The organism is Mesorhizobium sp. GW821-FHT07A06, assembly GCF_059419085.1.
The window spans coordinates 1-54,344 of the sequence record NZ_JBWKRC010000005.1; the positions used below are offsets into that span (position 1 = coordinate 1).

A 54,344-nucleotide genomic window follows, 5' to 3' on the forward strand; every position below is an offset into this window, starting at 1 on the left:
GCCCAGCCAGCATCTTGAATCACAAAATCACCTCGGCGTGAATCCCAACCGATTCAAATCAACAGCAACACGCTCTAGCCTTCCAAGGAGCGTTCTGATCTCGACCATCGCGGGCGGCATGGTGCTGGCCGCGGCCAACGCGCATGCCGCCTGCCCGATCGAACTCGCGGTCTATGGCGACGCGCAAAGCGGCAGCGAGATCGATTTTACCCCGACCGGCACCTCGGCCACCGTCACCAATACATTCCGCATGATCCTCGACAACAATGTGGTGCTGAACGGCATCGTCATGTGGAACGAAGGTGTTTCCAGGCCGAACGGCGCGCTGTTGTACAAATGCCCGGAAGGCGACACCACCGGCGATGAACTCGCCGCCTGTACCGCCTGGCATGGTGTCATCTATACATCTGACGACAAGGGCAGCATCGGGCTGTTGCCGGCGGAAGGCGTCGAGGCGCCGAAGACGCTGATCCTGCCGGACCTCGGTCCGATGCTGCATCAGTCAACTGCCTATGGCGGCAGCGGGTTTTCGAAAGTGCCGTCGGATGTTTTCACGCTGAAAGGATGCCAGGAATGAACGAGGCGCAAAAAGTGCTGCTGGTCACCGGCGGCAGCCGCGGCATCGGCGCCGCCGTCTGCCGGCTCGGGGCCAAGGCCGGCTATCGCGTGGCAGTCAACTATGCCTCGAACAAGGCTGCCGCCGATGCGCTGGTCGGCGACATCAAGGCCGCCGGCGGCGACGCTTTTTCGGTCAAGGGCGATGTTGGCAGCGAGGCCGATATCCTGGCCATCTTCGACGCGGTGGACCGCAGCTGGGGCAGGCTCGACGCCTTCGTCAACAATGCCGGCATCGTCGACGCCAAGGCGCGCGTCGACGAGATGAGCGTGGCACGGCTCGAACGCATGATGCGCATCAATGTCGTCGGTTCCATCCTCTGCGCCCGCGAGGCGGTCAAACGCATGTCGACCCGCCATGGCGGCAAGGGCGGAGCGATCGTCAATATCTCGTCGGCCGCGGCGGTGCTGGGCGCGCCGGACAATTACGTCGACTATGCCGCCTCCAAGGGCGCCATCGACACGTTCACCGTCGGGCTCGCCCGCGAGGTGGCGCTGGAAGGCATCCGCGTCAACGCGGTGCGGCCGGGCATCATCGACACCGACATCCACGCCTCCGGCGGACAGCCGGACCGGGTGGCGCTGATCCAGGACACGCTGCCGATGAAAAGAGCCGGCACCGCCGATGAAGTCGCCGCCGCTGTTCTCTATCTTCTATCCGATGCCGCGTCCTATACGACAGGCGCGATCCTGAATGTCAGCGGCGGCCGCTGAGCGCTCTCAAGCAGTTCGAGCATGATGTCATCCGAAAACCGCGTCACACTTTTCGGCATCATGCTCAAAACAGAAGGACAGTATCATGGCTTATGACGTCGTTATCATCGGATCGGGACCCGGCGGCTATGTCTGCGCCATCAAGGCGGCGCAGCTCGGGCTGAAGGTCGCGGTGGTCGAGAAGAACGCAACCTTCGGCGGCACCTGCCTCAATATCGGCTGCATCCCGTCCAAGGCGCTGCTTTACGCCTCCGAGATGTTCGCCGAGGCCGGACATTCCTTCGATACGCTCGGTGTGGAGATCGCCGCACCGAAGCTGAACCTGACGAAGATGATGGCGCACAAGGATGCGACGGTGTCGTCCAACGTCAACGGCGTCGCCTTCCTGTTCAAGAAGAACAAGATCGACTCGTTTCGCGGCACCGGCAAGGTGCTTTCCGCCGGCAAGGTGTCGGTGACCGGCGAGGACGGCAAGGTCGAGGAGATCGAGACCAAGAACATCGTCATCGCCACCGGCTCCGACGTCGCCGGCATACCCGGCGTCAAGGTCGATTTCGACGAGAAGGTGATCGTGTCGTCGACCGGCGCGCTGTCGCTGGACAAGGTTCCCGGCCATCTGGTGGTGGTCGGCGGCGGCGTCATCGGGCTCGAGCTCGGTTCGGTGTGGGCGCGGCTTGGCGCCAAGGTCACCGTGGTCGAGTTCCTCGACACCATCCTCGGCGGCATGGACGGCGAGGTCTCCAAGCAGTTCCAGCGGCTGCTCTCCAAGCAAGGCTTCGAGTTCAAGCTCGGCGCCAAGGTCACCGGCGTCGCCAAGGCAAAGAAGGGTGCGACCGTCACCTTCGAGCCGGTGAAGGGCGGCGCCGCCGAGACCATCGCTGCCGACGTCGTGCTGATCGCCACCGGCCGCCGCGCCTTTTCGGACAGTCTCGGCCTGAAGGAAGCGGGCGTCGAGGTCGACGAGCGTGGCCGGGTCAAGACCGACGGGCATCTCAAGACCAACGTGCCCGGCATCTATGCCATCGGCGATGTCATCGCCGGGCCGATGCTGGCGCACAAGGCCGAGGACGAGGGCGTGGCGGTGGCCGAAACCATCGCCGGCCAGGCCGGCCATGTGAACTACGAGGTCATTCCGAGCGTCGTCTACACCAGCCCTGAAATCGCCTCGGTCGGCAAGACCGAGGAAGAACTGAAGAAGGCCGGCATCGACTACAAGGTCGGCAAATTCCCGTTCAGCGCCAATGGCCGGGCACGCGCCATGCTGCATACCGATGGTTTCGTGAAGATCCTCGCCGACAAGGTCAGCGACCGCGTGCTGGGCGTGCATATCGTCGGCTTCGGTGCCGGCGAAATGATCCACGAGGCGGCGGTGCTGATGGAGTTCGGCGGCTCGTCGGAGGATCTCGCCCGCACCTGCCATGCGCATCCGACGATGTCGGAAGCGGTGAAGGAAGCGGCGTTGGCCACCTTCTTCAAGCCGATCCATATCTAGGGGGCACCCAACGCTTCGTCATCCTGTGGCGGAGCAAGGAGCGGAGCGACGCGGCGTAGACCATAGGATCCATGCCGTGACTTCAGAGCCCCCAGCGGCCATGAATTCTGCTCCGCGGCGACTTGGTCGAGGCCGCGGCATGGATCCTCGGGTCAAGCCCGAGGATGACGACCGTGCGAAACGACGGTCATCGCTCAAAACAAAACGGCCCGCTTTTCAGCGGGCCGTTTGTATCTGGTATCGAGCCGATCAGTTGGCCGGTGCAGGCGCCGGAGCGGGAGCGGGCGCTGGAGCCGGAGCAGGCGCTGGTGCTGGTGCTGGTGCTGGTGCTGGTGCCGGAGCTGGCGCGGGCGCCGGTGCTGGCTCTGGTGCCGGAGCGGGCGCTGGGGCCGGTGTGCTGGCGGCCGGCGCTTCGGCGGGTGCCGGATGCTCGCCGCTTCTGCCGAAAACGTAATACGCGACAATCGCCAGGATAACGACGACCAGAGCAATCAGCCAGGGGCTGCCGCCGCTGCCGCTTGGCCTGGGAGTGTCGTTCGATGGATTCGCCATAAAAGTGTCCTCCGTGGATGAAAATAATCAATCAACAGCCATCAACGCGCAACCGTTGAATGGGTTTCACGCTAGGGAAGGAAAGCGCCGAAAACGCGGCGTTTGGGACCCTCCGCTGCCATCCGACTCAATTGACGGCGGTGACAGTATAGCCGGCTTTGCGAAAATCCTCGACCAGTCCCTCGGGACCGGGAAGGTGCAGCGCGCCGACCGCCATGAAGGCGTTGCCCCTGGCCAGGATCGGCTCGGCGTGATCGATCATCACCTTGTTGCGGCTGGTGATCATGGTTTCCTCGAAGGCCGCATAGCCGGCCGCGTCGTTCTGCTCTTCGGGCATGGCGGCGCGGAACAGTGGCCAGAACATGCCGGTTTCGCCGCGCTGGTAGAGCAGGATCATGGTCTCGTTGATGTCGTTGACCTTGTCGCCGAGTTTCAGCGTGTCGACGAGGCCCTTCATGTGAAAGGCGAGCGGCAGCGAGGCCATGGCGCGCAGCTGGCTCTCGGCCGTTTCCAACCCCTCCACCGGCTTGCCGGCGGCCTTGGCGCCCTCGGCCAGCTTGACGTCGAGCACAGGAGCCCCGCCGGACTGGCGGGCGAGTTCGCAGGCCGGAAGCGCCATCATGGCCGAAAGCATCCAAGGCTTCATCTTGGCGACCGTTGCCGGCGGAATGCCGCGCGCATCGAGCGCGGCATTCATGGCCGCTGCTTCGTCCGGCGTCAGCAAGGACGACAGCGTCGTGGAGTCGGTGAACATCATCAGGTCCGGCTCCTTGAGCATCGCCGTCATCATCTTCTGCTTGTCGAGCACGTCGGTGGTTTCGATGATGAGGGTGCCGGCGGCGTCAAAGGCTTTCTGCGCGTCCGGCGGCAGCGTGGTGACGCGCGGGTCCGTCATGTGCATGGTGCCGAAAAGGTAGGATGGCTGTTCGCCTGGTTTTTCCAGCTTCCACAACAGGCCTTTGCCGTTGAGTGTCGCGGCGGCCTCCGCCTCGATCTTGCTGTAGGTTGCAGGGCTGCTCTTCTGCAGGGCCGTCACCATGTCGGCGCCGGTGCAGGTCGGGATTTCCGCATGCGCCCTGCCCGCCGCGAACAACAGCATGGCAAGGAAGGACAGGAAAAACAGCACGTTGAGCGTGACAAGCAGCCTCAGCGAGATGGAGGCCGCACGGTCGGCGATGGCAATGACGCGTTTCATGGCACCTTTCTAAGGATGAAAAGCGGCAAAACGGTTAATTGGCGCTATGAAATTGTCCTCAGTGCGATGAGCTGTCGGATGAAGTGCCCTTTGTAGTTTGCGGAAACGCTCATCGCGTCGTCATCCACGGGCGGAGCAAGGAGCGCAGCGACGCAGCGCAGACCCGAGGATCCATGCCGTGACGTTAATGCGTTGCAACGGTGCAGAATTCTGCTCCGCTAGTATTCCACGCCCGAGGGTCACGGCATGGATACCAGGGTGTCCGCGACGGAGCTTCGCTCCTGCTTCGCCCTAGTATGACGAAGCCAGTTTCACGCCCTCGGATGCGCCGATTCGTAGATTTCGAGCAGCCTCGCCGTGTCGACGCCGGTGTATATCTGCGTCGTCGACAGGCTGGCGTGGCCCAAGAGTTCCTGGATGGTGCGCAGATCGCCGCCCCTGCCGAGCAGATGCGTGGCGAAGGAGTGGCGCAGCGCGTGCGGCGTCGCCGTGTCGGGCAGGTTGAGCGCCGAGCGCAGTTTCGCCATGTCGCGCTGGATGATGGCCGGATTGAGCGGGCCGCCGCGCGCGCCACGAAACAACAGGCCTTTCGGGTCGAGATGATAGGGGCAGAGCCTGCGGTATTCGGCGATTGCCCGAAGCGCCACCGGCAGCACCGGCACCAGCCGCGTCTTGCCGCCCTTGCCGGTGACGCGCAGCACGGTATCGGCCTCCGAGGCCAGGTCGGCGCCGGCGAGGCCGAGCGCTTCCGAGATGCGCAAGCCCGAGCCGTAGAGCAGCGTCAGCACGGCTGCATTGCGGGCGGCGATCCAGGGCTCTTCCGCCAGTTGACCTTCCATGGACACAACCTGTTTGGCATCGCTTGCAGTCAGCGGTTTGGGCAGCGACTTGGGCTGGCGCGGCGCGCGCAGGGCTGTGGCACCCGCGGCGTTGGCGAGGCCATGGCGTTCCAGGAACCGCAGCAGCGAGCGGATGCCGGCGAGACCCCGGCCGAGCGTACGGGCGCCGACGCCTTCGTTGCGGCGGGCGGCGAGGAAGCCGCGCAGATCCGCCGGGCGCAGATTGGCGATATCGGAAATGCCCGGCGAGCCGCCGCAATGGCCGGTAAGGAAATGCAGGAACTGGCGCGTGTCGCGCTCATAGGCTTCCACTGTCTCGGATGACAGGCGACGTTCACGCGCGAGCATCTTCAGCCAGCTTTCGCGTGCCGCCTGGAGATCGGGTTTGGCCGGGATGAGAAATTCCTGCATGGCGGCATTTTGGTGTATCCGGGTTAGGAAGCGGTGAAGAGCCCGTCAATGAAATGGCAGCGGGGAAATGACAGTGGGGAAATGACAGCGGGCGATCATTGAAATGACGCCGGGCTGGGGCTAGAGCAGGCCAAAGGATATTTCGCGATGAGCAAGCCGCAAAACCCCGTCCAGATGGCCGTTATCGGCGCCGCCCACGGCATCAAGGGCGAGCTCAGGGTGAAAACCTTCACCGGCGAGCCGATGGCGCTGGCCGATTATGGCCCGCTCTATGCCAGGGATGGCCGTGCCTTCCAGATAACCGACATAAGGCCGGCCAACACCGTCGTCGTGGTGCGCTTCAAGGGCATCAGCGACCGCAACGCCGCCGAGGCGCTCGCCGGCACGGAGCTGTTCGTCGACCGCTCGATGCTGCCCGACGATGGCGAGGAGGACGAGTTCTATCATGCCGACCTGATCGGGCTGAAGGTCCGGGACGATACGGGTGCCGCGCTCGGCAAGGTGGTCGCGGTGCACAATTTCGGTGGCGGGGACATCCTCGACGTGACGCTTTCCGGCCGCAAGGGCGTGCTGATCCCGTTCACGCAGGCCGCCGTGCCGCAGGTGTCGATCGCCGAGGGTTTTGTCCGCATCGATCCGGCGGCTGCCGGCCTGGTCGAGGACGAGGATGGCGAAGCGCCGCGCGAGGAAGACTTCGACCCCAAGGGCAGGCCGCGCGGACCGCGCGACGCCGGGGGCAACCGGTGACGTTCAAGGCTTCGGTGCTGACGCTCTATCCCGAGATGTTTCCCGGCGCCCTCGGCCTGTCGCTGGCGGGCCGCGCGCTCGAGGCGGGCACATGGTCGCTGGAAGCGATCCAGATCCGCGACTTCGCCACCGACAGGCACCGCACCGTCGACGACACGCCGGCCGGCGGCGGCGCCGGTATGGTGATGCGCGCCGATGTGCTGGCCAGGGCGATCGACCATGCCTCGCCGGGAGGCGATCCACGCCCGCGCCTGCTGATGAGCCCGCGCGGCGGACCGCTTACGCAGGCGAGGGTGCGTGAGCTTGCCGCCGGGCCGGGCGCCGTCATCCTGTGCGGCCGCTTCGAGGGCGTCGACCAGCGGCTGATCGAGGCCCGCGGCCTGGAAGAGGTGTCTATCGGCGATTTCATCCTCTCCGGTGGCGAGCCGGCGGCGCTCGTTCTGCTCGACGCTGTGGTGCGGCTGTTGCCCGGCGTGATGGGCAATGCGGTGTCGGGCGAGGAAGAAAGTTTCGAGAACGGCCTGCTCGAACATCCGCACTACACAAGGCCGCAGGAATTCGAGGGACGCGAGATTCCCGAAGTGCTGATCTCCGGCAATCACAAGAAGATCGCGGCATGGCGGCGTGAGCAGTCGGAAGCGCTGACGAAAGAACGGCGGCCGGATCTGCTTGGCGGTCAGCCCTTGCCGAAATAATAAAAAGCCAGAAACAGGCCGACGGCGATGACGAAGCCGCGCACCACGTTCTGCGGCACTCGCTTGGCGATCCAGACGCCGGCATAGCCGCCCAGCGCACCGCCCGGGATCATGACGATTGCCTGCGGCCAGGCGACGACGCCACCCGAGACGAAGACGACGATGGCGACAGCCGCGATGACCACGGCCAGCATGTTCTTCAGCGCATTCAGCCGGTGGTAGTCGCCGGACTGCGTCAGGCCGAGCGTTGCCAGCATCATCACGCCCATGCCGGCGCCGAAGAAGCCGCCATAGATGGCGGTGGTGAATTGCGCCAGCGAGCCGGCGAGCGAGCCAACCGATGCCTCATGGCCTGGTTTTGGCGCCGGCTTCAGCCATGGTCCGGCGGCAAACAGCGCCGTTGCGCCCAGCAGCAGCCACGGCACCAGGGCGCGGAACGAGGGATTGTCGAGCGCCAGCAGGATCAGCGCGCCGGCCAGCGCACCGATCGCCGAGATGAGACAGAGCAGCAGGGCGCCGCGCCAGAAGTGGCGGATGTCGGTCCAATAGGCGAGCGTCGAGGTGATGTAGCCTGGAAATTGCGTGACCGAGGAGGTTGCGTTGGCGACGATCGGCGGCAAGCCGACCAATGTCATGGCGCCGAAGGTGATGAAGGTGCCGCCGCCGGCGACCGCGTTGGCAGCGCCGGACAGGAAGCCCGCCAGGAAAAGCAGGATGGCGTCGAAGACAGACATGGAATGCCGCCGCGGAAACTGTGGTATTCCAGGCTTAGGAAGCTTGGCAGGCGGGCGCAACCCGGCACGGGCGGTATTACAATGGTGCCATGCAGGCAAAAAAGAGTCGTGCTCGGGCGTGACAAAGCGCCGAAATAGCTGTATGTGCGCGCCGAACCGGAAGAAAAATCTGCCGGGCCCGTCAACAATGACGGTGTAGTCGCCCCTGTCCGATGTCTTGGAGACAAAAATGTCTCAGGGACAAAGGACATAGCCGAGCGGTCAATGGAACTGCAAGGCGAGCGCAGGGCGCTCTGACTGTCGGAAGAACAAGAAGTGGACTATTGAGATGGATATTCTCCGTCAGCTCGAGGCCGAGCAGGCCGCCAAGATCGAAGCCAAGCGCAAACTTCCCGAATTCCAGCCCGGCGACACCGTGCGCGTCCAGGTCCGCGTGACCGAAGGCACCCGCACCCGCGTCCAGGCCTATGAGGGCGTCGTCATCGCCCGCGCCGGTTCCGGCTTCCAGGAAAATTTCACCGTCCGCAAGATCTCCTACGGCGAAGGCGTCGAGCGCGTGTTCCCGGTCTACTCGCCGATGGTCGAGGGTGTCGAGATCGTGCGTCGCGGCAAGGTGCGTCGCGCCAAGCTCTATTACCTGCGCGACCGTCGCGGCAAGTCGGCCCGTATTTCGGAAAACACCGGCGTGCGCGCCCGCAAGCTCAACGACGAGGAGCGCGACGCGCTGAACGCCGAGAAGGCCCGCATCGAGGCCGAGAAGGTCGCCGCAGCCCAGGCGCTGGCCGCCGAGACCGCCGCCAAGGAAGCCGCCGAGAAGAAGGCCGCCGCCGAGGCTGAGGCCGCCAAGGCCGCTGAAGCGACCCCGGCCGAATAAGATTTTCGGCAATCCTATTCAAAGGCGGCTTCGGCCGCCTTTTTTCGTTTCACCGGACTGTGAGCGCCTCGGGCCTGGGAAATTGGATCCGGGTATTGACGGCATATTATCTTGTACACTAACTAATCGTGCACAAGATAATTGGAGGCATGATATGGCACTTTATACCGCACAGGCTCACGTCACCGGTGGCCGCGCCGGCCATGGCGAGACCAGCGATGGCCTGCTCAAGGTCGATCTGGCGATGCCCAAGGAGCTTGGTGGGCCGGGCGGCGCCACCAATCCCGAGCAGCTTTTCGCCATCGGCTACGCTGCCTGCTTCGAGAGCGCCATCCGCTTCGCCGCGCGCAAACAGAAGCTGCCGCTCGAGGATGCCGCGATAACCGCCACCGTCAACCTGCTTCCCAATGGCGAGGGCTTCAAGCTCGGCGTCGCGCTCGCGGCGGAGACGAAAGGTCTTGATCAGGCGGCCGCTGAGGCGCTTGTATCGGAGGCACACAAGATTTGCCCCTATTCGAATGCCATCAGGGGCAATGTCGACGTAGCGCTTTCGGTAAAGGCGGCATGACGACAAAAGTCGAAACGAGAGCCAAGGATGTCCCGGCGGAGGCGGCCGGGACATTTCACGTGCCGCGGCTCGATCAGCAGCTGTGTTTCGCGCTCTATTCGGCGAGCGGGCTGATGACCAAGGTTTATCGCCCGCTGCTCGAGCCGCTTGGTCTCACTTATCCGCAATATCTGGTGATGCTGGCGCTGTGGGAGCACGCACCGAGCACCATTGGCGCGCTTGGCGAGGCGCTGGGCCTGGATTCCGCGACGCTGACGCCGCTGCTCAAGCGGATGGAGGCAAGTGGTCTCGTCACGCGCCGGCGCGATGCCGCCGACGAGCGCCGGGTGCTTGTCGAGCCGACGGCCAAGGGCCAGACGCTGCGTGCTCACATGAAGGATGTGTCCGCCGCACTCGCATGCAGCGTGCCGCTGGGGGCTGGCGAAGCGAAAGCCCTGCACGCAACACTCACCCATCTTGTCGCCGGTCTGCGCAAAGCCGCGACCGATGATCGATCAGCGGATGCGCAAGCGCCGGTCCCTGGCTCGAGATAAGCCGATCATCCCGAAATCCCTGAATTGAGGGCATCGGAATCCCCTTTCACGCACGCTGACGCAGCGGACCGTCTTGCATGGCGTTTGCGGAAAGCTAAAGTCGGCGCCGGATTTCCTGTAAGCCCATCCGGGCGCCTTCAATTTTCGGGAGTGTTTCATGACCAAGTCGAAACTGCTGCTGGCCGTCCTGCTTGCCCTCGTCCTGGCGCCTATTGCCGCTTTCGCCCAGGCGCTGCCCGATCTCGGCGGCAAAAAGGTGGTGGTGGTGACCGAAAACGCCTATCCGCCGCTGCAGTTCATCGACGCCAAGACCGGCAAGCAGATCGGCTGGGAGTATGACGCGATGAACGAGATCGCCAAGCGGCTCAACTTCAAGGTCGAGTACCAGAACACCTCCTGGGACGCGATGATCCAGGCCGTTTCCGACAACCAGTACAACATCGGCATGACCGGCATCACCATCAAGGACGACCGCAAGGCGAAGGTCGATTTCTCCGATCCCTATATGCGCTCGGAGCAGTTCATGCTGGTGCGCGGCGACGAAAGCCGCTTCACCGACGCCAAGACCTTCGGGGCCTTCAAGGACGGGCTGATCGGCGCGCAGGCCGGCACCACACCCTTCTACACCGCCGTCTACAGCGTGCTCGACGGCAATGAGCAGAACCCGCGCATCAAACTGTTCGAGACGTTCGGCGCCACGGTGCAGGCACTGAAGTCGGGCGACGTCGATGTCGTGCTGACCGACGGCACCGCCGGCAAGGGCTATGTCGATGCGTCGGGCGGCAAGCTGAAGCTGATCGGCGGACCGCTCGGCACCGAGGATTTCGGCTTCATCTTCCCGAAGGGATCCGATCTGGCGAAACCGGTCAACGCCGCGATCGCCGCGCTCAAGGCGGACGGGACGTTCGACGCACTGAACAAGAAGTGGTTTCTCGACTACAAGATGGGGCAGTGAACTCGTCTTGGCGCGTTCGTGGGGTGACGTAGAACTCGCGCCAGGTCCGGCCGGCTTGGCACGCTGCCTTGGCGGCCGCGCCTGATGGCGCCTTCGTCCTCGTCCACCAAAGCCGAATTCCCCTGGTGGCTTGCCGTTGCCGCCGCCCTTGCCCTGGCGGCGGCTTTGTTCATCGCGGCCAGCGATCTCTATGCCCAGGTCTTTGCCACCGTCGCCAAGGGCATCGGCGTCACGGTCTTCGTCACTGTGGTCGCTTTCGCCCTGGCGTCGATCATCGGCCTCGGCATCGCCTTGATGGGCCTGTCCGCGTCGCCCTGGCTGCGCCAGATCGCCCGCTTCTATGTCGAGATCATCCGTGGCGTGCCGATCCTGGTGCTGCTGTTCTGGATCGCGTTTGCCGGCGCGCCGGGCTTCGTCGCGGCCTGGAACGCGCTGACCGCGCCGCTGCAGAGCGCCGGCTATCTCGGCGAACTTCTTGTGCGCGACGTGTCGCTGCTGTGGCGCGCCATCATGGCGTTGACCATCGGCTACTCGGCCTTCATCTCTGAGGTTTTCCGGGCCGGCATCCAGTCGGTCGAGAAAGGCCAGATCGAGGCGGCCAAGGCGCTCGGCTTGAGCCGCGCGCAACGCTTCCGGCTGATCGTGTTTCCGCAGGCGATCCGCACCATATTGCCGCCGCTCGGCAATGATTTCGTCGCCCTGGTCAAGGATTCCTCGCTGGTCTCGGTGCTCGGCGTCGCCGATATCACCCAGATGGGCAAGGTCTATGCCGCCGGCTCGTTCCGCTTCTTCGAGACCTATTCGATAACAGCCTATATCTATCTCATCCTGACCGTCGGCCTGTCGCTGGCGCTGAGGGCGCTGGAGCGGCGCTTGCGCCGCCAGCACCAGGAATAGCCTTTCGACGCGGACAGGGTTACGATCCTGTCGGCATACAGGTGTGGGGAGGTCTCATGATCGTCGACAAAGCCAATGCGGCGCTGGATTCCGTCTATGGCGCCGACACGCCGGAATCGCTGGCGCAAGCCTACGCCGCATGGGCCGCGACCTATGACAGCGAGACCGCCTCGCTCGGTTATCTGCTTCCCTTCCTCATCACCGCCTGGGTGGCGCGCTATGTTCCGGCCGGTGAAGGGCCGCTGCTAGACGCCGGCTGCGGCACCGGCCTGTCCGGGCCGTCGCTGAAGGCGCTTGGCTATCGTGACATTGCCGGGCTCGACCTGTCGGATGACATGCTCAAGATCGCCGGCAGCCGCAACGCCTATGGCGAGCTGAAACAGGCGATGCTGGGTGGGCCGCTGCCATGGCCGGACGGTTATTTCCGGGCCTTCTTCTCGACGGGTGTGTTCACCATCAGCCACGCTCCGGCATCCGGCCTGCACGATCTGGTGCGCATCACCAAAAAGGGTGGCCACGCCATCTTCACCGTACGCGACCAGGTCTTTGAAAGCGGCGGCTTCCAGGCAGTCTTCGACGAACTCACGACAGCGAACAAATGGCAGCTCGTCGAACAGAGCCCGTGGTTCCGCTGCTACGCGATCGCCGAGCCCGATGCATTGGTGAAGACGTTCGTGTTCGAGGTTTTGTGAGCGGTGCGTTCCCCAACCTTGGCTCCTTCCTCTCCCTCCGGAGGGGGGAGAGGTGGCGCTGCGGAGCAGCGACGGAGTGGGGGAAGGCGGTCCTCAAATGCGCCGCGCAGACAACCACCACCACCACAGGACCTGATCAAGCCGAGGCATTGCCCGACTTTGAAATAGCAACGCCCGAGCCAGGTCGCCCCCCACTCCGTCGAGCTTCGCCCGACACCTCTCCCCCGATCGACGGGGGAGAGGAAGGGCGCGCGTTCGCCGCGCTTGGTGCCCTTGCTCTCCCCTGAAGGTGTGGAAGCGTGGGCGACGGACCCAAGTCGCGCCGCCACGCCGCAATTGCCGAAAAGCCAAAACATTGGTATGAGCCACGCCATGGAAGAGCTTTTTGGCGATCCGGCCTACAAGGGGTTCGTGCTGCAGGACAGAAAACGCCTGCCGTCGCGCTTCTCCGCGCGCGTGTCCGGCGCGCTGACCAGCCGACTTACCTAGGCCGACCCGTTCAGGTCGTCACGCCGGGAACCGCCCGGCGTCTGCTCTTTCCCATTCTCATATCGACGGATTTACGCACATGAGCGCACCGCGCACCCTCTACGACAAGATTTTCGACGACCACGTCGTCGACCGCCAGGACGACGGCACCTGCCTGCTCTACATCGACCGCCACCTCGTCCATGAAGTGACCAGCCCGCAGGCCTTCGAAGGCCTGCGCCTGAGCGGCCGCAAGGTCCGGCATCCGGAAAAGACGCTGGCCGTGGTCGATCACAATGTCTCGACCTCGCCCGAACGCAAGTTCGGCATCAAGAATGAGGAAAGCCGCATCCAGGTCGAGGCACTGGCCAAGAACGCCAAGGATTTCGGCGTCGAATATTATTCCGAGAACGACATCCGCCAGGGCATCGTCCACATCATCGGCCCGGAGCAGGGCTTTACCTTGCCCGGCATGACCATCGTCTGCGGCGACAGCCACACCTCGACGCATGGCGCGTTCGGCGCGCTGGCGCACGGCATCGGCACGTCGGAAGTCGAGCATGTGCTGGCGACGCAGACGCTGATCCAGCGCAAGGCCAAGAACATGCTGGTGCGCGTCGACGGCCAACTGCCGGAAGGCGTCACCGCCAAGGACATCATCCTGGCCATCATCGGCGAGATCGGCACCGCCGGCGGCACCGGCTATGTCATCGAGTATGCCGGCGAGGCGATCCGCTCGCTGTCGATGGAAGGCCGCATGACGATCTGCAACATGTCGATCGAGGGCGGCGCGCGCGCCGGCTTGATCGCGGCCGACGAGACCACCTTCGCCTATGTCAAGGACAAGCCACGTGCGCCGAAGGGCGCCGCCTGGGATGCCGCGCTCGCCTATTGGAAGACGCTGCAGTCCGACGAGGGCGCGCATTTCGACAAGGTGATCGTGCTCGACGCGGCCAAGCTGCCGCCGATCGTCTCCTGGGGCTCGTCGCCCGAGGATGTCGTCTCCGTGCAAGGCATCGTGCCGAACCCGGACGATATCACCGACGAAAACAAGCGCACCTCCAAGCAGCGCGCGCTCGACTATATGGGCCTGACGCCGGGGACAAAGATCACGGACATCGCGCTCGACCGCGTCTTTATCGGCTCCTGCACCAATGGCCGCATCGAGGATCTGCGCGCCGCCGCCAAGGTGATCGAGGGCAAGACCGTCAATCCGCGCGTCAACGCCATGATCGTGCCGGGGTCGGGCCTGGTCAAGGAACAGGCGGAAGCCGAGGGCCTCGACAAGATCTTCCTGGCCGCCGGTTTCGACTGGCGCGAGCCGGGCTGCTCGATGTGTCTCGCCATGAATGACGACCGGCTGAAGCCGCATGAACGCTGCGCCTCGACCTCGAACCGCAATTTCGAGGGCCGGCAAGGCTTCAAGGGCCGCACCCATCTGGTCTCGCCGGCAATGGCGGCGGCGGCGGCGATCGCCGGCCACTTCGTCGACATCCGCGACTGGAAATAACAGCCGGTCCACACGTTTCCACGTATGAAAGACCCCGGGCCGCATCGCGGCTCCGGGGTCTTTTTCATTCGAGCGGCCCGCATATTCGCCTAGAGCCGGATGATTTCAGGTCGAATCGACCTGAAATCTGAATCCGCCTCTAAATCAAAGAGATAGAGCATGATGTCGTCCGAAAACCGCTTCACACTCTTCGGCATCATGCTCTGGGCTTAACCGCTTGTTTGGGCTTGCCCTCTACACTCTTACGCGACGTCAAACGAGGGGAAGTCACGGTCCTTTGGACACCGGCCTGTTCATAGCGCTGCTCAATCCAACGATCGCGCTGGCCCTCGGCGCGGCCTTCCTCGTGCTATGGACCTATCAGCGCCACCGCCCCTATCTGGCCGTGCTGGCGTTCAGCTACTGTGTTTCGGCACCCGGCTTCCTGTTCCAGTATTTCACCTTGCCCATCGGCATGGCGCTGACCAAGCTGGTGTCCAACATCTGCTTCACCATCGCCGGCTGCTGCCTGTCGGGGGCCATCGTCGCCCGCTACGGCCGCAAGGTACCCCATGTGGGCATCGGCGTGCTGGCAGGCGGCGGCCTGGCGTCATTTTGCTGGTTCCTGTTCGTCGAGCCGGATCTCACCTGGCGCATCCTGGCGATGAATTTCGCCTTCGGTGGCATCAGCCTGCTGGTCGCCGCCGAATTGCGGCCGGTGCGCAACAATGGCCCAACCGAGAAGATCCTGTTCCTACTGTCCCTGCTGTCGGGCCTGAATTTCTTCGTGCGCACCCTTGTCGTCGTCATCGCGCATGGGCCGTTCACCAGCTATGACGGTTTCTACGGTTCGTCCTACTGGACGACGGCGTTGCTGTCGCACGCGCTCTTGTCGCTGCTGATCGCGCTTTGTCTGTTCACCGCCGCCGCACTCGACGTGATGAAGGCGCTCAAGGCCGAGACGCATACCGACCCGCTGTCGGGCCTGCTCAATCGGCGCGGCTTCGAGGAGCGCGCCGAGTTCCTGTTGCAGCGTTGCGCGGCGGCGAAGTTTCCGGTCGCGCTGGTGCTGGCCGACCTCGACCATTTCAAGGCGCTCAACGATGTGCACGGTCATGCCGCCGGCGATCGGGTGATCGCCGATTTCGCCGCCAAGCTCCGGTCCGCCACCGGCGCGCGGGGTGCCGCCGGGCGCATCGGCGGCGAGGAATTCGCCGTGCTCTTGCCGTTGAGCGATCTCGCCGCCGCGCGGCTGTTCGCCGAAGCCGTGCGCACGCTCTATTCGGCAGGCGGCATCGACGGGCTCCCCGCCGGCACCAAGGTCACCGCCAGCTTCGGCGTGGCGGCCCGCAGCGGCGAGGAAGCGCTGGAACCCTTGATGCGACGTGCCGACGAAGCGCTCTACAAGGCCAAGAAGAACGGCCGCGACAGTGTGCGCCTTTCCTTTGAACGGCCGGAGGCGGTGTTCGTGCCGGAGCCGTCCAGAGCCGGATGATTTCAGGGCGAATCGACCTGAAATCTGAATCCGTCCCAATCAAAAGAGATAGAGCATGATGTCGTCCGAGAACCGCTTCACACTTTTCGGGGAATGCGAAAAAAGATGAGCGGCGCCAACTTCATCCTGCTGATCAATCTGTCGGTTGCCGGCCTGCTGGCGGCATCCTTCATGGCGGTCGCGTTCCATGATGCCGGCCGCGTCCCGGCACGATGGTTTGCATCGGGCTATGTCCTGGGCATGGCCTACTCGGCCATCGAATTCAGCATTCCCGCCTTCACCGATGCCCGGCTGCCGGTGGTGACCGCCTTCGCGGTTTTCCTAGGCGCCACAATTGCCTTCAATGCCGGACTGGCCCGCAAATACGGCGTCGCGCCGCCGTGGCCGGCGATGCTGTTCTTCCTGCTTGCCGCCACCATCGCGGTCTATCTCGTCCAGGACCTGCCGCGCCAGTCGCTGGCGCGCATGATGGCCTACCAGCTTCCCTATGCCGTGATGCAATTCGTCGGGCTGGCCATCGTCTGGTCGTCGAGGCAAAGGCATGGCCGACTCGATCGCATCCTGATGGCCGTGCTGGCCGCCAGCGGGCTCCAATTCGCCTCAAAGCCGTTCATCGCGCATGCGCTTGGCGGCTGGGGGGCCAATCCGCAGGCCTATCTGCAAAGCAACTACGCGCTGGTTTCACAATCGCTCGGCACTGTCTTTGCCCTGGCACTGGCGCTGCTGATGTTGGCCATCCTGGTTCGTGACGTGCTTGCCGAAGTGACGTCCAAGTCGGAGACGGACACGCTCTCGGGATTGCTCAATCGTGGTGCCTTCACGCGACAGGCCGAGCTCGCGGTGCTTGGCGCCTTGCGGCAAGGCGTGCCGGTCGCCCTGGTCATCGCCGATCTCGATCATTTCAAGGGCATCAACGACAGTTTCGGCCATGCCTCCGGCGACCGCGTGATCGAGACCTTTGCCGGTTTCCTGCGCGAAGCCGCCGCCGGCCACCATGTCGCGGGCCGCCTCGGCGGCGAGGAATTCGCAATCATCCTGCCCGGGACCAACCTCGCCGCCGGCCGGTTGTTCGCCGAAGGCACGCGCAGCGCTTTCGGCGCGCTGCCCATCGACGGGCTGCCCGTGGACAATCGCTGCACGGCGAGTTTCGGGGTCGCCGAACTTCATCCGGGCGAGGAGATTGCCGATCTCATGCGGCGCGCCGATGAGGCGCTCTATCAGGCGAAGAATGCCGGGCGCGACTGCGTACGCATCTCCGCCGGGCCGGCGGATGTCCAGGTGTCGGCCGGGTCGGAAGCCAGCGCTAGCGGCAGGGGCTGAGTTCGGGCATTTCGCCGTCGGACAGTCCGTACATGTAGCTGCGGCCTTTGATGAAGACCGGCGGCCGGTAGCAATCGCTGTAGCCCGATATCTCGTCGGATTCGTTCTGGTAGATCACCTTGGGCTGGCCGGCACTGGTGTAGTCGGACAGTTGCTTGGCCAGTCTGCCCTCACCGACGAGGATGCGCTTGTAGCCGGCGGCGCTGTCGATGACGAGATTGCCGAAGGAATCGGCGTAGACGCGGTCCTGATGACGGGTCCCGGCGAGCGCCGGCACAGCCAGGCCGGCAACCGAAGCCGCCATGATGATCGCCGCAAGGCGCGATCTGCCAGAGTTCGAACGCATGGCGTCCTCCGTGTTCGAGGTTTGATGGGATGGATGTCGTTGCCCAAACCGCCGACGCACTTTGGAGCGACATGCACAGCCTCCTCGAATCAGAAATTAACCTTTTCTTAACCTTTGTTAAGAGGCTAGCGCGTTTGTCGGCGATGTCTCGACAAACATGGTTAATATCCGTCTGGACAAAAACCGGGCGGCCATCATTCGGCCATGCTTGGCCGCACCATCGCGGCCGGCATCGAAGCGATCCGAGGGTAACGCTGGGGCAACCTTGATCTTGGCGCGGCATCGTGGCTAGTCTGCCGCGCGGGAGGACAGCATATGGCGTTTCGCGGGACGGTTTGGGTGTCCGTTTTCCCGTTGCTCGCCATCGTTGCCGCGTGCGTGCCTCAGGATGGCGTGCCGAAGGCGGCCAACACCGTCCCGCCCCCGCCGGCTCTGCAGTCCGTCGCGGCCCCGCCGCCCTCGGCACCGGCGACCAAGATCACCACCGACCTGACCGCGCCGCGATCCGGCATCGGCACGGCCACCTACAGATGCGGCAACAACGGCATGATCACCATCCAGAATCTCGGCTCGTCATTGCATGTGGTCGGACCCGATGGCGCGACCGAGGAGTTCGCGGCGTCGCCCGCCAATCAGTCCAGCCGCTACCAGGAGGCAGCGACGCATGACGCAATCGTGATCGACGGGCGCGAGGCGCTGGTGATGAAGAGGGGCTCGACGCCACAGACCTGCAGGCGATAAGGCCTGCGTAAACCGCGGCAGCCTATCGCACTGCAGCGAACGCTGTGCCGGCTTCTAATCGATTGAGGCGAAAGGCCGCCGGTTTGTCAGACTAAATGACGTTTCCAAAACGATTTTCTGGCTTTGACGCGGTGCAAAAAGAGCATTAGAAACCGGCTGTCCGAAGTCGCAACCGAAAGCGGCAATGCCGCATTTCCACCTGGGGCTCCAGAGACGCCGAACTGGGGGAGCCATGAGCAAATCACCAGCCACCCGCGAATTCGCCCGGCGTGAACGGCCGCTTTCGCCGCACCTGAGCGTGTACCGGCCGCCGATCACCATGACGATGTCGATCATCCATCGCATCACCGGCGGCGCGCTTTACTTCGGCACGCTGCTGGTCGCGGCCTGGCTGATGGCGGCGGCAAGCTCGCAGCCGGTTTTCGACTGGGTCAACTGGGCCTTCGGCACCTGGCTCGGCCGGCTCATCCTGTTCGGCTACACCTGGGCGCTGATGCATCACATGCTGGGCGGCGTGCGCCACCTGGTCTGGGACACCGGCGCCGGCCTCGAAAAGCACACGGCCTCCAGGATCGCCTGGGCAACGCTCGCGGGCTCGATCCTGCTCACATTGCTGATCTGGGTCGCCGGCTATATGGCGCGAGGAGCCTGACCATGAGTACTGGCAAGACCGACATGCGCACGCCGCTGGCGAAAGTCCGCGGCCTCGGCTCCGCCCGTGAGGGCACCGGCCACTTCTGGCGCCAGCGTCTCACGGCCATCGCCAACATCCCGCTGACACTGTTCTTCGTCGGGTTCCTCATCGCGCTCAACGGCGCCGGCTATGCGGAGGTGCGCGCGGCACTTGCCAATCCGTTCGTCGCCCTTGTGCTGGCCCTGGTGCTGGTCTCCGGCCTTATCCATATGCGGCTCGGCATGCAGGTGATCATCGAGGACTACGTGCATGGCGAAGGCATGAAGCTGGCGCTCATCGCGCTCAATACATTTTTCACTGTAGCGGTTGGCGTCGCCTCGATCTTCGCCCTGCTCAAACTGGCATTCGGAGGCTGAGTTGGCCAAGGACGCGAAATCAGCCAACACGGCAGGCTACACCTTTGTCGATCACAAGTTCGACGTGGTGGTGGTCGGGGCCGGCGGTGCCGGCCTGCGCGCCACGCTCGGCATGGCCGAGCAGGGCCTGCGCACCGCCTGCATAACCAAGGTGTTCCCAACCCGCTCGCACACGGTGGCGGCGCAAGGCGGCATTGCCGCCTCGCTGTCCAATATGGGCCCGGATTCCTGGCAATGGCACATGTACGACACCGTCAAGGGGTCGGACTGGCTCGGCGATGTCGACGCCATGGAATATCTGGTGCGCGAGGCACCGGCGGCGGTCTACGAACTCGAGCACTATGGCGTGCCGTTCTCGCGCACCGAAGAGGGCAAGATCTACCAGCGGCCGTTCGGTGGCCACATGATGAACTACGGTGAAGGCCCGCCGGTGCAGCGCACCTGCGCCGCCGCCGACCGCACCGGCCACGCCATCCTGCACACGCTTTACGGCCAGTCGCTGAAGAACAACGCGCAGTTCTTCATCGAGTATTTCGCGCTCGACCTGATCATGGAGCCGGACGGCACCTGCACCGGCGTCGTCGCCTGGAATCTCGATGACGGCACCATCCACCGCTTCTCGGCCAAGATGGTGGTGCTGGCGACCGGCGGCTACGGCCGCGCCTATTTCTCGGCCACCTCGGCCCACACCTGCACCGGCGACGGCGGCGGCATGGCATCGCGGGCCGGCTTCCCGCTGCAGGACATGGAGTTCGTGCAGTTCCATCCGACCGGCATCTATGGCGCCGGCTGCCTGATCACCGAAGGCGCGCGAGGCGAAGGCGGCTATCTCGTCAATTCCGAAGGCGAGCGTTTCATGGAGCGCTACGCGCCGTCGGCCAAGGACCTTGCCTCGCGCGACGTCGTCTCGCGCTGCATGACGCTGGAGATCCGCGAGGGCCGTGGCGTCGGCAAGAAGAAGGATCACATCTTCCTGCATCTCGACCATCTCGATCCGGCCGTGCTGCATGAGCGGCTGCCCGGCATCTCGGAATCGGCAAAGATCTTCGCCGGCGTCGACCTGACCAAGGAGCCGATCCCGGTTCTGCCGACGGTGCACTACAATATGGGCGGCGTGCCAACCAATTACTGGGGCGAGGTGCTGAACCCAACCGCGGAGAACCCGGACCGGGTGTCGCCCGGGCTGATGGCGGTCGGCGAGGCCGGCTGTGCCTCGGTGCACGGCGCCAACCGGCTGGGCTCGAACTCGCTGATCGATCTGGTGGTGTTCGGCCGCGCCGCGGCGATCCGCGCCGGCCAGGTCATCGACCGCAAGGCGGCGATCCCTTCGCCCAACGAAGCCTCGGTCGAGAAGATCATGGATCGCTTCGACGGGCTGCGCCACGCCAATGGCTCGACGCCGACGGCGGTGCTGCGCGAGAAGATGCAGAAGGCGATGCAGGAAGACGCCGCCGTGTTCCGCACGCAGGACTCGCTGGAGAACGGCTGCAAGCGCATTTCGGAAATCTGGGGCGAGCTCAAGGACATCAAGGTCTTCGACCGCTCGATGATCTGGAATTCCGACCTGGTCGAGACACTGGAACTGGAGAACCTGATGGCCAATGCCATCACCACGGTCTACAGCGCCGAGGCGCGCAAGGAGAGCCGCGGCGCGCATGCGCGGGAAGACTTTTCCGCGCGCGACGATGCCGCCTGGCGCAAGCACACGCTGGCGAGGGTGAGTGAGGACGGCAAGGTGACGCTCAGCTACCGGCCGGTGCACACCGAGCCGCTGCTGGCCGAAAAGGACGGCGGCATCAGCCTCGCCAAGATCGCGCCCAAGGCCAGGGTATACTGACGATGGCGCTGGCGGCGACGGGATATTCCGGCACGCCTCTTCCGGCCAAGCTCGGCCTGAAGGACGGCATGACCGCGGCCTTTATCGCGCTGCCGCCGGAACTCGACGGCCTGACGGACGCCGTCGCCTTTGCCGAAGTCGACCGGCTGGCCGATTGGTCCGGCATTTCCGGTGTTGCTCTCAAATACGACGCTGTCCACGCCTTCACCAGGCAGCGCGCCGAGATCGAGAACCGCTTGGGCGATGTCGAGGCGGCGATCAAGCGCGATGGCATGGTCTGGGTGTCCTGGCCGAAAAAGGCATCGAAAGTGCCGACCGATGTCACCGAAGGGGTCGTGCGCACTGAAGCGCTGAAGCGCGACCTTGTCGACGTCAAGGTCGCCGCAGTGAATGAAATCTGGTCCGGGCTGAAGCTCGTCATCCGAAAGGACCTGAGGTAATGGTCGAACTCACGCTTCCCAAGAACTCGAAGATCCAGCAGGGCAAGGCCTGGCCGAAGCCGGAGGGCGCCACCAATCTGCGGGAATACCGCATCTACCGCTGGTCGCCGGACGATGACGAGAATCCGCGCATCGACACCTATTTCGTCGACATGGACGATTGCGGGCCGATGGTGCTCGACGCGCTGCTCTGGATCAAGAACAAGATCGACCCGACGCTGACCTTGCGCCGCTCCTGCCGCGAAGGCATTTGCGGCTCCTGCGCCATGAACATCGACGGCTCCAACACGCTGGCCTGCACCAAGGGCTGCGACGACATTTCCGGCGCCGTGAAAGTCTATCCGCTGCCGCATATGCAGGTGGTCAAGGACCTGGTGCCCGACCTCACCAATTTCTACGCCCAGCACGCCTCGATCGAGCCGTGGCTGAAGACGGTGTCGCCGCAGCCGGCCAAGGAATGGCTGCAGAGCCATGAGGACCGCGAGAAGCTCGACGGGCTCTACGAATGCATCCTGTGCGCCTGCTGCTCGACCTCGTGCCCGAGCTACTGGTGGAACGGCGATCGCTATCTCGGCCCGGCGACGTTGCTGCAGGCCTATCGCTGGCTGATCGACAGCCGCGACGAGGCCAAGGGCGAGCGGCTCGACAATCTCGAAGACCCGTTCCGGCTCTACCGCTGCCACACCATCATGAACTGCGCGCAAACCTGCCCCAAGGGCCTCAACCCGGCCAAGGCGATCGCCGAGATCAAGAAGATGATGGTCGAACGGCGCGTCTGACGCCGACTATCTTGCCCCCCCTTGGGGCGGGCTGTCGTGTCGGCAAGGTCGGATCGTCCGGTCGCCGACAGTGCTCCCATCGCCAGCCAATTGTCGGGGCCTTGCATTCGCCTGCCGTGACATACAATATCCATACATCTGGATCGCGAGGCGAAGGCAATGGACGACAATCAGGCTTCATGGACGCCGGTCATCCGCAAGGGCGACGGGCCGGTCTACCTCGCCATTGCCGATGCCCTGTCGGCTGATATCGTCTCGGGCCGGCTGGCCGGCGGTTTCAGGCTGCCGCCGCAGCGCGCGCTGGCGGATGCGCTCGGCATCGATTTCACCACGGTCAGCCGCGCCTATGCCGAGGCGCGCAAGCGGGGCCTGATCGACGGGCGGGTCGGGCAGGGCACCTATGTCCGGGCTCGGCGACCGAGCGAGGGACGAGGTGTCTCGACCGGCCTTGTCGACATGAGCATGAACCTGCCACCCCGGTTCGAGGATGCCGGGCTGGTCGCGCGAATGTGGGATCGAATTGCCGATCTGCGGGCGGATGACGGGCTGGGCCTGCTTCTGCGCTACCAGGAGGCCGGGGGAACCGCGCGCGACCGCGCCGCGGGCGCGCGCTGGCTTTCACCGAGGCTCGGCGCCATTCCCGCGGAGCGGCTTCTGGTCTGCCCCGGAGCACAGGGCGCGCTGCTGGCGCTGGCCGGCGTGCTCGCCGGACCCGGGGAGACGATCTGCGTCGAGGCCCTGACCTATCCCGGCTTCCGGTCGCTTGCCGCGCATCTCAGGATCAATCTCGTCGGCGTGCCGATCGACGAGCATGGACTAATTCCCGAAGCATTCGAGGCCGTGTGCGCGGAACATCGGCCAAAAGCACTCTACTGCACGCCGACCCTGCACAATCCGACGACCGCGACCCTGCCTCTCGGCCGTCGCGAGGCCCTGATCGAGATTGCCCGCCGCCATCAGGTGCCCATCATCGAGGACGATGCCTACGGTGCCTTGCCGGCCGACGCCGTGCCGCCGCTGGCCGCGCTCGCGCCGGATCTCGTCTATCATGTCGCGGGCCTGGCGAAATGCCTGTCCCCAGCCTTGCGGATCGCCTATCTCGTGCCGCCGGATGGCCGCTCCGCCGCCAGGGTGGCGAGCGCCATAAGGGCGACCGCCTCCATGGCCTCTCCCCTGACGGCCGCGATCGCGACCCGCTGGATCGAGGAGGGCACCGCCGACGCGGTCCTTGCCGCGATCCGCGAGGAGTCGCGTCGCCGGCAGGCGATCGCCGCCGCCATCCTGCCGCCCGGCTTCGGACAGGCCGACCCGCAGGGTTTCCACGCATGGCTGCGGCTGGCCGGTCCCTGGACGCGGGGCGAGTTCACCGCGCGCCTGCGCTCGGCCGGCATCGGCGTGGTGGCGAGCGACGCCTTCGCCATCGCCTCGCCGCCCGAGGCTGTCCGCCTTGGGCTTGGCGCGGCCGCCAATGAAGACGATCTGCGTGACAGCCTGCGGATCGTTGCGGACCTTCTGTCGCAGTCGCCGGCCATGTCGTCGATGGTGGTTTGATCTTGTAGGGATTGCTCTTGACAATGTATGCATACATACCACATACATTGTGCAATCAATGACGCCATGGGGACCAGCAAGTTCTGCCGCCGCACGCGGGCGAGTGACCGCGAAAGGGCAGGGTTTCCACGCGCCGCAGACAAGGGCAAAACAAATGGTTCAGGATCGCGAATGGCCTCCCCTCTCACCGATTGAGACGGGCATAAGGGGGCGGTGTCCGCGCTGTGGCGAGGGACATCTGTTCGAGGGCTTCCTGAAGCTGCGCAAAGGCTGCGAGGTCTGCGGGCTCGACTATTCGTTCGCCGACCCCGCCGATGGCCCGGCTTTCTTCGTGATCTGCTTCGCATGCGTGCCGAGCGTAGTGCTGGCGCTCTGGATCGAGGTGCGCTTCGAAGCGCCCTACTGGGTGCATCTCTTCACCACCTTGCCGTTCATGCTCCTGACCTGCATCCCGCCGCTGCGGCCGCTGAAGGGATGGCTGGTGGCCAGCCAGTATTTCTACAAGGCGGAGGAGGGCCGGATGGTAACGCCGCTGATCCCGCCGGCATCCGTCGTGGGGGCTGGTTCGACCGCGACCTTGCCTGGCGACGACAGGCGGTGACGACAGCAACCGCGGTCCGCCTTGTCTGGCCTGCTCCTGCTTGATGAGTGGCCGACCGTGCCTGATCGTTGTTTCCAGACACGCTGCCCGCCAGGGCAAGGCTTTTTGGCGACTTATATTAGAAACTACGCAAGTAATTGGCCGCCTGATACGCGAGGCCTAGCAGCATCGACTTAGTATAGTTTTAAGTGGTTCGCGATATCCATTTTTGGCATTGTCGATCGAGAGCAAAGTTATGCGCGGCTTCATCTTGAATCGGTACTCAGTATCCGGGCCGTTGATCAGCGTGGCAACAGTGGGATCGCTCACTTGGCTTGTCTCGCTGATCTATTTTCAGGAGAAGGGGCTGCTTGCGGCTGTCGGCCTAGGGATCTTAATCGCGCTTGTTTCGATGGAGAGATTCCGGGACAAAAAGGCAGGCCAGAAGAAAACCGGGTGGTTCAGGCTCTATTTCGCGCTTTTCCCCGGCTTTCTATTCCTTGTCTATATCTATCTCGAAAGCGCCTTCGGTTATTTTGATTGGGGTGCGATGTTGATGCATGTCGATGCGGGTATCCTCACGCCCGGTGTCGTTTTTGAATATCTGATGCATACCGGCAGTACCATACTGGTCATTGCAGTCGTTCTTGTCGGCCTTGGCGCAATGAAGGCGCGTGGCACGCTGACAAGAGGATTGGACGTCGCCCTGATGGCGTTCTTCCTGGCGGCGAACCCGATGCTGATGCGTCCGATCTCGGCGGCGATCCATCCCAATCCGTTGCATGATTTTCTGATCACGCGGTTCGTCGATATCACTCCGTTGACAGAACCAGAATCAGGCATGGCGTCCGTGGCGGCCGCGCCAAGGAACCTGGTCCACATCTTCATCGAGAGCGCCGAGCGCACTTACGTGAACAAGGCGGAGTTCGGAGACGTCATGGATCCGTTGCTCGAATTCGACAAGCGCGGTCTTTCGGCGACGAACATGGTGCAACTCGCCTACACCAACAACTCCATGGCCGGAATGGTGGCAGCGAACTGCGGAACGCCGTTACTGATGACCTATTTCACAACGCGCCAATATCTGGAGGAGAATTCGCAATTCCTGCCGGGCCTGACATGCCTGGGCGATGTTCTAAGGGCACGAGGCTATCGGCAGAACTTCATTTCCGGTTGGCCGCTCGGCTTTACCGGTCAGGGGGCATTCTACGCTTCCCATGGCTACTCTTCGCTTCTCGGGGGAGCCGATGTGGTGGCCGCCGTCGGCGGGCCTGGCAGCTCATTCGGCGCCGACGACGCCCAGGTTCTGGATATGAGCCTCGACGTCTTGCGGCGCGCGCAGCAAGGCGGCAAACCGTTCTCGCTGACGATCGCCGTCAGCGGCGGCCATGCGATGGATGGCTACCTGACCAACAAATGTATCGGCAACACGGGACTTTCCTCGCAGGCCCCCAACATTCTCCATGCCGTGAAATGCACGAACATGCTTATCGCGGACTTCATCCATAAAGCCGAGGCCGAAGGCCTGATGGCAAACACCGTTCTGGTGCTGCAAAGCGACCATCTTAGTGCTCCAAGCACCGTGACGGATCGTTTGAACAAATATGAACGGCGCAACTTTTTCTCTCTCTCGGGCACAGGCATTCCTGCCAAAGTGTATGCTGGGCTTTCGGGCACGATCGACATATTTCCGACCATTCTGGATGCACTGGAGGTGCCGCTGACGAATGACCAGGCTGGCTTTGGCGTTTCGCTGCTCGGGGACCGACCGACGCTGACCCAGGTGTTTGGACAAGCCCAGTTCGACGATGCGATCTATGCCGAGGATGTGCTCGTCAGATCGTTCTGGCAGTTGAAACCGTCACGGGCTGACGTGGCGCCCGAAGTCGAGTTGGACTAGATGCCAAGGCGCGCTACGTGCATATGTGTTGGACGCCAAATCGCGCCTTGAAGTCCGCCGCCTGGTCGAGCGGAAAGCCGGGCGCGGGAGATGGGGTCCGGTCTCATCGCCCGCAATCGCGCACTATTTCGAAGCACGCTATGGTCACCACGAAATGAACCTTGCCGCCACGGTCAGGGATGAGGCCCGCCAAGCGCGCAAATATGCCGTTGCAACCGAATTTTACCGCCGGGAGGCTGAACAACTTTCATGAGCGAAGACCTTCCCATCCTCAATCCCGTCGAAGCGCGCGTGCTCGGTTGCCTGATCGAGAAGAAGGAACTCACGCCTGATGTCTACCCGCTGACGCTCAACAGTGCACTTGCCGCCGCCAACCAGAAGACGGCGCGCGAGCCGGTGATGGCGCTGGAGCAGACAGAGGTGCACCGGGCACTGAAGCTGCTCGAGCAGAAGGGGCTGGTGCGGCAGATGTTCGGCTCGCGCGTCGAGCGCTACGAACATCAGATGGCGCAACGCTTCTCGCTGACCACGCCGCAGAGCGCGTTGCTTGGCCTGCTCTTGCTGCGCGGACCGCAGACGGCGCATGAGCTCCTGACGCGAGCCGAGCGCATGGCGCGGTTTGCGTCGATCGAAGACCTGCGCGGCGAACTCGACATGCTAATCGGCCGCCGGCCGCCGCTGGTCCAGGAAATACCGCGGGGGCCGGGACAGCGCGAGGACCGTTACGTGCATCTTCTCGCCGGCCCGGTGGACGTCGCGGTGCTATCGGCGCAGCGCGGTGTGCCGGCCCTGCCTCACTCCGACCTGGAAGCGAGGCTGGAGGCTCTGGAGCAGGAAGTCGCCGCACTTCGCGCCCGGCTTGACGCGCTGGGCGGTTGAAGCCGCGAGGCTGCGTGCCGGCATCGAGCCGCTGACCGGCGGAGCCGGCCAGGCGCCTCACTTCCTGCCATAAACGCCGCTCATTTCCCCGTCAGGGGCGATCAGCCGCAGCTGCCCGCCCTCCAGTCGCCAGCGCAGCGAAACCGGCTTCAAATCGCCCGGCTTGAATTTCCACAGGCCTGTCAAATCGGGCAGGCAGCCATTGACGGATTTGTAGCTTCCAGCCGTTGGCGTGAAGACCAGGGTCGAACCCCGTACCACGGTCTTGCCGGTCTTCAGGGTAAGCCTCATGGCTGACGCTCCCCAGGGCGCGGCGGCCGCTTCAGGTCGCGGTGGTCGGCAACGGTTCCACCGAGAGCGATGGACAGCAGATAGACGCGTGGATTGAAGCCCGCCGACGCGAGACCCGACAGGGTCTTGAACAGTTGCAAATGATACATCGAACCCCCTTATGGTTGTTTCGGCTTGCGGCTCCGGGTCGGAAGCGCGCCGCAAACTAGGTCCGGGGAATGAGGCCAGCTTGGACGCAGCGGCCCTAAAAACGGCCCAAACGGCCCTGTATTGACGTTTTCGGGGTCACAGCGCATATGCGCGCTCTGGCATGGGGGGGCCGATGACGGCGACGATGGGGCCAACCGCCTCGTTTCGACTGATTACCGACATGGTTCCCGAGCGGGACCGTATCGAGGTCATGCGCGAGGTCTATGGCCGCACGGTGCTCAAGGTCGACCTCGATCCGCTCGGTCCCACCCAGGTCGACATGAAGGTGCGCGCGCTGCCGGGTCTTGGCATCGCCACCGGCACCTCCTCGGAATTCCGCGTCCATCACTCGACATCGCTGATCGAAAGCGACGATCTCATCCTACTGGCGGCTCTCGACGGCGCGAGCGTCATGAAGCATCGCGGTCGCGAAGAGGCGGTCGGCAACGGCCAAGCGCTGATGATGAGCGGAGAAGAGGTCGGCCTCAACGTCATCCAGCCCGGCGGCTTTCGCTTCGTCAATATGAGCTTTTCGCTTAGAGAGCTTTCACCGCTGATCGGCGATCCGGCCCGGGCCCTGATGCAGCCCCTGGCGACCGGCAGCGGGCCGATGCGGTTGCTGCTCGACTATGTCCAGTCGCTCCAGGATTCCGGCGACGCGCTGACGCCGGAGACCTGGCGTCTGGCGACGGCGCATATGTTCGATCTCGTGGCGCTGGCCATGGGGGCGACCCGGGAGGCGGCCGAAATCGCGCGCGGGCGCGGCGTGCGCGTGGCGCGGCTGCGTGCCATCAAGGCCGATATTGCGGCCCATGGCGGGCACGGCGGCCTGTCGGCCGAGGACATCGCCCGTCGTCACCGCCTTTCGGCCCGTTATATCCGGAAGCTGTTCGAGGGTGAGGGGACGTCGCTATCGGACTTCATGCTCGGCCAGCGCCTGCTGCGTGCGCATCGCATGCTTTCAGATCCGCGCCACTCAGGCCGCAGCATCACCGCGATCGCCTTCGAGGCCGGCTTCAACGACCTGTCCTATTTCAACCGGGCGTTCCGGCGCCGCTACGATGCAACGCCGTCCGATGTGCGGGCGGGGGCGTCGAAGAGTTGATTCTCAACCGCGAACGCCAGCCGGGAAGCTGGCGCCCGCAATCAAGGTCGTGTTGCTCCGACTCTTGTCCTGACGCATCCCCGAGGGAAAGCGCTACGCGCTTTCCCGGGAAAACCGTTTCATATTTGTCCAGGAATTGGTCTAGCCAAGCCTGGCGTCGAGCGACACTTTTATGGCGCCAAGAGCCTTGGAGACCGGGCATTCGGCCTTGGCCTTCTCGGCCAATTCCTTGAATTTCGCCGCATCGATGCCGGGCACCTTGCCGACCAGCGTGATCGCGCTGCCGGTGATGCCGGTGCCCGGGACCAGCGTCACCACGGCCTTGGCGTCGAGTTCGGCGGCGGGCGTGCCGTTCTCGGCCAGGAAATGCGAAAGCTGCATGGCGTAGCAACCGGCATGGGCGGCCGCGATCAGCTCTTCCGGATTGGTGCCGGATTTGCCGCTTTCATCCTCGAAGCGCGCCTTGAACGAATAGGGCGTGCCCTTCAAGGTTCCGCTCTGGCTGTCGAGCGTGCCCTTGCCTTCTTTCAGATTGCCTTTCCAGACGGCGGTGGCGGTGCGGTCCATGAAGTCCTCCTTGGCCTCGATTGCGCCGGCCCGGCGCCAGCGTTCCTGCCAACTATAGCGCGGGCGCCGGCGAAGGCCACCGCGCGATGGCCGCGGAAACCGCGACATTGGTGTCGCGCCGAAATTTTTCCTGAAAAAAGCGCGTGCGAAAATGTCGACTTCCATCCGGCCCGGCCGTCCTGGGGGCGGCCATGGGATTTGTGGCCGGATGGAGGTTCACATGGACAATCTGTTTTTCGCGCTATGGGCGCGGCCAGGCCAAAAGGCCGTGCGACAGGAAGACTTCTGGCGCGATCCGCCCGCGCCCGGCCTCGGCAGGCTGCTGGCGGCTGTTGCCATCATCGGCGCCGCGGCATGCCTTCTCGACCGCACGGCCGCGGTCGACGGCAAGGCTGACACGCCCATCGCCGCATCCTATGGTTCATCGCGGCACGGGAGCGCGCAATGAAATATGTCTGCCTGGTCTATGGTGAGGAAAAAGACCTCCATGCATTGACCGTGGAGCGTGGGGCCAAGCTCGACGCCGATTCGCTGGCCTATGACAGGTCCTTGGACCAACAGGGCAAGCTGATCATCGCGCAGGCGCTGCAGTCGGTGAAGACCTCGAAGTCGGTGCGACGGCGCAGGGGCAAGCGCCTTGTCACCGACGGCCCTTTCGCCGAAACCAAGGAGCAGTTGCTTGGCTTCGTCATGGTCGAGGCGGACACTCTCGAGGAAGCGCTGGACATCGCCGCCGACATTCCGCTGGCCGAACTCGGTACGATCGAGGTCAGGGCGATCTATGACATACCCGGGTCATAGGCGGCGCCTGGCTTTGGCGGTTGGGCCTGCAAATCGGCTTATCCAGTCGCCCAGGCTATACCAGCCGCAAATTGCTTTTTCTTCGCCGGCGGCAATTCTTGCGTGTTGAAGCAACGCGGCAGTTCTCCTATCGTCCCTCGGCTCCTGGGGATTTCGACATGCCTTTCCTGATTGCTGTCCTTGGCGTGCTCGGGGCGGCGGCGCTCTGGTGGTACCGGATGAAGGCCATGAACGACGCCGCGCGCGAGGTCGCCGATGTCGTCGGGCGCGTGCAAGGCAACATCAGGCGCAAGAAGCTGCGCAACCAGGCGGCCCTGTCGCCCCTGACGGCGATCGACGATCCGGTGGTGGCCGCCGCGACGCTGATTACATCGATCGTCTCCGAGAACGGGCCTGTCCTGCCGCGGCGAGAAGCCGTCATCCGCGCGGTGATCTCCGAGATCGCCGACAAGAAGAAGACCGACGAGGCGATCATCTACGCCAAGTGGGCGGCCTCACAGATCGACGACACCACTGTCGTCATCGACAAGCTGGCGCCGTTCCTGCGCGAGCGCCTCGACGTATCGGAACGAAACGATCTGCTGCAGATGGTGAACCGTGCGGCCCAAGGCGGCGAGAAGCGGCTCGAAATCGCCGACCAGCGCATGCTGAGGCTGCGGCAGAGGCTGGGTTTCGAGGTGAACTAGGGTGTGCTGATATTCAGGTGAGGCCGGTCTGCGAACGGCAGCTTTCTGCGCTTCCGGTGCTCACGTACTTAAGTACGCTCCGCTCCGGTTCTCGAAAGCTACCGTTCTCGACTCGGCCTGACCTGAATCTCAACACACCCCGGCGCCACCAAGACGACTAGATCGCCTCGCCCTTCAAAAGCCTCGGCGTACCGGCGGACAGCCCTGACGCCTGCCGGATAAAGAATTCCTTCAGGCGCGGCATGCGCTCGACGAGGCCGAGGCCGATGTCGCGAACGGTGCGCAGTGGGGTGATGTCGTTTGAAAACAGCCGGTTCAGCACATCCGTGGTGACGCCCATCTGCACCGTGTCGAAACGGCGCCATTGCTGGTAGCGCTCGAGCACGTCGAGCGCGCCGATGTCCTGGCCGAGCCGGTCCGCCTCGACGATCACCTCGGCAAGTGCCGCCACATCCTTGAAGCCGAGGTTGAGGCCCTGTCCGGCGATCGGATGGATGCCGTGGGCGGCGTCGCCGGCAAGGGCCACACGCGGCGCGACGAAGGCGCGTGCAATGGTGAGGCCGAGCGGCCAGGCGCGCGGCTTGTCGGCGACACGGATCTCGCCGAGCTTCAGGCCAAAGCGCTGTTCGAGCTCATGTTCGAAGACGAGATCGTCGCCTTCCACGAGCGCCTTGGCATCCTCCGTGCGTTCGACCCAGACGATCGACGAACGGTTGGTGCCGTCCTCGTCGGGTTTCAGCGGCAGCGTGGCAAAGGGTCCGGCGGGCAGGAAATGCTCTTCGGCGCGGCCATTGTGAGGCCGCTCATGCGCCACCGTGCAGACGATGCCGGACTGGCCGTATTCCCATTTCACCGTCTTGATGCCGGCCATGTCGCGCAGCTTCGAATTGACGCCGTCCGCGGCGACCAGCAGCCGCGCCGTCAGCGCGGCTCCGTCGGCCAGGTGCACCGATATGCCGGCACCGCCGGTCTCAAAACCCTGCACCGCGACGCCTTCGATGATGTCGATGCCGAGCTTCTCGGCCCTGCCGCGCAAGGCGCCGTTCAACGCCTTGTTGGCGACCATGTGCGCGAAGGGCTCGCCCGGCGCCACTTCCCCGCCGAAGGTCAGGAAGACGGGGCGCACCGGATCGGAGCTGCGCGAATCGGTGATGATCATTTCGGTGATGGCCTGCGCCTGCGGCGCGATCTCGGCCCAGACGCCGAGCTGGTCGAGCATGCGGCAGGCGGCGGCGGCAATGGCCGAGGCGCGGCCATCGCGTTGCCAGACGCCGGCCGGCGCGGCATCGACCAACGCCACGGCAAGACCCGGCCGCGCCTGCTTCAGCGAGACGGCGGCGGCCAGCCCGACATAGCCGGCGCCGGCAACGAGGACATCGAGCCCGGGTCTGGTCTTGGCGTCCGCCTTGCGTTCCATTGTCCTGGCTCCTTGCGCACCGACCGGGCTTGCGCCCTTGACGGCTCGTCCTTCCTGTCGGAAACCGCCATAGCAATTTTGCGGTAAGGTCACAAAACATGACGGCGGCCATGGACGAGCTTCTGCGCATTCTCGACCTCGAGAGGCTCGAACACAATCTGTATCGTGGTCGCAGCCCCCAGGTGGAGTGGCAGCGCGTGTTCGGCGGCCAGACCATCGCCCAGGCGCTGGTGGCGGCGCAGCGCACGGTCGAGCCGGACCGCTTCGTGCATTCGCTGCACGGCTATTTCATGCGGCCGGGCGATATCAAGGTGCCGATCGTCTACGAGGTCGACCGCATCCGCGACGGCGGCTCCTTCACCACCCGACGCGTGCTGGCAATTCAGCACGGACAGGCGATCTTTTCGCTGGAAGCCTCGTTCCAGGTCGATGAAAAGGGGCTCGAGCATCAATTCGCGCTGCCCGACGACGTGCCGCCTCCGGAGGGCCTGCAGACCCAGCGGCAGCTGCTCGAGAAGGCCGAACGTGTACCTGAAGCGGTGCGCCGTTTCTGGGCGCGTGAGCGGCCGCTGGAGCTCAGGCCGGTCAATCTCCAGCACTATGAGAGCCGCGACAAGCTGCCGCCCCGGCAGAATGTCTGGATCCGTCTTGCCGGGCCGGTTCCCGACGACCGCGCGCTGCAATCGGTGCTGCTCGCCTATCTCTCGGACATGACACTGCTCGACACCTCGACCTTCGCGCATGGGCGCGGCCTGTTCGATCCCGATATCCAGGCGGCGAGTCTCGACCATTCCATGTGGTTCCACCGGCCGCATTCGCTTGACGGCTGGCTGCTCTATGCGCAGGACAGCCCTTCGAGTTCGGGATCGCGCGGCTTCAGCCGTGGCACCCTCTATGCCCGTGACGGCACGCTGATCGCCTCGATGGCCCAGGAAGGCCTGATCCGGCTCAAGCGTTGAGCATTGCGAGTCTTGTTTGAGCAGGATGACCGGACAAACGAAAACCGTTTGTCCGAGAAAACCGGCTCCTCCTTTTCGGCGCCATGCCCAAAGCCGGCAAAATAGGCAAAATGGAAAAATTGCACAAATTTTGAGCATGCAGCACGCCGCAGGGATCTGCGCCTGCTGACTTCGGTCACTCCATTCCCTTTGTTTACAACAGGTTAACACGCTGCTTCGGCACTTGGCACGGAGCTTGAATCCTTGAGGGCACTCTCCGGCTCCTTGGGATCGGTGAAGTCGTGCAAACGCGGGGGACCGCAACAGCAAAGGGTGAAACCTTATGAAAATCGTGATGGCAATCATCAAGCCGTTCAAGCTGGACGAGGTGCGCGAAGCGCTTACCGCCGTCGGCATCCAGGGCCTGACCGTCACCGAAGTCAAAGGCTACGGGCGTCAGAAGGGGCATACGGAAATCTATCGCGGGGCGGAATACGCGGTCAGTTTCCTGCCGAAGATCAAGATCGAGGTCGCGGTCAGTGGCGACACGGTCGACAAGGCCGTCGAAGCCATCACCGCCGCGGCCAAGACCGGCCAGATCGGCGACGGCAAGATCTTCGTTTTCGGCATCGACCAGGCGGTGCGTATCCGCACCGGCGAAACAGACACCGACGCGCTCTAAGCGGCGAACACGTATTCCAATGGAGAGTTCAATGAATATTTCTTCCACCTTGAAGACGACGGGACGGGCGGCCCTTCTGGGCTCGCTTGCTCTCGCAGCATTGGGCAGCGTCGCCGCCTTCGCGCAGGAAGCAGCTCCGGCCGCTGCCGCCGCCGCACCGGCCGCCGCCCCGACACCGGTGCTCGATACCGGCAATACCGCCTGGATGCTGACCTCGACGGCGTTGGTGCTGATGATGACCATCCCCGGCCTGGCGCTGTTCTACGGCGGCATGGTGCGCAAGAAGAACGTGCTCGCCACCATCATGCAGAGCTTCGCCATCACCTGCCTGGTGACGATCCTGTGGTTCATGTTCGGCTATTCGCTGGCCTTCTCCGACGGCGGCGGCATGAATGCCTATCTCGGCGGCTTCTCGAAATTCTTCCATCACGGCATCACCACCTCGACGCTGTGGGCGCCCGGGGTCGCGAACATTCCTGAATTCGTCTTCTCGATGTTCCAGATGACCTTCGCCATCATCACGCCTGCCCTCATCGCCGGTGCCTTCGCCGAGCGCATGAAATTCTCGGCGCTGCTGATCTTCATGGCGCTGTGGCTGCTGGTCGTCTATGCGCCGATCGCGCATTGGGTCTGGGGCGGCGGCTTCCTTGGCGCGGCCGGCGTGCTCGACTTCGCCGGCGGCACGGTCGTCCACATCAATGCCGGTGTCGCCGGTCTCGTCTGCGCCCTGGTTCTGGGCAAGCGCGAAGGCTATGGCACCACCAACATGGCGCCGCATAACCTGGTCTATTCGGTGATCGGCGCTTCGCTGCTGTGGGTCGGCTGGTTCGGCTTCAACGCCGGTTCGGAACTGGCGGCCGACGGCCTTGCCGGTGCCGCCATGCTCAACACCCAGGTCGCCACCGCCGCGGCGGCCCTTGCCTGGATGTTCGCCGAATGGATCGTCGCCAAGAAGCCTTCGGTGCTCGGCATCATCTCGGGTGCCGTCGCCGGCCTGGTCGCGGTGACGCCGGCTTCCGGCTTCGTCAACCCGACCGGCGCCTTCATCGTCGGCATCGTCGCTGGCGTGGTCTGCTACATCTCGGCGGTCAAGGTGAAGCACATGTTCGGCTATGACGACTCGCTCGATGCCTTCGGCGTCCATGGCGTCGGCGGCGTGGTTGGTGCGTTGCTGACCGGCCTGCTCGCCGACCCGGCGATCAACAGCCTGTCGTCGGGCGCCTCCGTCGGCAAGCAGCTCTACGGCATCGTCTTCACCATCCTGTGGACGGCGATCGCCACCTTCGTGATCCTCTACATCGTCAAGGCGCTGGTCGGCCTGCGTCCGACGACCCAGGAAGAGGTCGAAGGCCTCGACATCTCCCAGCATGGCGAAGTGGTGCCGTAAGGCCAGCCTCGCCAAGGGGCCGGCGGATCCTCCTCCCGCCGGCCCCATATTTTCACGCAACTTTCCAACTGAAGACCGCGGTTCGGTTTTCACCGGAGTTGCTCCAGAGATCCCGTCGTGACGTTCTCGAAAGAGGCTCACGCATTGAGGCCCGAAGCAATTCGGGCCTCTTTTTTTGGAAAATCGTACGCTTCGAAAAGATGAATGAGGAATCGTTTTTCGGAAGGATCACGTTCGCGTGATCGGCCAAAGGGAAGAAACATAGGGCCTTCCGGCTCCGTACTGGGGTAGCGAGCGCCGTTCCGACGCTCGCTACCAACAGGGAAGGAACCAACTGATGAACATTAAGAACATGTTCCTGGGAGCGCTGGCTCTGTCGATGCTCAGCGGTGTTGCACTTGCTGGCGCGCTCGACGAGCCCGACAACATGGCGCCGTTCTTCACCGATTCCGGCATGAAGACGATGAAGTCGGAAGCGGACTTCAAGGCGGCCTGGGCCGCGACGGCCAAGGACAAGCAGGATGCGATGATGAAGGAGTGCCAGGACGCGGCGATGAGCAAGCCTCATGCCGAATTCTGCGCCAACCTGATGATGTACGCCGGTCACAAATGATCGCGCGGGATCGGGTCCGGAGGGCCCTGATCGCATCGGCGTTTGAAGACAAGAATGGCGGGCTTCGCGGCCCGCCACTCTCGTCCGCGGGACGGCATCGGTAAAAAGCCATGGTTAATGCGGCCTTAACCTTCCCACAGCTAGTCTGACTTCCGAATCTGCCGGAGTGCGTCATGCGCTCTGGCCAGGCAATCTGACGGGGAAGAGCATGCGTTCAGGGGCTTCAGCACCGCTCGCGCTGGCCGATACGGGGCACGGCATCCAGGCTTTCGCGCGGCGCCAGGTCGGCCGTCTGGTCGGTGCCGGCATGTTCCTGGCTGTGGCCTTCGGGGTTGCCAGCCTCGCCACCTGGAACGTTGCCGATCCAAGCTTCTCGCACGCCACCAACAACACCGTCACCAACGCCATGGGCTATGCCGGCGCTGTGTTCTCCGATCTTGCCATGCAGTTCTTCGGCCTTGCCGCGGTTGCCGCGCTGGTTCCGGCCGTGATCTGGGGTTACCTCCTGTTTTCGGCGCGTGGTGTCGACAGGCTGCCCAAGCGCGGGCTGTTCTGGTTCGGCTTCGCGCTGCTCGCCGCCGCCATCGCCGGTTGCATCGTTCCGCCCAAGACCTGGCCGCTGCCCACCGGCCTCGGCGGCGTGTTCGGCGACATGGTGCTCAAGATTCCCGGCGTCCTCATCGGCGGCTATCCGACCGGACTGATCGCCAGCGTGCTCGCCGTTCTGCTGGCGGCACCCGCGCTCTGGCTGTTCGCCTATGGCTCGGCGCTGATCGGGCGCAAGAACGGCTTCGCCGTGATGGAGGAACCGGCCGCGGACCCGCGCGAGGACGATCTTCTGTTCGACAATGACGAGGATGAGGGCGACGAGGGCATATTGGCGCTCGGTGCCATTACCCATTGGTGGCTGTCGTTGCGCGCGTGGATGCATCGGCGCGCGGTGCGCCGCAGGCAGGAGCGGGACGAATACGAGCCGGAGCTGGAGCCGCGCGCCAGCGCCTGGCGCCGCGCCGCCGAACGGGTCGAGTCGGCCGAGTTCGCCGAGCAGCGCATGAGCCAGGATGGGCGCGCCCGCGTCGAGCCGGAATTCTTCGCCGCCATGGTCAATGACCGCAGCGTTTCCGTCGATCCGGATGATGACGATATCTTCGACCGCGACGACGACATGGACGACGAGGGGCCTATCGTCCAGCGTCGCGCTGGCTCCACCGCCAAGGTGCAGCAGTTCCGCTCCGACGCCGCCACCCGCGTCGAGGCGCCGGCACCACGCCCGGCTCCCGGCGCGCGCGTCCAGCGTGAGGCGCAGACCTCGCTGATCGGCTCGGACAAGTTCGAGATGCCGTCGCTGCATTTCCTGTCCGAACCGAAGAACGTGGCGAAGGACCCGAGCCTGTCGAAGGACGCGCTGGAGCAGAACGCGCGCCTGCTCGAAGGCGTGCTGGAAGATTTCGGAGTCAAGGGCGAGATTATCGCCGTACGCCCCGGTCCCGTGGTCACCCTCTATGAGCTGGAACCGGCGCCCGGCATCAAATCGTCTCGCGTCATCGGCCTTTCCGACGACATTGCCCGCTCGATGAGCGCGATCGCCTGCCGCGTCGCCGTGGTGCCCGGCCGCAACGCAATCGGCATCGAACTGCCGAATGCCAAACGCGAGACCGTGTACCTGCGCGAGATCATGGCCAGCCGCGACTTCGAGACAACCAAGGCCAAGCTGGCGCTGGCGCTGGGCAAGACCATCAATGGCGAGGCCGTCATCGTCGACATCGCCAAGATGCCGCACGTGCTGGTCGCCGGCACCACCGGCTCGGGCAAGTCGGTCGCCATCAACACCATGATCCTGTCGCTGCTCTACCGGCTCACGCCGCAGGAATGCCGGCTGATCATGATCGACCCGAAGATGCTCGAACTCTCCGTCTATGACGGCATCCCGCATCTTTTGACGCCCGTCGTCACCGATCCGAAAAAGGCCGTGGTGGCGCTGAAATGGACCGTGCGGGAGATGGAGGACCGTTACCGCAAGATGTCCAAGGTCGGCGTGCGCAACATCGACGGTTTCAACGCCCGCGTTCAGCAGGCCGAGAAAAAAGGCGAGAAGATATCGCGCACGGTGCAGACCGGCTTCGACCGCCAGACCGGCGAGGCGATCTACGAGACCGAGAATCTCGACCTCGAGCCGATGCCCTACATCGTCGTCATCATCGACGAGATGGCCGACCTGATGATGGTCGCCGGCAAGGACATCGAAGGTGCCGTGCAGCGCCTGGCGCAGATGGCGCGTGCCGCCGGCATCCATGTCATCATGGCGACGCAACGTCCCTCGGTCGACGTCATCACCGGCACGATCAAGGCCAACTTCCCGACCCGCATCTCCTTCCAGGTCACGTCGAAGATCGACAGCCGCACCATCCTGGGCGAGCAGGGCGCCGAGCAGCTGCTCGGCATGGGAGACATGCTCTACATGGCCGGCGGCGGCCGCATCCAGCGCGTGCACGGTCCTTTCGTCTCCGACGACGAGGTGGAGAAGATCGTCGGGCACCTGAAGCTGCAGGGCGTGCCCGAATATCTCGACGCCATCACCGAGGATGACGACGAGGACGACGACGAGCCATCCGGCAAGGGCGGTTCCGGCGGCGGCAGCGGCAATTTCGAGGATTCCGACGACCCTTACGACCAGGCGGTCGCCGTGGTGCTGCGCGACGGCAAGGCATCGACCAGCTACATCCAGCGCCGTCTCGGCATCGGCTACAACCGCGCCGCCTCGATTATCGAGAAGATGGAAAAGGAAGGCATTGTCGGCCCGGCCAACCATGCGGGAAAACGCGAAATCCTGGTGCCAACCGAAGACGACAAGTTCTGATGAGAAGCCGGCCGCAACCTTGAACCTTGCGGCGCGTTGAAACGAGCAGCACCGTCCGTCCGCCAAACTTCAGCCCAACTGGGGGCTCAGGACAACGACAGATACAGGAATCACCACGAGAGTGACCGCCATGAAAAACGATCTTTCAGCACTCGGAAATTTCGCCCCGACCCGCCGCCAGCTGCTTGGCCTCGGCCTTGTCGCTGCGGGTGCAGCCGCCCTCAATGTGATACCTGGCTTCGAATTGCTGGCCTCGGCGCAGGCCGCCGTGCCCGCAGCCGCGCAGAAGATCGCCGACCATTTTTCCTCGGTCAAATCGATGAGCGGCGAATTCGTCCAGTTCGGCCCCAAGGGCGAGCAGACCGGCGGCAAGTTCTTCCTGGAACGGCCGGGCAAGATCCGCTTCAACTATGACGGAGCGTCGAATTTCCGGGTGATTTCCGACGGCAAGTCGGTGGTCATCCTCAACAAGAAGCTGAACACGTCGGATCTCTATCCGCTATCCAAGACGCCGCTGAAGCTGCTGCTCGACGACCGCATCGACCTCTCCGGCGATCGCGTCAAGAGCGTCAAGGAAGAGGACGACCTCACCACCATCAAGCTCGCCGACAAGTCGGTATTCGGCAATGCGATGATCACCATGATGTTCGATCCGAAAACCTATGATCTGCGCCAGTGGACCATCACCGACGCGCAAGGCAAGGACACCACGGTGATGATCTTCAACACCAAGGAAGGCGTCAGCTTCGCCGCCGACACCTTTGCCATCGACTATACGGCCAACCGCGAGCTGAACACCAAGACGCGCTGATCGCCAACTCTATTCTGCGCCGTTGCGTTTTTGGGCGGACGTTACGGAATGGATCCCAGGGTCTCCGCGACGGCGCTGCGCGCCTGCTTCGCCCCAAGATGACGAAGTTGGGAAGGCTTTGGCCGATCTCGAAGGGTATGCAACATGGCCCGGCTTGTCTTTGTGGCGCCCGGCTGGCAGTTTCGGGGCTGACTCCCTCAAAAGGCGTCTTCTCCGTCAGGATTCATCGGTCCTGGCTGGAAGTACGCTGTCCCGGATTGCCAAATGCCCTTTTCCATCGCCACCTGGAACATCAACTCCGTGCGCCTGCGCATGCCGATCGTCGAACGCCTGCTCGATGAGTACGCCCCCGATGTGCTGTGCCTGCAAGAGACCAAGGTTCCGGACGAACTGTTCCCGGAAAAGGCATTCCGCAAGCTCGGCTACGGGCACATCGCCTTCCATGGACAGAAGGGCTATCACGGCGTCGCCACCGTGGCGCGGCGGCCGATCGAGGTGGTCGAAAAGCGCCGTTTCTGCGAGATCGAGGATAGCCGGCATTTGTCGGTGACTGTGCGCGCCGGCGGCAAGACGATCCTGCTGCACAATTTCTACGTCCCGGCGGGCGGCGACGAACCGGATCCCGAAATCAACAAGAAATTCAAGCACAAGCTCGATTTCGTCGCGGAGATGAACGCCATCCGCGCCGAGCACAACGAGGTGTCCGCTTCGGTGCTGGTCGGCGACCTCAACATCGCGCCGCTCGAGCACGACGTCTGGTCGCACAAGCAATTGCTCAATGTGGTCAGCCATACGCCGGTCGAGACCGAAAACTTCGAGGCGATGCGGCTGGCCGGCAACTGGGTCGACCTGATGCGGCTCAACGTGCCATCGGACCAGAAGCTCTACACCTGGTGGAGTTATCGCGCTCAGGACTGGGAAGCGTCGAACCGGGGCCGGCGGCTCGACCATGTCTGGTCGTCGCCCAACCTGGTGCCGGATTTCGCCGGTTACGAAATCCTGAGGGCGGCACGCGGCTGGGACCGCCCCTCGGACCATGTGCCTGTCATTGCACGGTTCGACCTGGATTAGACCGGAGGCCAAAGGGGTCGTTGAATGGAGATAGTGGCAGCACGAGAGCCGGATGTGACATCGGCGGCCGACTGCCTGGCGGCTGCCTTTGCCGATGATCCGCAGATGGCTTTTTTCTTCTTGGGCGATCCTGCGCAGCGTCAGGCGCTGGTGACGGAGTTCTTCTCGATCCTGATGGCGGCGCGCCTGGCGCTTGGAATGCCTGTGCTGCTGTTAAAGAGCGAGGGTCGCATCCTTGGTGCGGTGATGGGCTATGATACGCGGCGGCCTGAATGGCTTCCAGCTCACCAACAGAGATGGGCTCTGCTTCAGCAAAGGCAGGAATCGATGGCTTCGCGCTTCGAGAGGGCTGACGCCATCAGTGAAGAATACAAGCCGCGGAAACCGCATTTCTACCTTGGCGTCCTTGGCGTTCACCCCTCAATGCAGGGAAAGGGGGCTGGCGGCGCGCTCATCAAGGCTTATTGCAATCTTGCCGAAAGAGATCCTGTCTCGGCAGGGACGTTTCTCGAAACCGCACGACGCAGGAATTTGGCTTTCTATGAACGTTGCGGGTTTCAACTCCTCGGCCAAGGTGAACTTGGGCCCGGGAAGCCATTCTGGTGCCTGTTCCGGCCAAAAGCCGTTCGAGACGGCAATTAGACCTACCCGTCAAACCGCGGCCCCAGCTCCTCGATGCGGGCGATCAAGGCTTGGAAATCGTCGAGGATGCGCTGGTGCAGTTTCACCGCCACCTCGGGATACTCCTCCAGGATGCGGCGGAACATCTTGCGGCTGAGGCGGATCACTTCCGAGTCGATTTCGGCCGACGCGCTGGTCAGCCGGTTGGTGTCGGCGATCAATGCCAGTTCGCTGAGCATCGTGCCGGGGCCGGCCTCGCCGATCGGGATGCGTTGGCCATTCTGCTCGCGATAGAGCACGATGCGCCCGCTGACCACGATATAGGCCGAATCGGCCTCGTCATCCTCGCGGTAGAGCTTGTGGTCGGCCCGCACCACGGTGGTCTCGGCGCCGAAGGCGAGCAGGCGCAGTTGTTCCTGCGTGAAACCCTCGAAGAGCCTCACGGCGGACAGGATGCGGATGTCGTCATCCAACGCCATCTCTAGCTGCGTCCCCGAACGGTCAGTCCAATCCCTCCTTCAGAGCGCCGCGCATCTCCTTGGACGCGCAAAGGACGCTCTGCCATTTTCAATTTTGCGCATCGTGCTTTCCAAAAATCGAAGCGATTTTTGGGCCGATGCGCGGTCGATCCCGAATACCCTCCAACAGGATCGTACCCGACAGCGGTCCCGCCCAGACCGCGCATTGGATAATGAAATGTTTAAGGAACCAGCTTGTAGCCGCCGCTTTCTGTCACAAGAATTTCCGCATTGGAAGGATCGCGCTCGATCTTCTGGCGCAGACGATAGACATGGGTTTCCAGCGTGTGCGTGGTGACACCGGAATTGTAGCCCCAGACCTCCTCGAGCAGCACGTCGCGCGTCACCACTTTCTGGTCGGCGCGATAGAGATATTTGATGATCGAGGCTTCCTTCTCCGTCAGCCGCACCTTGCCGCCGCGCGGGTCGATGAGCAGCTTCTGGCTGGGTTTGAAGGTGTAGGGGCCGACCGAGAACGTGGCGTCCTCGCTCTGCTCATGCTGGCGCAACTGGGCGCGGATGCGCGCAAGCAGCACCGCGAAGCGGAAAGGCTTCGTCACATAGTCGTTGGCGCCGGCCTCGAGACCCAGAATCGTGTCCGAATCGGTGTCGTGGCCGGTCAGCATGATGATGGGCGCCTTGTAGCCGCCCTTGCGCAGGATCTTGACGGCCTCGCGGCCATCCATGTCGGGCAGGCCGACATCCATGATAAGCAGGTCGATGAGGCCGCCGCGTGCCGCCGTGACGCCTTTTGCCGCAGTCGCTTCCTGCTGCACGTCGAATTCCTCGTAGAGGGCGAGTTGCTCGACCAACGTGCCGCGCAGGTCGTCATCGTCGTCGACGATCAGGATGGTGCGTGAAGTCATGGATCAATCCGTTGTTTTGAAAATGAAATTCAGTTGACCGCTGCGTATTTATGCGGAAGCTGGCCGACACAATAGCCGATCACAGTGATTTGTTCAGTGGCACGATCATACAAGAAAAAACACGATCGCAATGCAGCCGGCGCAATTTTGGTAAAACGGCTGCGCGTGCTGACCGTGCGGGCGAGGCCCGGCCACCCCAGCCAGGGCCTTTTGCAGGCCGGCAATGCGGTGTTTGCCTGCGCGTTGGGGCATGGCGGCATCTCGGCCGACAAGCGCGAGGGCGACGGCGCCACGCCGCTGGGCTCGATGCGGATCCTGTCGGGTTATTTTCGGGGAGATCAGTTCGCCGGCGGTCGCCGGACGCGTCTGGCGATGACGCCGATCGGGCCCGATCTCGGCTGGTGCGAGGTTCCTGACGACCGCAACTACAACCGTCCGGTCAAGATTCCCTACCGCGCCAGCCACGAACGCATGCGGCGCGACGACGATCTCTATGATGCCTGCCTGGTGCTCGACTGGAACATCGCGCCACGCCGCAGGGGGCGCGGCAGCGCCATCTTCTTCCACCTGGCGCGTCCCGGTTTCACACCGACGCAAGGCTGCGTCGCGGTGAGCGCACGCACGATGGCGCGGTTGCTGCCGCTGCTGTCGGCCCGGACGGTGGTCAGGGTGGTGAGGTAGGAAAGGGCAGTAGGGCAGTAGGGCAGTAGGGCAGTAGGGCGTGTCTTCCGGTGCCGCCTTGCATTTCCCCTGCTGCCGTACTGCCTTACTCCCCTATCGCCTCCTCCGGGGCTGCTGCCAGCCGATGTCGAGCAGACCCAGCCGGCCGATCTCGCGGTCCATGGCGCGGGCGATGTCCTTGCGCCCGGCGCCGATGTCGCGCAGCTGGTGATCGGACAGGTCCTCGACGTTCTGGTGAGGAAGGTTGATCGCGACCCTGGCCTGACGCAGCCAGTCGCGGATCGCCGACAGCCGTGCCGGCCGGGCGGTACAGGCGGGGTGAAGAGCGATGTGAGACATGGTGTGATCCGTTCTTCCTGACTTCAAATCCGGTTTGATGGTGTTTCAGTGCGTGCATCATGCCGGATTGAAATCTTGGAAGGAAACGAGTAGTTTTTTCTCAATCATCAAGTTTTATTTGAGGATTGAGGTGCCATGGAACACTTTTCCCGGGTTACGCGCTGATGGCAACCCTGCTGCCGGGAACGCGGGCGTTGAGGACGCTGGAGGCGGCGGCGCGTCACCTCAATTTCACTCGCGCCGCCGACGAACTTGGGCTGACGCCGGCGGCGGTCAGCCACCAGATCAAGGAAATCGAGGATCAGCTCGGCATCGTGCTTTTCACGCGCACCAGCCGCACCATCCGTCTGACGGAGGCGGGCACGGTGCTGTTCGAGGCCGCGACCGACACGCTCGACCTGCTTGGGCGGGCCGTCATGCGGGCGCGCAAGATGGCACGCGGGACGGAGTTTCTGAAGGTAACGCTGGATGCCCAGTTCGCGGCGAAATGGCTGATGCGGCGCGTCGAGGATTTCCGCAAGCAAAGGCCGGGGATCGAGCTCAGGTTCGACATCGCCTACGGGCTGCGTGATTTCGACCTGGATGATGTCGATGTCGGCATCCGCTTCGGCGCCGGGAAATATCCGGGGCTTTGCGCGCACCGCCTGTTCGACAACATCATCATCCCGGTGTGCAGCCCAGGCCTGCTGGCGTCCGGGCCACCGTTGCGCGAACCGCGCGACCTCTTCCTCCACACGCTCGCCCATATCGAATGGGCGCGGCAGGGGGTGACATGGCCGAACTGGCGCATGTGGATGGCGGCGGCCGGTGTCGACGATTTCGACGACAGCCGCACCGTTGTCTTCGGCACCTCCACGGATGCGGTCCAGGCGGCGCTCGACGGCAACGCCGTCGCACTCGCCGATTTCGCCATGGTGGCGAACGACCTTTCCGAAGGCCGGCTGGTGCAGCCCTTCGCGCTCAGCATCAAGGTCGCGCCCGAATACGCCTATTTCCTGGTCTATCCCCAGGGGATGGTTGACGACCCCCGCATCGTCGCTTTCCGTGAATGGATACTGGAGGAAGTGGCCAGGACGCGAACGACGGACAAGGCATAGATCATCACGGCCAGATTGAGCTCACGACCTGGCGTTGTGGCCGAAGATCATGCGGGTGTATTTCTTCCACTTCCATTTCAGGCTTTTGTACAGAAGCGAATGCGGCTTGCCGGAAACGGACGTGTGGAATGCGCCATTTTCGCTTCCCTGTTCAGCGATCGGCCGTTCGAACCACAACATTTCGACCCCCAGCTCTTCGTCCATCTGTTCGATCTGGTGGTCGATCGCCGTGAAGATCTTGTTGCGGTCGACCCAGGCGCAGCGCGCTTCCGCCACAGGCCGGGTGATGAGATAGGAATCGGCACAGCGCGCATGCAGTGCCGGGTAGAGCCTTTGACCCTTCCGCAGTTTCCAGCTCGGTGTGTAGTAGTTGCTGCCATTGCCGAGATAGATGACGGCCTTGCGCTTGGGGCTGCCGAGCTCGGCCAGTCCCTGCCGGAACTTGGCGACGAAGTCGCGGGCGAGGAACACGTCGTCCTCGAACACCAGGCAATAAGGCTGGTCGGTCTCGAGGAAATCGCGCCAGATGCCGACATGCTTCAGCGCCAGCGAGACGGCCGGAGGGTGGGTAAAGGCCGGCGCGATCAACTCGTCGCGGATCTCCGGCGTGATGTCGGCCTGATCCCAGTCGGTATAGAAATAGACCGGCACGCCGCGCCGCTCGAATTCGCGGACAATGTGGCGGCGCCGGTCGTCATAGCCCTGTTTGACGTGGCAGACCCGGGTGAACACCAGGTCGCGCGGGAAACCGGACTCATCTGCCATCGTCAACCCACTCTCAGCTTGCCGCGGCACCGAACCAGCCGATCACCGCACCGATGATCAACAGCACACCCAGCCAGTGACCGCCATCGATGAGGGTCAGGTCCCAGCCGAAATTCTCGTAGCGATGATTTACCGACAGCGTTGTCGCGATGAAACCCAGCCACAGCACGAAGCCGAAGACAAGCCCGGCAAGCAGTGTCGGCTCGCCGCCGGTCATCGCGCCGACGACCAGGGCCATGATATAGGCCATGACCAGTTCGGCGATGAAGCTGATGACGAAAGGCAACGGCGATTTCTTCATCGTCGCCGGATCGAGCCTGGCCGCCTTCAGCCACGCTTTGCTCAGGGCCATGTACCAGGCGGCTCCGAACAGCCAGGCCAAGACGGCGGCGGCGATCACCGCCAGCCAGTTCACTGCCGAAAAATCCATGAGCTTGCCCCTCCGATGCGGATTTTATGGAAACGCCTGTTCGGCGGTGGCGTCAAGCAAAGCGCCAGACGGTGGTGCGCTTGACCAGCGAATCCTCCAGTGCCCGCGTGACGGCGACCTCATAGACCGCAAGCGGTTCCAGCCCTGATCCTGGCAGATACGACCGGCCGGGATCTCCCACGAGGATCTCGGCGCCACGCGCCTTGAGCGTTGCGAACCACGGCATCAGGCGGTCGGCGAAGGATCTGTCGTAGAAAACGTCACCGGCGAGGATCACATCCCAGCCCGCATCGGTGCCGATGCAGTCCATGCCTAGGAAATCGACGCCGACGCCATTGGCCTCACCATTGAGACGTATGGCGGTGGCGCAGAACGGATCGATGTCGGCGGCGGTCACTTGGGCAGCACCCGCCCTGGCGGCGGCGATCCCGACAAGGCCGGAACCCGAGGCGAAGTCGAGCACGCGCTTGGCCCGCACCGTCTCGGGATTGTCCAGGATATAGCGGGCGAGGCCCTGGCCGCCGGCCCAGGCGAAGGCCCAGAAGGGTGGCGGCAGGCCGATCTCGACCAGTTCGTCCTCGGTGCGCTGCCAAAGATCGTGCGCTTCATCGGCAAGATGAAGCAGAATCTCAGGTACATGCGGCGGCGCCATCAGCGCGGTGTTGTCGAGGATGAACTGCCTGGCGCTGTGCGGGGTGAGGGCGGTCACGGAGCCGGCGTCAAGCCGCCCATGCGGCAGACTTCCTTCCATTCGGCCGGGGTGACCGGCTGCACGGAAAGCCGTCCAAGCCGCACCAGCGCCATCTCGGCAAGCTTCGGGTTGGCCTTGATCTCCGCCAGCGTCGGCGGGTTGGGGACATCCTTGAAAGCGCGGACATCGACGCACTCCCAACGCGGATCGTCCGACGTGGTGTCGGGATGGGCGAGCGCGCAGACCTCGGCGATGCCGACCACGTTCAGCCCCTCGTTGGAATGGTAGAAGAAGCCGAGATCGCCGATCTGCATGGCCTTCATGTTGTTGCGGGCGGCGTAATTGCGTACGCCATCCCACTGCGTGCCGGCTTTGCCCTTGGCCTTCAGCATCTCGAAGGAGAACTTGAACGGCTCCGATTTGAACAGCCAGTAGTTCATTTCTTCTCTCCTTGCGGCCCTGCTGCGAGCGACCGAGATTAACTAGCCGCCGGCTTGTTGAACGTCCAGTTCCACGGGCGGATTTCGACGTTTTCGAACAGTCCGGCCTTGGCATAGGGGTCGGCGGCCGACAGGGCCTGCGCTCCCGCCAGATCCGGCGCCTCGACGACCACGAGGCTGCCATTGGGCTTGCCGTCGGCATCGAGGAACGGACCGGCAAACGCCAGTTTCTTGTCGCCATTCAGCCCCTCGAGAAAGGCGACATGCTCGGGCCGCGTGTCGAGGCGCACCTGCAGGCTTCCCGGCTTGTCCTTGCAAATCAAAGCAAACAGCATGGTTTTTCTCCTGGTCTTGGGGTCGAGATTTGGCGGATTGGGATTTGGGGGATCAAAGTCGTGGGGATCAATCGTTGGTTTCGGTCTTCAGCGGCCGGGTCATCAAGGCCGTCACAGCCTGGCGGATGGTGATGGTGCCGTCCAGTATGGCAGCGACTGCGGTGATGATCGGGGCGTCGATGCCGCGTTCGGCGGCGATGCGAGCGGCGATCGCCGCGGTCGGCACGCCTTCCGCCAGCGGCAGTCCGGAAAGCGACTTGCCCTGCCCGAGCGCCAGCCCGTAGGCGAAATTGCGCGATTGCGCCGACGAGCAGGTCAGCAGCAGGTCGCCAAGGCCGGAAAGCCCCATCAGCGTCTCTGGCCGGGCGCCGAAGGCCGCGCCGATGCGGCGCAGTTCGACGAAGCCACGCGTCACCATCGCGGCCTGGGCGCTGGCGCCGAGCCCGGCGCCGGTGACGGCACCCGCGGCAATCGCAAAGACATTCTTCAGGGCGCCGCCGATCTCGACGCCGATCAGGTCGTCGCTCGAATAGCAACGCAGATTCTCCGCGGAAAAGCGGGCAGCGAGGTCGGCCGCCAGGGCCTCGTCGCCGGCGGCCACCACTACCGCTGTCGGCAGGCCTCGGGCGACATCGGTGGCGAAGCTCGGGCCAGACAAGGCGGCGACAGGGTTTCGCGGCAGGATCTCGGTGACAATCGCCGACAGCAAGGAGCCGGTGTCGCGCTCGATGCCCTTGGCGCAGAGAACGAGCGGGATGCCGTCCGGAATATGGTCCTTCGCGGCCGCCAGCGTCGCCCGCAAGGACTGCGCCGGTGTCACCGCCAACACGCAATCGGCACCGGCGAGCGCCGCCCTGATGTCCGATGTCGCTTCGATGCCGGGCGCAATCGCGATGCCGGGCAGGTAGCGCGGGTTCTGGCCCCGGCCGATCGCGGCCACGGTTTCCGGATCGCGCGCGAAGAGCCGCACCGCATGTCCGGCGCGCAGCATGGCCAGCGCCAGCGCCGTGCCCCAGGCGCCGCCGCCGAGCACGGCGACACGCCAGCCGCTTTTGCCTGGATTGTTCCTGGCTTCACCCGTCATGCCTTGGCTCCGCGCCGGCCGGAGCCGACCATCGGCGCCGAGATGCTGTCCAGCGGCCAGCGCGAACGCGGCACGAAATCGAAGCCGTTCTCCTGCGCCATGCCTTCGCGCAGGCGCTCGATGCCGGCCCAGGCGATCATCGCCGCATTGTCGGTGCAAAGTTTCAGCGGCGGCGCGACAAAGGTGAAACCGGCCTGGGCGCAAAGCCGCTCCAGCGTCGCCTTGATCGTGCGGTTGGCGGCGACGCCGCCGGCGACGACCAGCGCCGGGTTCCTGGTGCCGGGAAATGTTTCGCTGAACCGTGCCAACGCGCGCGATACACGGTCGGCAAGCGCATCGGCGACCGCCGCCTGGAATGAGGCGCAGATGTCGGCGACGTCCTGGTCGCTCAGCGGCTCGATCGCCGTGGCGGCCTGGCGCACGGCGGTCTTCAGGCCGGAGAAGGAGAAATCGGGCTGCGCCGATCCCTTCATCGGCCTGGGAAAGGCAAAGCGCATGGGGTCGCCGCTCCGTGCCGCCTTCTCGACATTCGGGCCGCCGGGATAGGGCAGGCCGAGCATCTTGGCGGTCTTGTCGAAGGCTTCGCCGAGCGCGTCATCAATGGTGGTGGCCCAGCGCTGATAGTCGCCGACACCGCGCACGGCCAGGATCTGCGTGTGACCGCCGGAGACGAGCAGCAGCAAATAGGGAAACTCGAGCCCGTCGGTCAGCCGTGCCGTCAAGGCGTGGCCTTCCAGGTGGTTGATGGCGATCAGCGGCTTGCCCGCCGCCGCGGCGATCGCCTTGGCCGTCATCAGCCCGACGATCAGGCCGCCGACCAGGCCGGGGCCGGCGGTGGCGGCGATGGCATCGATATCGGCAAGGGCCGTGCCCGAATCGGCTAGGGCCGCCTCGACGATGCCGTCCAGCGCCTCGACATGGGCGCGCGCGGCAATCTCGGGCACGACGCCGCCGAAGGCGGCATGCTCCTCGATCTGGGAAAGCACGACGTTGGACAGGATTTTCGGCGCGGCGTCGCCTTCGAGCGCCACGACACTGGCGGCTGTCTCGTCGCAACTCGTCTCAATGCCCAGAACACGGATCAATTCGTCGCTATCCCAAGAGATTGTTTATCGGGCCTTTCCCCGTTAGGAGAAAGCCCGAAAAGGCCTCGGTTATTCCAGCCGCGTTTCCGCGACGCCAGGTGGCTCCACTTGGCTGCAAAATGCTCTGGCCGGGGGTTATCACGGACCGCGCGCCATGCAAACAACCTTGAAAATCGGAACACGCGGCAGCCCGCTGGCGCTCGCCCAGGCGCATGAAACGCAGGCGCGTCTGATGGCGGCGCATAAAATGCCGGCGGATGCCTTCGAGGTTGTCGTCATTTCGACGAGCGGCGACCGCATCCAGGACCGTCCGCTGTCGGAGGCCGGCGGCAAGGGCCTGTTCACCAAGGAGATCGAGGAAGCCCTGCTCGCCGGCGCGATCGACATCGCCGTCCATTCGTCCAAGGACATGCCGACGCAATTGCCTGGCGGCCTCGAGCTCTCCGCCTTCCTGCCGCGCGAGGATGCGCGCGACGCCTTTGTCGGCAAGGCGGTGAAGACGATCGCCGAACTGCCGCGCGGCGCCAAAGTGGGCTCTTCATCGCTCAGGCGGCAGGCGCTGATCCGCCGCATGCGGCCGGATCTCGACGTGGTGATGTTCCGCGGCAATGTGCAGACGCGGCTGCGCAAGCTCGACGAAGGCGTCGCGGCTGGAACCATCCTCGCTTATGCCGGGCTGAAGCGGCTGGGGCTCGAACATGTCGCCACCGATTTGATGCCGCTCGAGATATTCCCGCCGGCGCCCGGCCAAGGCGCGATCGGCATCGAGACGCGCATCGGCGATCGCGCTGTCGAGAGGATGCTGGTGGCGATCCACGATGTGCCGACCGGACAGGCACTCGCCTGCGAGCGCGCCTTCCTGGCGGCGCTCGACGGTTCCTGCCGCACGCCGATCGCCGGCTATGCGGTGATCGATGCCGGAAAACTCACCTTCGCCGGCCTGATCATCTCGCCCGACGGCACGCAGTCGCACACGGTCGAACTGCAAGGAGCAGCTCAGGATGCCGCCCGCATCGGCGATGAGGCCGCGCGGACGGTGCGGGCCAAGGCCGGCGAAAAGTTCTTCGACGGCTGGGTCTGAACATGCTTCGCGTCCTGGTGACCAGACCGGAACCGGGCGCCTCGCGCACGGCCCGGCGGCTTCAGGACACAGGCTTTCAGCCGGTTCTCCTGCCTCTGACTGAAACGGCGACTTTGCCCGTCGATGCCGGGCTGATTCCAGATGACGCTGTCGCCGTTGCCGTCACCAGCGCCAATGCCTTGCGTCATGCCCCCAGGGAAGTGATCGCGGCGCTCGCCGCCCTGCCTTGCCACGCCGTGGGCGCCAGGACCGGCGAAGCGGCTCGCAAGATGGGGTTCTCGTCGGTCGTTGAAGGCGCCGGCGATGCCGAGGCGTTGGCCGATAGCCTTGCGACCGCGTTTCCCGGCAAGGCAATCGTCTATCCCTGCGGCCGTGTGCGGTTTCCGCTGTTCGAGCAGAGGCTGGAAGCGGCTGGGGTCCTGGTCCATGCCATCGAGACGTATGACACGCTTCCGGCGCGGCATTCGGATGACACCATCCTTGCGCTGCTGTCCGGCCGGCCGGTCGATGCGGTGCTGCTCTATTCGGCCAAGGCGGCCGCCGCGATGCGGGTTCTGGCCACAAGGCCTGACTTGCAAGGGGCCTTTGAAAAGACACGTTTTTTCGCTCTTTCCGCGCGCATCGCCGCTGCCTTCGGCGACAGTGGCGGCAAGGCAATCCGCGTCGCCGAGGAGCCCGATGAGGAAGCCCTGCTGGCGCTTTTGCCGCCGCCCCGCTGACCCGCGTCATCACACCGCCCCTTTTCACCGCTTGGTGATGTGCTAGACCCTTTGTGAACCATCACGCGCCGCCAGGCGTTGAGACGAAGCGAATTTTGCGGAGCCAGGCATGGTCAAGACGCCGAAGATGCGACACTCGAAAAGCCGCCGCGAGCCGGTGACCATCGATCTCGAGCCCGGCGCCGTCTCCCGTATCGTCGACGAGGATGCCGCGAAGTCGCCAGCGACAAGCGAAGAGGCCCAGGCCGCGGAAGGGTCTCAAGCGGAGATTCCCGAAGAGCCGGTGCATGCCGACCAGACCGACCTTGAACCCTGGGAACACGCCGATGCCGCCGGGCAGGCCGGGACAGAGCCGCCCGTGGAGGCCAAAGCCGCTGGGCCAGAGCTGCCCTATCCCGGTTCGGATGCACCGTCCGACGCCGCCAGGGCCTCGGACTACAATTTCGAGGACGCGTCGGCGAAGCGCGCCGACGACAGCAAGGCAAAAACCGACACACGGGGCGAGAAAATGGCGCCAACTCCTCCTCCGGCGAAGCGTGGCGGCGTCAACGGTATTGCCGCCGGCCTTATCGGCGGCGTCATCGCGCTGGTCGGCGCCGGCGGCCTGCAGTTTGCGGGCCTGCTTGGCGCGCCCGGTTCCGGCGCCGGCGTCTCACTGGACGGCGTCAATGGCGAGATCGCCTCGCTGAAGAGCGAAATCGCCGGCTTGAAGGAAACCGGCGGCAACAATGACGCGGCGGCCAAGATGGTCGGGCTTTCCTCGGGTCTGGAGCAGGTAAAGGCCGATGTCGCGGCGCTGAAATCGGCGGTCGAGCAGGGTGGCGCCGGCAACGGTGCCGGGCTTGCCGCGCTCGGCGACAAGGTCAAGCAGATCGAAGCCGCGGTCGCCGCTCTCGGCAAGGCCGGCAGCGCCGCACCTGTCGATCTCGGGCCGCTCAACGAAAAACTGGCCGGTCTCGACGCGCTGGTGAAAGCAACAGACGAGGCGGCGAAGGCCAGGGATGGCCGGCTGACCGCGCTGGAGCAGTCGGTGTCGCAGCTTTCCGGCAAGGTCGAGGCGGCTGCGGGGCAGCCGAAGATCGCGCTCGCCATTGCCGCGTCGGCCTTGAAGTCGGCGCTCGAACGCGGCGCGCCGTTCTCGGCGGAACTCGATACTCTGGCCGCGATCTCTCCCAACGCGCCTGAACTCGGGACCTTGCGGCCCTATGCCGAAAAGGGCGTTCCGACCCGTACCGAGATCGCCTCGCAGATGGATGCCGCCGCCAATGCCATGGTCGCCGCCGCCACGCCGGTCGACCAGAATGCCGGCTTCCTGCAGAACCTGATGTCGAGCGCCGAATCGCTGGTCAAGGTCCGGCCGATCGGCGCCGTCGAGGGGGTGGGCGCACCCGAAACCGTGGCGCGCATGGAAGTGGCGGTCACCCAGGGCGACTATGCCAAGGCGCTCACCGAGTATAATTCGCTGCCTGAAGCGGCGAAGGCCGCGGGCGCCGACTTTGCCGGCAAACTGAAGGCGCGCATCGAGGTCGAAACCCAGGTCGACGCCCTGATCTCCGGCGCGATGAAGGCATGAGGGCAACACGATGATCCGCCTGCTCGCCTTCCTCATCGTCGTCTTCGCGCTCGGTCTGGGCTTTGCCTGGCTGGCCGACCGGCCGGGCGACATGGTCGTCACCTTCAACGGCTACCAGTATCAGGTCAGCCTGATGGTGGCTGCGGTGGCCATCGTCGCCGTCGTCGCCGCGGTGATGATCCTGTGGTGGCTGGTCAGGTCGCTGTGGAACAGCCCCTACACCATATCGCGCTATTTCCGCGTGCGCCGCCGCGACCGCGGCTACCAGGCGCTGTCGACCGGCATGATCGCCGCCGGCGCCGGCGATGGCGCGCTGGCCCGCAAGAAGACCAAGGAAGCGGCCAAACTGATCCGTTCCGACCAGGAGCCGCTGATCCATCTGCTCGAGGCGCAGGCGTCGCTGCTCGAAGGCGACCATGAAGGCGCGCGGCAGAAATTCGAGAGCATGCTCGACGATCCCGAAATGCGGCTGCTCGGCCTGCGCGGGCTTTATCTGGAAGCCGAACGGCTGGGCGACCGCAATGCCGCCCGCCACTATGCCGGCCGTGCCGCCGCCGTTGCGCCGCAACTGGCCTGGGCGGCCGAATCGACGCTCGAGGAGTTGACGGCGCGCGGTGACTGGGACGGCGCCTTGAAGCTGGTCGAGGCGCAGAAGTCGACGCGGCAGATCGAACGCGATGCCGCCAGCCGCCGTCGCGCCGTGCTGTTGACCGCCAAGGCGCAATCGCTCGCCGACAGCGATCCCGCCGCCGCCAGGACGGCGGCGCTGGAGGCGAACAAGCTCAGGCCGGATTTCGCGCCGGCCGCCGTCGCCGCCGCGGCAGCGCTCTTCAAGCAGAACGATGTGCGAAAAGGCTCCAAGATCCTGGAGACGGCCTGGAGGGCCGAGCCGCATCCCGAGATCGCCGAGCTCTACACCCATGCTCGTCCGGGCGATGCCGTGCTCGACCGCCTCAACAGGGCCAAGAAGCTGCAGGAAATGAAGAAGAACCACGCCGAATCCTCGATGACGGTGGCGCGTGCGGCGCTCGACGCGCAGGATTTTTCGACCGCCCGCAGCGAAGCCGAGGCCGCGATCCGGATGGATCGCCGCGAGGGTGCGTACCTGCTTCTGGCCGATATCGAGGAGGCCGAGACCGGTGACCAGGGCAAGGTTCGGCAATTGCTCTCCAAGGCTTTGCGGGCACCCCGGGACCCGGCCTGGGTGGCCGACGGC

Annotated in this window: 60 protein-coding genes and 1 pseudogene (1 of these 61 running past the window's edge); 43 read left to right on the top strand and 18 right to left on the bottom strand. The window is 64.2% G+C overall.

All coding sequences use genetic code 11. The features are described 5' to 3' along the window. The first annotated feature begins 118 nt into the window (after positions 1-118). The 4 genes and pseudogenes from AC07SZ_RS17030 to AC07SZ_RS17045 all read left to right on the top strand — a co-directional run bounded on the left by AC07SZ_RS17030 (position 119) and on the right by AC07SZ_RS17045 (position 3,297). Positions 119-577 carry a hypothetical protein gene (locus tag AC07SZ_RS17030; protein ID WP_494915539.1) on the top strand — a complete coding sequence of 153 codons (459 nt, stop codon included), beginning with the start codon at positions 119-121 and terminating at the stop codon, positions 575-577. Beyond that, on the top strand, positions 574-1,329 hold the full coding sequence (locus AC07SZ_RS17035; RefSeq protein WP_494915186.1) for an SDR family oxidoreductase: 756 nt from the start codon (positions 574-576) through the stop codon (positions 1,327-1,329). Before AC07SZ_RS17030 ends, AC07SZ_RS17035 begins: the two co-directional genes overlap by 4 nt. 76 nt (positions 1,330-1,405) lie before the next feature. Continuing rightward, positions 1,406-2,821 (top strand): annotated as a pseudogene (gene lpdA / locus AC07SZ_RS17040) (dihydrolipoyl dehydrogenase); the annotation flags it as partial. Positions 2,822-2,985: 164 nt separating this feature from the next. After that, the gene (locus tag AC07SZ_RS17045; protein ID WP_494915187.1) at positions 2,986-3,297 is read left to right on the top strand and encodes a hypothetical protein; all 312 of its coding nucleotides are present in this window, start codon (positions 2,986-2,988) and stop codon (positions 3,295-3,297) included. A gap of 203 nt (positions 3,298-3,500) precedes the next feature. Here AC07SZ_RS17045 and AC07SZ_RS17050 read toward each other — a convergent pair whose 3' ends face one another. Further along, a complete protein-coding gene (locus AC07SZ_RS17050; RefSeq protein ID WP_172371747.1) occupies positions 3,501-4,568 on the bottom strand; it encodes a TraB/GumN family protein in 1,068 nt (355 codons plus the stop codon). Between the two features lie 311 nt (positions 4,569-4,879). Then, positions 4,880-5,818 (bottom strand): tyrosine recombinase XerC, encoded by a 939-nt coding sequence (locus AC07SZ_RS17055; RefSeq protein WP_494915188.1) that lies wholly within the window; start codon positions 5,816-5,818, stop codon positions 4,880-4,882. 147 nt (positions 5,819-5,965) lie between these two features. On the opposite strand from AC07SZ_RS17055, the gene rimM reads away from it, so the two are divergent. Then, positions 5,966-6,565 (top strand): ribosome maturation factor RimM, encoded by a 600-nt coding sequence (gene rimM / locus AC07SZ_RS17060; protein WP_494915190.1) that lies wholly within the window; start codon positions 5,966-5,968, stop codon positions 6,563-6,565. Continuing rightward, positions 6,562-7,260: a tRNA (guanosine(37)-N1)-methyltransferase TrmD gene (gene trmD / locus AC07SZ_RS17065; protein WP_056574642.1), complete on the top strand. Its 699-nt coding sequence runs from the start codon at positions 6,562-6,564 to the stop codon at positions 7,258-7,260. Before rimM ends, trmD begins: the two co-directional genes overlap by 4 nt. Here the strand turns inward: trmD and AC07SZ_RS17070 are convergent. Next, the gene (locus tag AC07SZ_RS17070) at positions 7,242-7,994 is read right to left on the bottom strand and encodes a sulfite exporter TauE/SafE family protein (protein WP_172371751.1); all 753 of its coding nucleotides are present in this window, start codon (positions 7,992-7,994) and stop codon (positions 7,242-7,244) included. The genes trmD and AC07SZ_RS17070 overlap by 19 nt on opposite strands. 328 nt (positions 7,995-8,322) lie before the next feature. On the opposite strand from AC07SZ_RS17070, the gene rplS reads away from it, so the two are divergent. The 9 genes from rplS to AC07SZ_RS17115 all read left to right on the top strand — a co-directional run bounded on the left by rplS (position 8,323) and on the right by AC07SZ_RS17115 (position 17,285). Then, positions 8,323-8,868: a 50S ribosomal protein L19 gene (rplS, locus tag AC07SZ_RS17075; protein ID WP_027042867.1), complete on the top strand. Its 546-nt coding sequence runs from the start codon at positions 8,323-8,325 to the stop codon at positions 8,866-8,868. A gap of 154 nt (positions 8,869-9,022) precedes the next feature. Then, positions 9,023-9,436, top strand: coding sequence for an organic hydroperoxide resistance protein (locus AC07SZ_RS17080; RefSeq protein ID WP_172371753.1), 414 nt, complete (start codon positions 9,023-9,025; stop codon positions 9,434-9,436). After that, entirely contained in the window at positions 9,433-9,969 is a 537-nt protein-coding gene (locus tag AC07SZ_RS17085; RefSeq protein WP_172371755.1) for a MarR family winged helix-turn-helix transcriptional regulator, read from the top strand. Before AC07SZ_RS17080 ends, AC07SZ_RS17085 begins: the two co-directional genes overlap by 4 nt. Positions 9,970-10,126: 157 nt before the next feature. After that, on the top strand, positions 10,127-10,924 hold the full coding sequence (locus tag AC07SZ_RS17090; protein ID WP_494915193.1) for a transporter substrate-binding domain-containing protein: 798 nt from the start codon (positions 10,127-10,129) through the stop codon (positions 10,922-10,924). An 84-nt stretch (positions 10,925-11,008) separates the two neighbouring features. Further along, the gene (locus AC07SZ_RS17095; protein ID WP_056574650.1) at positions 11,009-11,821 is read left to right on the top strand and encodes an amino acid ABC transporter permease; all 813 of its coding nucleotides are present in this window, start codon (positions 11,009-11,011) and stop codon (positions 11,819-11,821) included. Between the two features lie 56 nt (positions 11,822-11,877). Beyond that, a complete protein-coding gene (locus tag AC07SZ_RS17100) occupies positions 11,878-12,513 on the top strand; it encodes a class I SAM-dependent DNA methyltransferase (protein ID WP_056574652.1) in 636 nt (211 codons plus the stop codon). 568 nt (positions 12,514-13,081) lie between these two features. Further along, a complete protein-coding gene (gene leuC, locus AC07SZ_RS17105; RefSeq protein ID WP_056574655.1) occupies positions 13,082-14,491 on the top strand; it encodes a 3-isopropylmalate dehydratase large subunit in 1,410 nt (469 codons plus the stop codon). 277 nt (positions 14,492-14,768) lie between these two features. Then, the gene (locus AC07SZ_RS17110) at positions 14,769-15,965 is read left to right on the top strand and encodes a GGDEF domain-containing protein (RefSeq protein ID WP_056574657.1); all 1,197 of its coding nucleotides are present in this window, start codon (positions 14,769-14,771) and stop codon (positions 15,963-15,965) included. Between the two features lie 105 nt (positions 15,966-16,070). After that, on the top strand, positions 16,071-17,285 hold the full coding sequence (locus tag AC07SZ_RS17115; RefSeq protein WP_172371759.1) for a GGDEF domain-containing protein: 1,215 nt from the start codon (positions 16,071-16,073) through the stop codon (positions 17,283-17,285). Here the strand turns inward: AC07SZ_RS17115 and AC07SZ_RS17120 are convergent. After that, entirely contained in the window at positions 17,269-17,631 is a 363-nt protein-coding gene (locus AC07SZ_RS17120; protein ID WP_056574659.1) for a hypothetical protein, read from the bottom strand. The genes AC07SZ_RS17115 and AC07SZ_RS17120 overlap by 17 nt on opposite strands. 315 nt (positions 17,632-17,946) lie before the next feature. Here AC07SZ_RS17120 and AC07SZ_RS17125 point away from each other — a divergent pair, with 315 nt between their 5' ends. From AC07SZ_RS17125 to AC07SZ_RS17170, 10 genes are all read left to right on the top strand, one after another. Next, positions 17,947-18,372, top strand: a complete 426-nt coding sequence (locus tag AC07SZ_RS17125) for a hypothetical protein (RefSeq protein WP_494915196.1) — start codon at positions 17,947-17,949, stop codon at positions 18,370-18,372. A gap of 232 nt (positions 18,373-18,604) precedes the next feature. Then, a complete protein-coding gene (sdhC, locus tag AC07SZ_RS17130; protein ID WP_202325372.1) occupies positions 18,605-19,024 on the top strand; it encodes a succinate dehydrogenase, cytochrome b556 subunit in 420 nt (139 codons plus the stop codon). 2 nt (positions 19,025-19,026) lie between these two features. Continuing rightward, the gene (gene sdhD, locus AC07SZ_RS17135; RefSeq protein ID WP_056574669.1) at positions 19,027-19,422 is read left to right on the top strand and encodes a succinate dehydrogenase, hydrophobic membrane anchor protein; all 396 of its coding nucleotides are present in this window, start codon (positions 19,027-19,029) and stop codon (positions 19,420-19,422) included. Between the two features lies 1 nt (position 19,423). Next, positions 19,424-21,259, top strand: coding sequence for a succinate dehydrogenase flavoprotein subunit (sdhA, locus tag AC07SZ_RS17140; RefSeq protein ID WP_056574672.1), 1,836 nt, complete (start codon positions 19,424-19,426; stop codon positions 21,257-21,259). Between the two features lie 2 nt (positions 21,260-21,261). After that, on the top strand, positions 21,262-21,699 hold the full coding sequence (locus AC07SZ_RS17145) for a DUF3052 family protein (RefSeq protein ID WP_056574676.1): 438 nt from the start codon (positions 21,262-21,264) through the stop codon (positions 21,697-21,699). Continuing rightward, a complete protein-coding gene (locus tag AC07SZ_RS17150) occupies positions 21,699-22,478 on the top strand; it encodes a succinate dehydrogenase iron-sulfur subunit (RefSeq protein ID WP_494915199.1) in 780 nt (259 codons plus the stop codon). The genes AC07SZ_RS17145 and AC07SZ_RS17150 overlap by 1 nt, the downstream gene beginning before the upstream one ends. Before the next feature lie 159 nt (positions 22,479-22,637). Beyond that, the gene (locus AC07SZ_RS17155; RefSeq protein WP_494915200.1) at positions 22,638-24,029 is read left to right on the top strand and encodes an aminotransferase-like domain-containing protein; all 1,392 of its coding nucleotides are present in this window, start codon (positions 22,638-22,640) and stop codon (positions 24,027-24,029) included. Between the two features lie 154 nt (positions 24,030-24,183). Then, positions 24,184-24,630: a DUF983 domain-containing protein gene (locus AC07SZ_RS17160; protein ID WP_172371767.1), complete on the top strand. Its 447-nt coding sequence runs from the start codon at positions 24,184-24,186 to the stop codon at positions 24,628-24,630. A gap of 235 nt (positions 24,631-24,865) precedes the next feature. Beyond that, complete coding sequence (locus AC07SZ_RS17165; protein WP_494915202.1) at positions 24,866-26,509, top strand: sulfatase-like hydrolase/transferase; 1,644 nt, start codon at positions 24,866-24,868, stop codon at positions 26,507-26,509. A 249-nt stretch (positions 26,510-26,758) separates the two neighbouring features. Continuing rightward, a complete protein-coding gene (locus AC07SZ_RS17170) occupies positions 26,759-27,388 on the top strand; it encodes a YceH family protein (RefSeq protein WP_172371769.1) in 630 nt (209 codons plus the stop codon). Between the two features lie 57 nt (positions 27,389-27,445). Here the strand turns inward: AC07SZ_RS17170 and AC07SZ_RS17175 are convergent, their stop codons facing one another. Both AC07SZ_RS17175 and AC07SZ_RS17180 read right to left on the bottom strand, forming a co-directional pair. Beyond that, a complete protein-coding gene (locus AC07SZ_RS17175) occupies positions 27,446-27,679 on the bottom strand; it encodes a hypothetical protein (RefSeq protein ID WP_056574690.1) in 234 nt (77 codons plus the stop codon). After that, positions 27,676-27,828, bottom strand: coding sequence for a hypothetical protein (locus tag AC07SZ_RS17180; RefSeq protein WP_081295004.1), 153 nt, complete (start codon positions 27,826-27,828; stop codon positions 27,676-27,678). Before AC07SZ_RS17180 ends, AC07SZ_RS17175 begins: the two co-directional genes overlap by 4 nt. A 173-nt stretch (positions 27,829-28,001) precedes the next feature. Between AC07SZ_RS17180 and AC07SZ_RS17185 the strand changes: the two genes are divergently transcribed. Beyond that, a complete protein-coding gene (locus AC07SZ_RS17185; RefSeq protein WP_172371771.1) occupies positions 28,002-28,973 on the top strand; it encodes a helix-turn-helix transcriptional regulator in 972 nt (323 codons plus the stop codon). Between the two features lie 141 nt (positions 28,974-29,114). On the opposite strand, the gene AC07SZ_RS17190 is transcribed toward AC07SZ_RS17185, so the two are convergent. After that, a complete protein-coding gene (locus AC07SZ_RS17190) occupies positions 29,115-29,540 on the bottom strand; it encodes an OsmC family protein (RefSeq protein ID WP_010912297.1) in 426 nt (141 codons plus the stop codon). 220 nt (positions 29,541-29,760) lie between these two features. On the opposite strand from AC07SZ_RS17190, the gene AC07SZ_RS17195 reads away from it, so the two are divergent. The 3 genes from AC07SZ_RS17195 (at position 29,761) to AC07SZ_RS17205 (ending at position 31,027) form a co-directional block, all read left to right on the top strand. Beyond that, positions 29,761-29,988, top strand: coding sequence for a hypothetical protein (locus AC07SZ_RS17195; protein WP_056574696.1), 228 nt, complete (start codon positions 29,761-29,763; stop codon positions 29,986-29,988). Continuing rightward, positions 29,985-30,341, top strand: a complete 357-nt coding sequence (locus AC07SZ_RS17200) for a YciI family protein (RefSeq protein ID WP_056574699.1) — start codon at positions 29,985-29,987, stop codon at positions 30,339-30,341. The genes AC07SZ_RS17195 and AC07SZ_RS17200 overlap by 4 nt, the downstream gene beginning before the upstream one ends. Before the next feature lie 158 nt (positions 30,342-30,499). Beyond that, on the top strand, positions 30,500-31,027 hold the full coding sequence (locus AC07SZ_RS17205) for a hypothetical protein (RefSeq protein WP_494915205.1): 528 nt from the start codon (positions 30,500-30,502) through the stop codon (positions 31,025-31,027). Between the two features lie 157 nt (positions 31,028-31,184). Here AC07SZ_RS17205 and AC07SZ_RS17210 read toward each other — a convergent pair whose 3' ends face one another. After that, positions 31,185-32,444 carry a ubiquinone biosynthesis hydroxylase gene (locus tag AC07SZ_RS17210; RefSeq protein ID WP_056574705.1) on the bottom strand — a complete coding sequence of 420 codons (1,260 nt, stop codon included), beginning with the start codon at positions 32,442-32,444 and terminating at the stop codon, positions 31,185-31,187. Positions 32,445-32,542: 98 nt separating this feature from the next. Here AC07SZ_RS17210 and tesB point away from each other — a divergent pair, with 98 nt between their 5' ends. The 8 genes from tesB (at position 32,543) to AC07SZ_RS17250 (ending at position 41,445) form a co-directional block, all read left to right on the top strand. After that, entirely contained in the window at positions 32,543-33,403 is an 861-nt protein-coding gene (tesB, locus tag AC07SZ_RS17215) for an acyl-CoA thioesterase II (protein ID WP_056574708.1), read from the top strand. A gap of 322 nt (positions 33,404-33,725) precedes the next feature. Further along, positions 33,726-34,064, top strand: coding sequence for a P-II family nitrogen regulator (locus tag AC07SZ_RS17220; RefSeq protein ID WP_056574711.1), 339 nt, complete (start codon positions 33,726-33,728; stop codon positions 34,062-34,064). A 31-nt stretch (positions 34,065-34,095) separates the two neighbouring features. Next, a complete protein-coding gene (locus tag AC07SZ_RS17225) occupies positions 34,096-35,451 on the top strand; it encodes an ammonium transporter (RefSeq protein WP_056574714.1) in 1,356 nt (451 codons plus the stop codon). 337 nt (positions 35,452-35,788) lie between these two features. Then, positions 35,789-36,064 (top strand): hypothetical protein, encoded by a 276-nt coding sequence (locus AC07SZ_RS17230; RefSeq protein ID WP_056574716.1) that lies wholly within the window; start codon positions 35,789-35,791, stop codon positions 36,062-36,064. 208 nt (positions 36,065-36,272) lie between these two features. Continuing rightward, complete coding sequence (locus tag AC07SZ_RS17235; protein WP_172371780.1) at positions 36,273-38,921, top strand: DNA translocase FtsK; 2,649 nt, start codon at positions 36,273-36,275, stop codon at positions 38,919-38,921. A 130-nt stretch (positions 38,922-39,051) separates the two neighbouring features. Next, positions 39,052-39,732, top strand: a complete 681-nt coding sequence (locus AC07SZ_RS17240; protein ID WP_056574722.1) for an outer-membrane lipoprotein carrier protein LolA — start codon at positions 39,052-39,054, stop codon at positions 39,730-39,732. Between the two features lie 264 nt (positions 39,733-39,996). Next, positions 39,997-40,803: an exodeoxyribonuclease III gene (locus tag AC07SZ_RS17245; protein WP_056574724.1), complete on the top strand. Its 807-nt coding sequence runs from the start codon at positions 39,997-39,999 to the stop codon at positions 40,801-40,803. A gap of 24 nt (positions 40,804-40,827) precedes the next feature. Further along, positions 40,828-41,445: a GNAT family N-acetyltransferase gene (locus AC07SZ_RS17250; protein ID WP_494915209.1), complete on the top strand. Its 618-nt coding sequence runs from the start codon at positions 40,828-40,830 to the stop codon at positions 41,443-41,445. A 2-nt stretch (positions 41,446-41,447) separates the two neighbouring features. Here AC07SZ_RS17250 and AC07SZ_RS17255 read toward each other — a convergent pair whose 3' ends face one another. Then, positions 41,448-41,903 (bottom strand): cyclic nucleotide-binding domain-containing protein, encoded by a 456-nt coding sequence (locus tag AC07SZ_RS17255; protein ID WP_056574730.1) that lies wholly within the window; start codon positions 41,901-41,903, stop codon positions 41,448-41,450. A 221-nt stretch (positions 41,904-42,124) separates the two neighbouring features. Continuing rightward, a complete protein-coding gene (locus tag AC07SZ_RS17260; RefSeq protein WP_056574733.1) occupies positions 42,125-42,808 on the bottom strand; it encodes a response regulator transcription factor in 684 nt (227 codons plus the stop codon). Positions 42,809-42,952: 144 nt separating this feature from the next. Here AC07SZ_RS17260 and AC07SZ_RS17265 point away from each other — a divergent pair, with 144 nt between their 5' ends. Further along, entirely contained in the window at positions 42,953-43,489 is a 537-nt protein-coding gene (locus tag AC07SZ_RS17265) for a L,D-transpeptidase family protein (RefSeq protein WP_171883343.1), read from the top strand. A 93-nt stretch (positions 43,490-43,582) separates the two neighbouring features. On the opposite strand, the gene AC07SZ_RS17270 is transcribed toward AC07SZ_RS17265, so the two are convergent. After that, positions 43,583-43,828, bottom strand: a complete 246-nt coding sequence (locus tag AC07SZ_RS17270; RefSeq protein ID WP_494915212.1) for a hypothetical protein — start codon at positions 43,826-43,828, stop codon at positions 43,583-43,585. A gap of 164 nt (positions 43,829-43,992) precedes the next feature. On the opposite strand from AC07SZ_RS17270, the gene gcvA reads away from it, so the two are divergent. After that, entirely contained in the window at positions 43,993-44,925 is a 933-nt protein-coding gene (gene gcvA, locus AC07SZ_RS17275) for a transcriptional regulator GcvA (protein WP_056574743.1), read from the top strand. 21 nt (positions 44,926-44,946) lie between these two features. On the opposite strand, the gene AC07SZ_RS17280 is transcribed toward gcvA, so the two are convergent. From AC07SZ_RS17280 to tsaD, 7 genes are all read right to left on the bottom strand, one after another. Then, positions 44,947-45,690, bottom strand: coding sequence for a glycosyltransferase family 25 protein (locus AC07SZ_RS17280; protein WP_056574746.1), 744 nt, complete (start codon positions 45,688-45,690; stop codon positions 44,947-44,949). A 13-nt stretch (positions 45,691-45,703) separates the two neighbouring features. Next, positions 45,704-46,120, bottom strand: coding sequence for a DUF1761 domain-containing protein (locus tag AC07SZ_RS17285; RefSeq protein WP_172371782.1), 417 nt, complete (start codon positions 46,118-46,120; stop codon positions 45,704-45,706). A gap of 52 nt (positions 46,121-46,172) precedes the next feature. Then, complete coding sequence (locus tag AC07SZ_RS17290; RefSeq protein WP_056576411.1) at positions 46,173-46,829, bottom strand: class I SAM-dependent methyltransferase; 657 nt, start codon at positions 46,827-46,829, stop codon at positions 46,173-46,175. Beyond that, the gene (locus AC07SZ_RS17295) at positions 46,826-47,251 is read right to left on the bottom strand and encodes an EVE domain-containing protein (protein WP_056574751.1); all 426 of its coding nucleotides are present in this window, start codon (positions 47,249-47,251) and stop codon (positions 46,826-46,828) included. The genes AC07SZ_RS17290 and AC07SZ_RS17295 overlap by 4 nt, the downstream gene beginning before the upstream one ends. 38 nt (positions 47,252-47,289) lie before the next feature. Next, positions 47,290-47,586 carry a YciI-like protein gene (locus tag AC07SZ_RS17300; RefSeq protein WP_056574754.1) on the bottom strand — a complete coding sequence of 99 codons (297 nt, stop codon included), beginning with the start codon at positions 47,584-47,586 and terminating at the stop codon, positions 47,290-47,292. A 67-nt stretch (positions 47,587-47,653) separates the two neighbouring features. Next, a complete protein-coding gene (locus tag AC07SZ_RS17305; RefSeq protein ID WP_056574756.1) occupies positions 47,654-48,670 on the bottom strand; it encodes an NAD(P)H-dependent glycerol-3-phosphate dehydrogenase in 1,017 nt (338 codons plus the stop codon). Next, the gene (tsaD, locus tag AC07SZ_RS17310; RefSeq protein ID WP_171883344.1) at positions 48,667-49,752 is read right to left on the bottom strand and encodes a tRNA (adenosine(37)-N6)-threonylcarbamoyltransferase complex transferase subunit TsaD; all 1,086 of its coding nucleotides are present in this window, start codon (positions 49,750-49,752) and stop codon (positions 48,667-48,669) included. Before tsaD ends, AC07SZ_RS17305 begins: the two co-directional genes overlap by 4 nt. 157 nt (positions 49,753-49,909) lie before the next feature. Between tsaD and hemC the strand changes: the two genes are divergently transcribed. The 4 genes from hemC to AC07SZ_RS17330 form a co-directional block, all read left to right on the top strand. Then, entirely contained in the window at positions 49,910-50,836 is a 927-nt protein-coding gene (gene hemC / locus AC07SZ_RS17315) for a hydroxymethylbilane synthase (RefSeq protein WP_056574761.1), read from the top strand. Positions 50,837-50,838: 2 nt separating this feature from the next. Then, positions 50,839-51,555, top strand: a complete 717-nt coding sequence (locus tag AC07SZ_RS17320; RefSeq protein WP_494915216.1) for a uroporphyrinogen-III synthase — start codon at positions 50,839-50,841, stop codon at positions 51,553-51,555. A gap of 109 nt (positions 51,556-51,664) precedes the next feature. Beyond that, positions 51,665-53,128: a COG4223 family protein gene (locus AC07SZ_RS17325; protein ID WP_494915218.1), complete on the top strand. Its 1,464-nt coding sequence runs from the start codon at positions 51,665-51,667 to the stop codon at positions 53,126-53,128. A 10-nt stretch (positions 53,129-53,138) separates the two neighbouring features. Beyond that, positions 53,139-54,344, top strand: the 5' portion of a protein-coding gene (locus AC07SZ_RS17330) for a heme biosynthesis protein HemY (protein ID WP_172371786.1). The gene runs 396 nt beyond the window's last position; 1,206 of the gene's 1,602 nt are visible here — the first part of the coding sequence; it begins with the start codon at positions 53,139-53,141; its stop codon lies off the right edge, out of view.

Excerpts from the sequence above, each read along its gene's own strand:
- AC07SZ_RS17030 (WP_494915539.1), top strand. The coding sequence starts at position 119 with ATGGTGCTGGCCGCGGCCAACGCGCATGCCGCCTGCCCGATCGAACTC.
- AC07SZ_RS17035 (WP_494915186.1), top strand. The coding sequence starts at position 574 with ATGAACGAGGCGCAAAAAGTGCTGCTGGTCACCGGCGGCAGCCGCGGC.
- AC07SZ_RS17045 (WP_494915187.1), top strand. The coding sequence starts at position 2,986 with ATGACGACCGTGCGAAACGACGGTCATCGCTCAAAACAAAACGGCCCG.
- AC07SZ_RS17050 (WP_172371747.1), bottom strand. The coding sequence starts at position 4,568 with ATGAAACGCGTCATTGCCATCGCCGACCGTGCGGCCTCCATCTCGCTG.
- AC07SZ_RS17055 (WP_494915188.1), bottom strand. The coding sequence starts at position 5,818 with ATGCAGGAATTTCTCATCCCGGCCAAACCCGATCTCCAGGCGGCACGC.
- rimM (WP_494915190.1), top strand. The coding sequence starts at position 5,966 with ATGAGCAAGCCGCAAAACCCCGTCCAGATGGCCGTTATCGGCGCCGCC.
- AC07SZ_RS17070 (WP_172371751.1), bottom strand. The coding sequence starts at position 7,994 with ATGTCTGTCTTCGACGCCATCCTGCTTTTCCTGGCGGGCTTCCTGTCC.
- rplS (WP_027042867.1), top strand. The coding sequence starts at position 8,323 with ATGGATATTCTCCGTCAGCTCGAGGCCGAGCAGGCCGCCAAGATCGAA.
- AC07SZ_RS17080 (WP_172371753.1), top strand. The coding sequence starts at position 9,023 with ATGGCACTTTATACCGCACAGGCTCACGTCACCGGTGGCCGCGCCGGC.
- AC07SZ_RS17085 (WP_172371755.1), top strand. The coding sequence starts at position 9,433 with ATGACGACAAAAGTCGAAACGAGAGCCAAGGATGTCCCGGCGGAGGCG.
- AC07SZ_RS17090 (WP_494915193.1), top strand. The coding sequence starts at position 10,127 with ATGACCAAGTCGAAACTGCTGCTGGCCGTCCTGCTTGCCCTCGTCCTG.
- AC07SZ_RS17095 (WP_056574650.1), top strand. The coding sequence starts at position 11,009 with ATGGCGCCTTCGTCCTCGTCCACCAAAGCCGAATTCCCCTGGTGGCTT.
- AC07SZ_RS17100 (WP_056574652.1), top strand. The coding sequence starts at position 11,878 with ATGATCGTCGACAAAGCCAATGCGGCGCTGGATTCCGTCTATGGCGCC.
- leuC (WP_056574655.1), top strand. The coding sequence starts at position 13,082 with ATGAGCGCACCGCGCACCCTCTACGACAAGATTTTCGACGACCACGTC.
- AC07SZ_RS17115 (WP_172371759.1), top strand. The coding sequence starts at position 16,071 with ATGAGCGGCGCCAACTTCATCCTGCTGATCAATCTGTCGGTTGCCGGC.
- AC07SZ_RS17120 (WP_056574659.1), bottom strand. The coding sequence starts at position 17,631 with ATGCGTTCGAACTCTGGCAGATCGCGCCTTGCGGCGATCATCATGGCG.
- AC07SZ_RS17125 (WP_494915196.1), top strand. The coding sequence starts at position 17,947 with ATGGCGTTTCGCGGGACGGTTTGGGTGTCCGTTTTCCCGTTGCTCGCC.
- sdhC (WP_202325372.1), top strand. The coding sequence starts at position 18,605 with ATGAGCAAATCACCAGCCACCCGCGAATTCGCCCGGCGTGAACGGCCG.
- sdhD (WP_056574669.1), top strand. The coding sequence starts at position 19,027 with ATGAGTACTGGCAAGACCGACATGCGCACGCCGCTGGCGAAAGTCCGC.
- AC07SZ_RS17145 (WP_056574676.1), top strand. The coding sequence starts at position 21,262 with ATGGCGCTGGCGGCGACGGGATATTCCGGCACGCCTCTTCCGGCCAAG.
- AC07SZ_RS17150 (WP_494915199.1), top strand. The coding sequence starts at position 21,699 with ATGGTCGAACTCACGCTTCCCAAGAACTCGAAGATCCAGCAGGGCAAG.
- AC07SZ_RS17155 (WP_494915200.1), top strand. The coding sequence starts at position 22,638 with ATGGACGACAATCAGGCTTCATGGACGCCGGTCATCCGCAAGGGCGAC.
- AC07SZ_RS17160 (WP_172371767.1), top strand. The coding sequence starts at position 24,184 with ATGGTTCAGGATCGCGAATGGCCTCCCCTCTCACCGATTGAGACGGGC.
- AC07SZ_RS17165 (WP_494915202.1), top strand. The coding sequence starts at position 24,866 with ATGCGCGGCTTCATCTTGAATCGGTACTCAGTATCCGGGCCGTTGATC.
- AC07SZ_RS17170 (WP_172371769.1), top strand. The coding sequence starts at position 26,759 with ATGAGCGAAGACCTTCCCATCCTCAATCCCGTCGAAGCGCGCGTGCTC.
- AC07SZ_RS17175 (WP_056574690.1), bottom strand. The coding sequence starts at position 27,679 with ATGAGGCTTACCCTGAAGACCGGCAAGACCGTGGTACGGGGTTCGACC.
- AC07SZ_RS17180 (WP_081295004.1), bottom strand. The coding sequence starts at position 27,828 with ATGTATCATTTGCAACTGTTCAAGACCCTGTCGGGTCTCGCGTCGGCG.
- AC07SZ_RS17185 (WP_172371771.1), top strand. The coding sequence starts at position 28,002 with ATGACGGCGACGATGGGGCCAACCGCCTCGTTTCGACTGATTACCGAC.
- AC07SZ_RS17190 (WP_010912297.1), bottom strand. The coding sequence starts at position 29,540 with ATGGACCGCACCGCCACCGCCGTCTGGAAAGGCAATCTGAAAGAAGGC.
- AC07SZ_RS17195 (WP_056574696.1), top strand. The coding sequence starts at position 29,761 with ATGGACAATCTGTTTTTCGCGCTATGGGCGCGGCCAGGCCAAAAGGCC.
- AC07SZ_RS17200 (WP_056574699.1), top strand. The coding sequence starts at position 29,985 with ATGAAATATGTCTGCCTGGTCTATGGTGAGGAAAAAGACCTCCATGCA.
- AC07SZ_RS17205 (WP_494915205.1), top strand. The coding sequence starts at position 30,500 with ATGCCTTTCCTGATTGCTGTCCTTGGCGTGCTCGGGGCGGCGGCGCTC.
- AC07SZ_RS17210 (WP_056574705.1), bottom strand. The coding sequence starts at position 32,444 with ATGGAACGCAAGGCGGACGCCAAGACCAGACCCGGGCTCGATGTCCTC.
- tesB (WP_056574708.1), top strand. The coding sequence starts at position 32,543 with ATGACGGCGGCCATGGACGAGCTTCTGCGCATTCTCGACCTCGAGAGG.
- AC07SZ_RS17220 (WP_056574711.1), top strand. The coding sequence starts at position 33,726 with ATGAAAATCGTGATGGCAATCATCAAGCCGTTCAAGCTGGACGAGGTG.
- AC07SZ_RS17225 (WP_056574714.1), top strand. The coding sequence starts at position 34,096 with ATGAATATTTCTTCCACCTTGAAGACGACGGGACGGGCGGCCCTTCTG.
- AC07SZ_RS17230 (WP_056574716.1), top strand. The coding sequence starts at position 35,789 with ATGAACATTAAGAACATGTTCCTGGGAGCGCTGGCTCTGTCGATGCTC.
- AC07SZ_RS17235 (WP_172371780.1), top strand. The coding sequence starts at position 36,273 with ATGCGTTCAGGGGCTTCAGCACCGCTCGCGCTGGCCGATACGGGGCAC.
- AC07SZ_RS17240 (WP_056574722.1), top strand. The coding sequence starts at position 39,052 with ATGAAAAACGATCTTTCAGCACTCGGAAATTTCGCCCCGACCCGCCGC.
- AC07SZ_RS17245 (WP_056574724.1), top strand. The coding sequence starts at position 39,997 with ATGCCCTTTTCCATCGCCACCTGGAACATCAACTCCGTGCGCCTGCGC.
- AC07SZ_RS17250 (WP_494915209.1), top strand. The coding sequence starts at position 40,828 with ATGGAGATAGTGGCAGCACGAGAGCCGGATGTGACATCGGCGGCCGAC.
- AC07SZ_RS17255 (WP_056574730.1), bottom strand. The coding sequence starts at position 41,903 with ATGGCGTTGGATGACGACATCCGCATCCTGTCCGCCGTGAGGCTCTTC.
- AC07SZ_RS17260 (WP_056574733.1), bottom strand. The coding sequence starts at position 42,808 with ATGACTTCACGCACCATCCTGATCGTCGACGACGATGACGACCTGCGC.
- AC07SZ_RS17270 (WP_494915212.1), bottom strand. The coding sequence starts at position 43,828 with ATGTCTCACATCGCTCTTCACCCCGCCTGTACCGCCCGGCCGGCACGG.
- gcvA (WP_056574743.1), top strand. The coding sequence starts at position 43,993 with ATGGCAACCCTGCTGCCGGGAACGCGGGCGTTGAGGACGCTGGAGGCG.
- AC07SZ_RS17280 (WP_056574746.1), bottom strand. The coding sequence starts at position 45,690 with ATGGCAGATGAGTCCGGTTTCCCGCGCGACCTGGTGTTCACCCGGGTC.
- AC07SZ_RS17285 (WP_172371782.1), bottom strand. The coding sequence starts at position 46,120 with ATGGATTTTTCGGCAGTGAACTGGCTGGCGGTGATCGCCGCCGCCGTC.
- AC07SZ_RS17295 (WP_056574751.1), bottom strand. The coding sequence starts at position 47,251 with ATGAACTACTGGCTGTTCAAATCGGAGCCGTTCAAGTTCTCCTTCGAG.
- AC07SZ_RS17300 (WP_056574754.1), bottom strand. The coding sequence starts at position 47,586 with ATGCTGTTTGCTTTGATTTGCAAGGACAAGCCGGGAAGCCTGCAGGTG.
- AC07SZ_RS17305 (WP_056574756.1), bottom strand. The coding sequence starts at position 48,670 with ATGACGGGTGAAGCCAGGAACAATCCAGGCAAAAGCGGCTGGCGTGTC.
- hemC (WP_056574761.1), top strand. The coding sequence starts at position 49,910 with ATGCAAACAACCTTGAAAATCGGAACACGCGGCAGCCCGCTGGCGCTC.
- AC07SZ_RS17320 (WP_494915216.1), top strand. The coding sequence starts at position 50,839 with ATGCTTCGCGTCCTGGTGACCAGACCGGAACCGGGCGCCTCGCGCACG.
- AC07SZ_RS17325 (WP_494915218.1), top strand. The coding sequence starts at position 51,665 with ATGGTCAAGACGCCGAAGATGCGACACTCGAAAAGCCGCCGCGAGCCG.